The organism is Nitrobacter vulgaris, assembly GCF_031453995.1.
Taxonomy (GTDB): domain Bacteria; phylum Pseudomonadota; class Alphaproteobacteria; order Rhizobiales; family Xanthobacteraceae; genus Nitrobacter; species Nitrobacter vulgaris.
The window spans coordinates 113772-170355 of sequence record NZ_JAVDPZ010000006.1; the positions used below are offsets into that span (position 1 = coordinate 113772).

Annotated in this window: 53 protein-coding genes, 1 tRNA gene and 1 pseudogene (1 of these 55 running past the window's edge); 22 read left to right on the forward strand and 33 right to left on the reverse strand. The window is 61.4% G+C overall.

From position 1 onward, the window contains the following. From GGQ85_RS05620 to recR, 3 genes are all read left to right on the forward strand, one after another. Nucleotides 1-732, forward strand: partial view of a DNA polymerase III subunit gamma/tau gene (locus tag GGQ85_RS05620; RefSeq protein WP_309773725.1) — the final stretch only. Its footprint begins 1107 nt before the window's first position; 732 of the gene's 1839 nt are visible here — the last part of the coding sequence; its start codon lies beyond the left edge, outside the window; the stop codon is at nt 730-732. Nucleotides 733-792: 60 nt separating this feature from the next. Next, on the forward strand, nt 793-1113 hold the full coding sequence (locus tag GGQ85_RS05625) for a YbaB/EbfC family nucleoid-associated protein (RefSeq protein ID WP_079445438.1): 321 nt from the start codon (nt 793-795) through the stop codon (nt 1111-1113). A gap of 187 nt (nt 1114-1300) precedes the next feature. Further along, the gene (gene recR / locus GGQ85_RS05630; RefSeq protein WP_079445439.1) at nt 1301-1906 is read left to right on the forward strand and encodes a recombination mediator RecR; all 606 of its coding nucleotides are present in this window, start codon (nt 1301-1303) and stop codon (nt 1904-1906) included. Nucleotides 1907-1946: 40 nt separating this feature from the next. On the opposite strand, the gene gloB is transcribed toward recR, so the two are convergent. Further along, the gene (gloB, locus tag GGQ85_RS05635; RefSeq protein ID WP_309773726.1) at nt 1947-2714 is read right to left on the reverse strand and encodes a hydroxyacylglutathione hydrolase; all 768 of its coding nucleotides are present in this window, start codon (nt 2712-2714) and stop codon (nt 1947-1949) included. A 334-nt stretch (nt 2715-3048) separates the two neighbouring features. Here gloB and GGQ85_RS05640 point away from each other — a divergent pair, with 334 nt between their 5' ends. Further along, nucleotides 3049-3789: a methyltransferase domain-containing protein gene (locus GGQ85_RS05640; RefSeq protein ID WP_079445441.1), complete on the forward strand. Its 741-nt coding sequence runs from the start codon at nt 3049-3051 to the stop codon at nt 3787-3789. Nucleotides 3790-3844: 55 nt separating this feature from the next. Here GGQ85_RS05640 and GGQ85_RS05645 read toward each other — a convergent pair whose 3' ends face one another. From GGQ85_RS05645 to GGQ85_RS05665, 5 genes are all read right to left on the reverse strand, one after another. Beyond that, complete coding sequence (locus GGQ85_RS05645; protein ID WP_079445442.1) at nt 3845-4549, reverse strand: DUF4167 domain-containing protein; 705 nt, start codon at nt 4547-4549, stop codon at nt 3845-3847. A gap of 468 nt (nt 4550-5017) precedes the next feature. Next, a complete protein-coding gene (gene prmC / locus GGQ85_RS05650; RefSeq protein ID WP_079445444.1) occupies nt 5018-5914 on the reverse strand; it encodes a peptide chain release factor N(5)-glutamine methyltransferase in 897 nt (298 codons plus the stop codon). A gap of 69 nt (nt 5915-5983) precedes the next feature. Then, nucleotides 5984-7060 carry a peptide chain release factor 1 gene (prfA, locus tag GGQ85_RS05655; protein ID WP_173815890.1) on the reverse strand — a complete coding sequence of 359 codons (1077 nt, stop codon included), beginning with the start codon at nt 7058-7060 and terminating at the stop codon, nt 5984-5986. 244 nt (nt 7061-7304) lie between these two features. After that, nucleotides 7305-9572 (reverse strand): phosphoenolpyruvate--protein phosphotransferase, encoded by a 2268-nt coding sequence (ptsP, locus tag GGQ85_RS05660; protein WP_309773727.1) that lies wholly within the window; start codon nt 9570-9572, stop codon nt 7305-7307. A gap of 282 nt (nt 9573-9854) precedes the next feature. After that, nucleotides 9855-11108 carry an aspartate kinase gene (locus GGQ85_RS05665; RefSeq protein ID WP_079445447.1) on the reverse strand — a complete coding sequence of 418 codons (1254 nt, stop codon included), beginning with the start codon at nt 11106-11108 and terminating at the stop codon, nt 9855-9857. 411 nt (nt 11109-11519) lie between these two features. Between GGQ85_RS05665 and ubiG the strand changes: the two genes are divergently transcribed. From ubiG to GGQ85_RS05680, 3 genes are all read left to right on the forward strand, one after another. Beyond that, nucleotides 11520-12293 carry a bifunctional 2-polyprenyl-6-hydroxyphenol methylase/3-demethylubiquinol 3-O-methyltransferase UbiG gene (gene ubiG / locus GGQ85_RS05670; protein WP_309773728.1) on the forward strand — a complete coding sequence of 258 codons (774 nt, stop codon included), beginning with the start codon at nt 11520-11522 and terminating at the stop codon, nt 12291-12293. 174 nt (nt 12294-12467) lie between these two features. Further along, a complete protein-coding gene (locus GGQ85_RS05675; protein WP_309773729.1) occupies nt 12468-12749 on the forward strand; it encodes a GIY-YIG nuclease family protein in 282 nt (93 codons plus the stop codon). Between the two features lie 161 nt (nt 12750-12910). After that, on the forward strand, nt 12911-13810 hold the full coding sequence (locus GGQ85_RS05680) for an EamA family transporter (protein ID WP_309773730.1): 900 nt from the start codon (nt 12911-12913) through the stop codon (nt 13808-13810). On the opposite strand, the gene GGQ85_RS05685 is transcribed toward GGQ85_RS05680, so the two are convergent. The 5 genes and pseudogenes from GGQ85_RS05685 to GGQ85_RS05705 all read right to left on the reverse strand — a co-directional run bounded on the left by GGQ85_RS05685 (nt 13811) and on the right by GGQ85_RS05705 (nt 16684). Next, a complete protein-coding gene (locus GGQ85_RS05685; protein WP_309773731.1) occupies nt 13811-14248 on the reverse strand; it encodes an EamA family transporter in 438 nt (145 codons plus the stop codon). Nucleotides 14249-14254: 6 nt separating this feature from the next. Then, nucleotides 14255-14698, reverse strand: coding sequence for a DUF1178 family protein (locus GGQ85_RS05690; RefSeq protein WP_079445452.1), 444 nt, complete (start codon nt 14696-14698; stop codon nt 14255-14257). A 59-nt stretch (nt 14699-14757) separates the two neighbouring features. After that, nucleotides 14758-14937 (reverse strand): annotated as a pseudogene (locus tag GGQ85_RS05695) (DUF1178 family protein); the annotation flags it as partial. Continuing rightward, entirely contained in the window at nt 14934-15815 is an 882-nt protein-coding gene (locus tag GGQ85_RS05700; protein WP_309773732.1) for a carbon-nitrogen hydrolase family protein, read from the reverse strand. The pseudogene GGQ85_RS05695 and the gene GGQ85_RS05700, both read right to left, overlap by 4 nt. Nucleotides 15816-15868: 53 nt before the next feature. Beyond that, the gene (locus GGQ85_RS05705; protein WP_309773734.1) at nt 15869-16684 is read right to left on the reverse strand and encodes a ComF family protein; all 816 of its coding nucleotides are present in this window, start codon (nt 16682-16684) and stop codon (nt 15869-15871) included. A 110-nt stretch (nt 16685-16794) separates the two neighbouring features. On the opposite strand from GGQ85_RS05705, the gene GGQ85_RS05710 reads away from it, so the two are divergent. Further along, complete coding sequence (locus tag GGQ85_RS05710; RefSeq protein ID WP_309773735.1) at nt 16795-17646, forward strand: methyltransferase domain-containing protein; 852 nt, start codon at nt 16795-16797, stop codon at nt 17644-17646. 134 nt (nt 17647-17780) lie between these two features. Here GGQ85_RS05710 and mutT read toward each other — a convergent pair whose 3' ends face one another. From mutT to GGQ85_RS05725, 3 genes are all read right to left on the reverse strand, one after another. Further along, nucleotides 17781-18182 carry an 8-oxo-dGTP diphosphatase MutT gene (mutT, locus tag GGQ85_RS05715; RefSeq protein WP_041344661.1) on the reverse strand — a complete coding sequence of 134 codons (402 nt, stop codon included), beginning with the start codon at nt 18180-18182 and terminating at the stop codon, nt 17781-17783. Continuing rightward, nucleotides 18179-19420, reverse strand: coding sequence for a bifunctional glutamate N-acetyltransferase/amino-acid acetyltransferase ArgJ (gene argJ, locus GGQ85_RS05720; RefSeq protein ID WP_309773736.1), 1242 nt, complete (start codon nt 19418-19420; stop codon nt 18179-18181). The genes mutT and argJ overlap by 4 nt, the downstream gene beginning before the upstream one ends. A 162-nt stretch (nt 19421-19582) precedes the next feature. Then, entirely contained in the window at nt 19583-20503 is a 921-nt protein-coding gene (locus tag GGQ85_RS05725; protein WP_309773737.1) for a peptidylprolyl isomerase, read from the reverse strand. A gap of 519 nt (nt 20504-21022) precedes the next feature. Here GGQ85_RS05725 and secA point away from each other — a divergent pair. Next, nucleotides 21023-23884 (forward strand): preprotein translocase subunit SecA, encoded by a 2862-nt coding sequence (secA, locus tag GGQ85_RS05730; RefSeq protein WP_309773738.1) that lies wholly within the window; start codon nt 21023-21025, stop codon nt 23882-23884. A 194-nt stretch (nt 23885-24078) separates the two neighbouring features. Here secA and GGQ85_RS05735 read toward each other — a convergent pair whose 3' ends face one another. From GGQ85_RS05735 to GGQ85_RS05755, 5 genes are all read right to left on the reverse strand, one after another. Next, entirely contained in the window at nt 24079-25566 is a 1488-nt protein-coding gene (locus tag GGQ85_RS05735; protein WP_309773739.1) for a L,D-transpeptidase family protein, read from the reverse strand. A 298-nt stretch (nt 25567-25864) separates the two neighbouring features. Beyond that, on the reverse strand, nt 25865-26827 hold the full coding sequence (locus GGQ85_RS05740) for an acetyl-CoA carboxylase carboxyltransferase subunit alpha (protein WP_079445460.1): 963 nt from the start codon (nt 26825-26827) through the stop codon (nt 25865-25867). A gap of 236 nt (nt 26828-27063) precedes the next feature. Beyond that, nucleotides 27064-28023, reverse strand: a complete 960-nt coding sequence (gene xerD, locus GGQ85_RS05745) for a site-specific tyrosine recombinase XerD (protein ID WP_309773740.1) — start codon at nt 28021-28023, stop codon at nt 27064-27066. Nucleotides 28024-28039: 16 nt separating this feature from the next. Continuing rightward, nucleotides 28040-28186 carry a histidine kinase gene (locus GGQ85_RS05750; protein WP_079445462.1) on the reverse strand — a complete coding sequence of 49 codons (147 nt, stop codon included), beginning with the start codon at nt 28184-28186 and terminating at the stop codon, nt 28040-28042. Nucleotides 28187-28213: 27 nt separating this feature from the next. Next, entirely contained in the window at nt 28214-28447 is a 234-nt protein-coding gene (locus GGQ85_RS05755; protein WP_309773769.1) for a hypothetical protein, read from the reverse strand. Here GGQ85_RS05755 and GGQ85_RS05760 point away from each other — a divergent pair. From GGQ85_RS05760 to GGQ85_RS05770, 3 genes are all read left to right on the forward strand, one after another. Continuing rightward, entirely contained in the window at nt 28419-29051 is a 633-nt protein-coding gene (locus GGQ85_RS05760; protein WP_309773741.1) for a shikimate kinase, read from the forward strand. The genes GGQ85_RS05755 and GGQ85_RS05760 overlap by 29 nt on opposite strands. Then, nucleotides 29048-30199, forward strand: a complete 1152-nt coding sequence (gene aroB, locus GGQ85_RS05765; RefSeq protein ID WP_309773742.1) for a 3-dehydroquinate synthase — start codon at nt 29048-29050, stop codon at nt 30197-30199. Before GGQ85_RS05760 ends, aroB begins: the two co-directional genes overlap by 4 nt. Nucleotides 30200-30540: 341 nt before the next feature. Beyond that, on the forward strand, nt 30541-31860 hold the full coding sequence (locus GGQ85_RS05770; RefSeq protein WP_309773743.1) for a hemolysin family protein: 1320 nt from the start codon (nt 30541-30543) through the stop codon (nt 31858-31860). Between the two features lie 77 nt (nt 31861-31937). Here the strand turns inward: GGQ85_RS05770 and GGQ85_RS05775 are convergent, their stop codons facing one another. The 3 genes from GGQ85_RS05775 to GGQ85_RS05785 form a co-directional block, all read right to left on the reverse strand. Beyond that, a complete protein-coding gene (locus tag GGQ85_RS05775; RefSeq protein ID WP_079445466.1) occupies nt 31938-32255 on the reverse strand; it encodes a PilZ domain-containing protein in 318 nt (105 codons plus the stop codon). 3 nt (nt 32256-32258) lie between these two features. Further along, nucleotides 32259-33392 (reverse strand): DUF2336 domain-containing protein, encoded by a 1134-nt coding sequence (locus GGQ85_RS05780; protein WP_309773744.1) that lies wholly within the window; start codon nt 33390-33392, stop codon nt 32259-32261. 250 nt (nt 33393-33642) lie between these two features. Next, complete coding sequence (locus tag GGQ85_RS05785) at nt 33643-33918, reverse strand: BolA family protein (RefSeq protein ID WP_079445540.1); 276 nt, start codon at nt 33916-33918, stop codon at nt 33643-33645. A 110-nt stretch (nt 33919-34028) separates the two neighbouring features. Here GGQ85_RS05785 and GGQ85_RS05790 point away from each other — a divergent pair, with 110 nt between their 5' ends. Continuing rightward, the gene (locus GGQ85_RS05790; RefSeq protein ID WP_079445468.1) at nt 34029-34676 is read left to right on the forward strand and encodes a J domain-containing protein; all 648 of its coding nucleotides are present in this window, start codon (nt 34029-34031) and stop codon (nt 34674-34676) included. Between the two features lie 43 nt (nt 34677-34719). Here GGQ85_RS05790 and GGQ85_RS05795 read toward each other — a convergent pair whose 3' ends face one another. Further along, nucleotides 34720-35043 (reverse strand): polyhydroxyalkanoic acid system family protein, encoded by a 324-nt coding sequence (locus GGQ85_RS05795; RefSeq protein WP_079445469.1) that lies wholly within the window; start codon nt 35041-35043, stop codon nt 34720-34722. A 118-nt stretch (nt 35044-35161) separates the two neighbouring features. Continuing rightward, complete coding sequence (locus GGQ85_RS05800) at nt 35162-35821, reverse strand: DedA family protein (RefSeq protein ID WP_309773745.1); 660 nt, start codon at nt 35819-35821, stop codon at nt 35162-35164. Between the two features lie 282 nt (nt 35822-36103). On the opposite strand from GGQ85_RS05800, the gene cobS reads away from it, so the two are divergent. The 3 genes from cobS (at nt 36104) to GGQ85_RS05815 (ending at nt 40280) form a co-directional block, all read left to right on the forward strand. Continuing rightward, nucleotides 36104-37102 (forward strand): cobaltochelatase subunit CobS, encoded by a 999-nt coding sequence (gene cobS / locus GGQ85_RS05805; RefSeq protein WP_079445471.1) that lies wholly within the window; start codon nt 36104-36106, stop codon nt 37100-37102. A 43-nt stretch (nt 37103-37145) separates the two neighbouring features. Continuing rightward, complete coding sequence (cobT, locus tag GGQ85_RS05810; RefSeq protein WP_079445472.1) at nt 37146-39053, forward strand: cobaltochelatase subunit CobT; 1908 nt, start codon at nt 37146-37148, stop codon at nt 39051-39053. Nucleotides 39054-39212: 159 nt separating this feature from the next. Then, nucleotides 39213-40280 carry an esterase-like activity of phytase family protein gene (locus GGQ85_RS05815; RefSeq protein WP_309773746.1) on the forward strand — a complete coding sequence of 356 codons (1068 nt, stop codon included), beginning with the start codon at nt 39213-39215 and terminating at the stop codon, nt 40278-40280. A gap of 98 nt (nt 40281-40378) precedes the next feature. Here the strand turns inward: GGQ85_RS05815 and GGQ85_RS05820 are convergent, their stop codons facing one another. The 3 genes from GGQ85_RS05820 to rpmB all read right to left on the reverse strand — a co-directional run bounded on the left by GGQ85_RS05820 (nt 40379) and on the right by rpmB (nt 43628). Beyond that, nucleotides 40379-42424: a bifunctional diguanylate cyclase/phosphodiesterase gene (locus tag GGQ85_RS05820; RefSeq protein WP_309773747.1), complete on the reverse strand. Its 2046-nt coding sequence runs from the start codon at nt 42422-42424 to the stop codon at nt 40379-40381. Beyond that, nucleotides 42412-42951 (reverse strand): heme NO-binding domain-containing protein, encoded by a 540-nt coding sequence (locus GGQ85_RS05825; protein WP_079445475.1) that lies wholly within the window; start codon nt 42949-42951, stop codon nt 42412-42414. Before GGQ85_RS05825 ends, GGQ85_RS05820 begins: the two co-directional genes overlap by 13 nt. A gap of 383 nt (nt 42952-43334) precedes the next feature. Then, entirely contained in the window at nt 43335-43628 is a 294-nt protein-coding gene (gene rpmB, locus GGQ85_RS05830) for a 50S ribosomal protein L28 (RefSeq protein WP_079445476.1), read from the reverse strand. 544 nt (nt 43629-44172) lie between these two features. On the opposite strand from rpmB, the gene GGQ85_RS05835 reads away from it, so the two are divergent. The 5 genes from GGQ85_RS05835 to GGQ85_RS05855 all read left to right on the forward strand — a co-directional run bounded on the left by GGQ85_RS05835 (nt 44173) and on the right by GGQ85_RS05855 (nt 50972). Then, nucleotides 44173-44973: a DUF3108 domain-containing protein gene (locus GGQ85_RS05835; RefSeq protein WP_309773748.1), complete on the forward strand. Its 801-nt coding sequence runs from the start codon at nt 44173-44175 to the stop codon at nt 44971-44973. Between the two features lie 434 nt (nt 44974-45407). Next, nucleotides 45408-48779: a helicase-related protein gene (locus tag GGQ85_RS05840; protein ID WP_309773749.1), complete on the forward strand. Its 3372-nt coding sequence runs from the start codon at nt 45408-45410 to the stop codon at nt 48777-48779. 151 nt (nt 48780-48930) lie between these two features. Continuing rightward, nucleotides 48931-49212 (forward strand): RNA-binding S4 domain-containing protein, encoded by a 282-nt coding sequence (locus GGQ85_RS05845; RefSeq protein ID WP_309773766.1) that lies wholly within the window; start codon nt 48931-48933, stop codon nt 49210-49212. A gap of 167 nt (nt 49213-49379) precedes the next feature. After that, nucleotides 49380-49718, forward strand: a complete 339-nt coding sequence (fdxA, locus tag GGQ85_RS05850) for a ferredoxin FdxA (protein WP_079445480.1) — start codon at nt 49380-49382, stop codon at nt 49716-49718. 402 nt (nt 49719-50120) lie between these two features. Continuing rightward, nucleotides 50121-50972, forward strand: coding sequence for a CarD family transcriptional regulator (locus GGQ85_RS05855; protein ID WP_079445481.1), 852 nt, complete (start codon nt 50121-50123; stop codon nt 50970-50972). A 270-nt stretch (nt 50973-51242) separates the two neighbouring features. On the opposite strand, the gene GGQ85_RS05860 is transcribed toward GGQ85_RS05855, so the two are convergent. From GGQ85_RS05860 to GGQ85_RS05875, 4 genes are all read right to left on the reverse strand, one after another. After that, the gene (locus tag GGQ85_RS05860; RefSeq protein WP_079445482.1) at nt 51243-52733 is read right to left on the reverse strand and encodes a M48 family metalloprotease; all 1491 of its coding nucleotides are present in this window, start codon (nt 52731-52733) and stop codon (nt 51243-51245) included. Between the two features lie 145 nt (nt 52734-52878). Further along, on the reverse strand, nt 52879-53601 hold the full coding sequence (locus GGQ85_RS05865; RefSeq protein ID WP_309773750.1) for a thermonuclease family protein: 723 nt from the start codon (nt 53599-53601) through the stop codon (nt 52879-52881). A gap of 98 nt (nt 53602-53699) precedes the next feature. Continuing rightward, nucleotides 53700-53978 (reverse strand): GlsB/YeaQ/YmgE family stress response membrane protein, encoded by a 279-nt coding sequence (locus GGQ85_RS05870; RefSeq protein WP_079445484.1) that lies wholly within the window; start codon nt 53976-53978, stop codon nt 53700-53702. A gap of 93 nt (nt 53979-54071) precedes the next feature. Continuing rightward, nucleotides 54072-54677 (reverse strand): YidB family protein, encoded by a 606-nt coding sequence (locus tag GGQ85_RS05875; RefSeq protein ID WP_079445541.1) that lies wholly within the window; start codon nt 54675-54677, stop codon nt 54072-54074. A gap of 371 nt (nt 54678-55048) precedes the next feature. On the opposite strand from GGQ85_RS05875, the gene GGQ85_RS05880 reads away from it, so the two are divergent. Further along, nucleotides 55049-55125 (forward strand) — tRNA-Arg (locus tag GGQ85_RS05880). 31 nt (nt 55126-55156) lie between these two features. On the opposite strand, the gene GGQ85_RS05885 is transcribed toward GGQ85_RS05880, so the two are convergent. Beyond that, nucleotides 55157-55345 carry a DUF1214 domain-containing protein gene (locus tag GGQ85_RS05885; protein WP_309773751.1) on the reverse strand — a complete coding sequence of 63 codons (189 nt, stop codon included), beginning with the start codon at nt 55343-55345 and terminating at the stop codon, nt 55157-55159. Between the two features lie 176 nt (nt 55346-55521). Next, the gene (locus GGQ85_RS05890; RefSeq protein ID WP_309773767.1) at nt 55522-56493 is read right to left on the reverse strand and encodes an HAD family hydrolase; all 972 of its coding nucleotides are present in this window, start codon (nt 56491-56493) and stop codon (nt 55522-55524) included. Nucleotides 56494-56584 lie beyond the last annotated feature (91 nt).

The window sequence follows — 56584 nt, forward strand, 5'->3', positions numbered from 1 at the left end:
CTGCTGAAAGGGATCGCAGAAGTTCAGGGCGCGACGCGGCCGGCGGCCGCGGCCGAGATGGTGCTGGTGCGCATCGCCTATGTCGCGGACCTTCCGCCGCCCGATGAGGCGATCCGGCTGCTGGATCGCAATGGCGGCGAATCGCCAGTTGTCCCGAACAACGCCGCGCCGCCCAGATCGAGTTCAGGATCGGTGTCATCCGCCCGATCGTCGGCTGCGCGTTCATTGTCGCCGCGCGCCGCAGCAGAACCGGCTCGCCCGCAAGCCATCGCGCCGGTGGCCGATAGAGCGGATGCGAGTCCGGTGACAGCCATCGAAAGCTTTACCGAACTCGTGGCGCTCGCCGGCGAAAAACGCGATTTGATTATCAAGGCGGCGCTCGAGGCCGACATGCGGTTAGTCCGGATGGAGGACGGCCGGCTTGAGATCGCGCTGGAGCGCAGTGCGGCGCGCACGCTGGTGAACGATCTTTCGCGCAAGCTGGAACAGTGGACAGGCCGGCGCTGGACGGTGATCGTTTCCAACGAGCCGGGCCAGCCGACATTGCGCTCCCAGGCGTTGCTGCAAAAAAACGAACGGGAGCGCGCCGCTGAGGCCGACCCGCGCGTGCAGGATGTGCTGGCGCGTTTTCCCGGCGCCAAAGTGGTCGAGGTACGCAAGTTCGCTTTGTCGTCGCCGGATTCCGATGCCGTTCCTGACGAGCCGGCCGACGATCTCGACAGCAACGATTAGGGCCTTTCCGCTTCTGGTACCAGGAAGCGGAAAGGCTCCAGCAAGAAAAGGAACTTTTTGATGGCTGATTTTCTCGGCATGATGAAGCAGGCGGCTCAATTCCAATCCAAGATGAAGGCGATGCAGGACGAGCTCGACCACATTGAGGTCGAGGGCACGTCCGGCGGCGGTCTTGTCACTGTGCGGATGACCGCCAAGATGGATGTCAAGGGGATCTCGATCGATCCGTCTCTAATTAAGCCAGACGAACGTGAAATTCTCGAAGATCTTGTCGTGACCGCGCTTGGCGATGCGCGCCGTAAGGCGGAGGTCGCAATGCAGGAGAAGATGCAGACATTGACCGGCGGCCTTGGTCTGCCGCCCGGCCTGGGGTTCTCGTGATCGGTAGCACGATGCGAATGTTGAAATCGGACCACTCAGGTGCGCGTGAAGAAGACGCGTCAGATCAATCATAGAGCCATGTTTCTGATTCTGTCAGAAGCGAAAAAGGCGCTAGTGTCCTTCGAATCGAAATTCGCGAAGGGGCGCAGTGCACTTTGGCGAATTTCGGATTCGGAAACCCTAAGAGATGCCGACCGCCGTCACTGGACCTGAGATCGATCGTTTGATCCAGTTGCTTGCGCGGCTGCCGGGGCTTGGCCCGCGCTCGGCGCGGCGGGCGGCGCTGCATCTGATCAAGAAACGCGAGGCGTTGATGACGCCTCTGGCAGGCGCGCTGCAGGTTGCAATCGACAGGATCCGGGTCTGCGAAACCTGCGGTAACATCGACACCCGCAGCCCCTGCACGGTATGCACGGATGCCCGGCGTGATCCGTCTATCATCGTCGTGGTTGCCGATGTGGCGGATCTCTGGGCGCTGGAGCGCGCCGGCGCCACCAACGGATTCTATCACGTGCTGGGAGCGACGCTGTCACCGCTCGATGGCGTCGGTCCACAGGACCTGACGATCGATGCGCTGGTGTCGCGGGCGCATGATCCGCGTGTAGCGGAAATCGTCCTGGCGCTGAACGCGACCGTCGACGGCCAGACCACAGCGCATTACATCACCGATCTGCTTGGCGACGCCAACGTGAAGGTCACGCGGCTCGCCCACGGCGTTCCAGTGGGGGGTGAACTCGATTATCTCGATGAAGGGACGCTGTCAGCCGCGATGCGACAGCGCACGCTATTTTAGCTGGTGGTGTCGGCCCGGCGCGGGCATGGACATCATGCGCTCACCACTTGTTCTTGCGTTCGCGTAACTCGGTGAACACGTCGGCTCCGCTGGCTCCTTTCATGTGCACTCCGGCCGCCACCGCAGGATCATCGGCGCGCAGGAATACGTTGGCCTTCTTCTCCTCGCCCATCAGGGTCGGCACCGTCGGCTTGCCCTCGGCGCGCAGCCGCGTGACCTCCTCGGCGCGGGCCTTGAGAACCGGATTATTCGGCTCGATGGTCAGCGCGAATTTCACGTTTGATGCGGTGTATTCGTGGCCGCAATAGAGCCGGAAATCGTCGGGCAGCGCGCGCAGCTTCAAAAGCGAGTCCCACATCATTGGATAGGTGCCCTCGAAAACCCGGCCGCAGCCGATCGAGAACAGAGTATCGGCGGCGAAGACCACCTTCTCGTCGTCGAACACGTAACTGACGTGGTCCAGCGTGTGACCGGGCGTTTCCAGCACGCGTCCCAGCAGCGTTCCGACCTTGACGATGTCGCCCTGGCCGACTCGCAGATCGACGTTGGCGATTCCGGCGCCCCTGTCATGCGGTGCGACCACCCGGCAATTGTATTTCTGTTTCAGTTTCGTGATGCCGCCGACATGATCGCTGTGATGATGGGTGACCAGAATATCGGTCAGCATCCAGCCTTCGCGATCCAGCGCCTGGATGATCGGTTCGGCGTCCGGCGCGTCGATCGCGGCGGTCGCATCAGTTGCGGGGTCGTGAATCAGCGCGCCGAAATTATCGGTGAGGCAGGTGAACAGGCGGATATCGGCGGTCATGTCGTCTCCGTGAGTCCGAGAGGTCGACGCGAGTGTCCCGGCCGCGGAGTTCGCTCGTCGGACTTGCGGGGAAAATGACGCGAACTCCGGGAAAACCAGACTAGAACTATTACGGCTTTGAGGGGATCGAGCCGCTCGAGCTTTTGTTTTGACACGTTATCTTGATCTTGCGGGATCCGTAGACATCCTCAGGTCGATCCCGAAGACATGCTCGCTCGGAAACGCTATAGCATAGGCAATTGCGTGGCGAAACAAGCCGTTAACGGCAGTTTACGATTGCACAAATCGGCAGGGCGGGGGTGCCCGGCTTGCCGGCAACATGGTAGATGTGGACATGGCGATCGACGTCATCGACCTTCGTGATTTCTACGCGCAACGTCTCGGCATGGTGGCCCGGCGGCTGATCAATCGCGCCATTCATGCACACTGGCCGAGTTTGGAGGGGCAGTGCGTGGTCGGCCTTGGCTATCCCACTCCTTACCTCGGTCTGTTCCGCGAGGAGTGCGAGCGCTGTATCGCCTTGATGCCGGCGGCCCAGGGCGTCTTGAAATGGCCGACGGCGCGGCCGGCGCTGGCGACCCTGGTCGATGAATTTTCGTTGCCGCTGCAGGACGCGGTCGCAGACCGGATCTTGCTGGTTCATGCGCTGGAAGTGTCGGACGATCCGGAAAGTCTCCTGCGCGAGGTGTGGCGAATTCTTTCGCCGTCTGGCCGAATGATGGTGATCGTTCCCAATCGCCGGGGTATCTGGACCCGTACCGATACAACGCCGTTCGGCCACGGTCAGCCTTATTCGCGCTCGCAGATCACTCAACTGCTGCGGCAGACATGGTTCACGCCGTCCGCCTGGGGCGAGGCGCTATTCGTCCCGCCGATCAATGGCAACTGGTTCCTGCGCTCGGCCGCGGCGTGGGAGCGCATCGGCGCGGCACTGTCGCTGCCGTTTGCCGGCGTTCACATCGTTGAGGCAACCAAGCAAGTTTACCGGCCCATTGCCGCGAAACGGGAGCACAGCCGGCTGATCCCGGTGTTGCAGCCAACGCTCGCGCCGTCCTCGTGTAACGCCGAGGAGTGATATATCCGATCGTGATCCGAGTGGTTCACCCGCCCAGAACAGGTGAGGTGAATCGCTATTCGTTTCCGGGATTGAAGTCCTCGCTCGGAGCCGGCGGCTGCACCATGCCGTCCGGCCGCGGGCCATGCGGACGTCGGCGACGGCGTGGCGGGAAGCGGTCGCTGCGCTCGCCGCCCTGATGGCCGTTGCCTTCGAACCGGCCGCCATTCACCTGCGGCTGAGATCCCGTAATGAACGACGGGAGGCGATCGACGCCGCCATTGTCGGCGGGCTCCATCGCCGGCCGGGGCTGACGATATTCTCGGGGCTGCTGCTGATCGCGCTGGTAGGGCTGCGCCTCGCGCTGATGATTGTCACGCGGTTGCTGAACCGGAACGAAGCCGGGCTCCGCTCCAAAATTCGAGTAGTTTTCGCTGTCGTCGTCACCCGCTTCATCCGTGACATCGACGTCGGTTCGCGGCTGTTGCTGCGGCTGGCTTTGGCGAAACTGTTCCTGCGCTGCGGCGATCAGGCGGAAATAATGCTCCGCATGTTGATAGTAGTTTTCGGCGGCCACGGGATCGCCGGATGAGCGAGCGTCGCGGGCGAGTTGGACGTATTTTTCGGCGACGTGAGAGGCGGTGCCGCGGATCTTGATGTCGGGGCCGTTGGATTCGAAAACCCGTGTCATCGGGTTCTGGCCGCGCCGGTTGTTATTGTTATTATTGTTATTATTGTTCCGGTTACGCATCCGCTTGTTGTTATTCTGACCGTTTCTCATGTCCCGCCTTCAGTTATCAGCCTTGAAGTTCCAGCTTTGAAGTTTTCGCTTGGGTATTTGGGTATTGCCCTATCGTTTTGGTGCGATTTCCCGCCCCTCGACGCGGCCTACGCAAAGCGCGTATCGGCCGCCACTCATCTCCATAGCAAAGACGCGTTCCCGGGTCGCCGGCAGGCGCATGGCGCCAGCACGGCCAGATCATTCAGCCAGAGACTTCAAACTCAGGTTTTCTCGCGTGAGTGTTCAAGCGCAGTATTCAGGCTTTCGTTCGCTTCGCGGTCGCAAGCGGCGCAGCTCTCGGCCATCGCGCTCGATATGACCTGCCTTTAGGAACCGTTCACTCGGGCCGGTTTTCGTCCGAAAACTCTAAGGCTCACCAGCAGCAAAGCTGCGGGGCCAACCCGGGACCGATGATTGTGCATGAAACGTAATCGCTCCCGAGGGATATTCCAAGTGGTTTTTTATGGCTCAATCGGGCTTTCTAAGGGCAATCTTGCGGGCCACGATGGCGCGGCCGATACCCGCGAGATCAACCCTTGCCGATTCCATGACCGCCAACCCCGCCGCGGTCGCCAGCCGGCTGACGGCGCTGTCCTGACCTTGCCCGATCTCCAACACCAGGAGGCCGTCGGTCGCCAGCAGCGACACCGCCTGCGGCGCGATCCGGCGATAGGCATCAAGCCCGTCGCGGCCGCCGTCCAGTGCGAGATGCGGATCGTGGTCGCGTACCTCTGGCGACAGCATCGCGATGTCGGCCGACGGGATGTAGGGCGGGTTCGAGACAATCAGGTCGAATGGGCCTGACAGACCATCTCCATAATCGCTGACCAGGAATTGCGCGCGCGTCGTGAGGCCGACGCCTTGCGCATTGGTTCTGGCCGTGTCGAGTGCCGCGGCGCTCAGGTCGGTCCCGACGCCGGTGGCAGCCGGCAGTTCGGTCAGCAATGCGAGCAGGATCGCACCGCTGCCGGTGCCAAGGTCCGCGATGCGGAGCGCAGCTTGGATCCGGCCTTCAGCGCGGAGAACGTCAAGCGCGGCCTCGACCACGGTTTCAGTGTCGGCCCGAGGTACCAGCGTGTCCGCCGACAACTTCAGCGGCAGGCCCCAGAACTCTTTCTTTCCAAGAATGCGCGCCACGGGCTCGCCCGCAAGCCGGCGTTGTGCAAAAGCATCGAGGCGCGCCGCGTCATCCTCGTTGAGTCTCCGCAAGCCTTGCGCGATCAGTCCAGTAAGATCGAGGCCCAGCACTTCGCCGGTGAGTGTGCGGGCTTCGAGCGCGGCACTGTCGATCCCCGCGGCCGCCAAGCGTGCCGTCAGCATCCGCCGCGCGGACTCTATCGTCTCAGTGGCAAACGAAGCGGTCATGTGATCGCTTTTTCCCTCTCCCGCCAGGGAAGACGGAAAGAAAGACGCCGCGTCGCGATAGGGGAATGTTCACCGGCCACCTTCGGCTGCCAGCTGCGCGGCCTGATGCTCTGTGGTCAACGCATCGATCAATTCGTGCAGCGCGTCGCCGGCGATCACCTGCGGCAGCTTGTAAAGTGTCAGGTTGATGCGGTGGTCCGTGACGCGGCCTTGCGGAAAATTGTAGGTGCGGATGCGCTCGGAACGATCGCCCGATCCAACCTGATCCTTGCGGTCGGCCGAGCGCGCGGCATTGATGCGCTGCCGCTCGGCGTCGTAGATGCGGGAACGCAGGATATTCATCGCCGACGCGCGGTTCTTGTGCTGTGAGCGGCTGTCCTGCATGTTGACGACGATGCCAGTCGGGATGTGGGTGATGCGGATCGCCGATTCCGTCTTGTTGACGTGTTGGCCGCCTGCGCCCTGCGCGCGCATGGTTTCGATTCGCAGATCATCGGGCTTGATCTCCACATCGACCTCTTCGGCTTCGGGCAGCACCGCCACCGTGGCCGCTGAGGTATGGACACGTCCCTGCGCTTCGGTATCCGGCACGCGCTGCACACGATGCACGCCGGATTCAAATTTCATCTTGGCGTAGGCGCCGCGTCCCTGCACCTGAGCGACGATCTCCTTGTAGCCGCCCATGGTGCCCTCGCTTGCGGAGATCACCTCCACCTTCCATCCCAGCAGGGCTGCAAAGCGCTCGTACATTCGAAACAAATCGCCAGCGAACAATGAGGCCTCGTCGCCGCCGGTGCCAGCCCGGACTTCGAGCATGACGTTGCGTTCGTCCATCGCGTCCTTTGGCAGCAGTGCTACTCGGATACTCTGCATAAGTTCGTTGTTGCGCGCCTCCAGCGCGGGGCGCTCGGCCTCCGCCATCGCACGCATCTCAGCGTCCGTGGCGGGATCGGCGATCATCGCGTCGATTCCTGCAATCTCGGTCGTGACAGCGCGCCAGTTCCTGACGGCATCCACGATGGGATTGAGTTCCGCCAATTCGCGCGTCATCTGGACGTATCTGTCAGCACTGACCTGGCTCAGCAGCTCGTTTTCGAGCGCGGCGTGGCGAACCAGCAGGAGGTCGAGTTTGGCTTCGGGCAGCATTGTCAGAAGTGGCCTCTTTCCCCCTTCCCTTGCGGGAGAGGATGACGCGGACCACGTCCGTGCCGGGTGAGAAAGCTTTCGTACGTGACAGGCAAATTCGCTTTTCCCGCCCTCGCTTCACCATGGCCGATCCAAAGCATCGGTGTGTTCTGTGACGGCGGCCATTGGCCGCCCATGCACGCTCTTCCGCGAGGGGGGAGGGAAAACGACGTCCCGGTTCGGGAGACGATCACCGAAAAAAAGGTCACAGCGACAGCCCCTCGGCGTCGGCGAAGTTCTTGAGCTTGTCGCGGATCGAAATGCTGCCGGAGGGCGCTTCGAGCAGCGGCATGATGGCCGCCTCCGCCTTTTTGGTATCGAGATCGAGTATCATGGCCTTGACGGGACCGTGTGCAGTGGCCGAGAGCGAGAGCGAGCGATAGCCGAGCGCGATCAGAGCCAGCGCGCCCAGCGGTTGCGATGCCATTTCCCCGCATAGCGAAGCGGTTTTCCCCGCGGCCCGGGCCTTGACCACGATGTCGTGCAGCGCACGCAGGATCGGGGAGGAGAGCGTGTCGAAGCGGTTCGACACCTTGCTGTTTCCGCGATCGACTGCAAACATGAATTGAAACAGGTCGTTCGATCCAACGGAGACGAAATCGGCTTTCGCAAGCAATTCGTCAAGCTGGTACAACAGCGCGGGGACTTCGACCATGGTGCCGACATCCACCCGTTCCGGCAGCGTGTGGCCATGCTGGCGAAGATAGGTAAGTTCGCGTTCGACGATGGCTTTGGCCTGATCGAATTCGGCGACTTCCGAGATCATCGGGAACATGATGCGCAACGCGCGACCGCCTCCGGCGCGGAGCAGCGCGCGAATTTGGCCGCGCAGCAGGCCGGGACGATCGAGCCCGAGCCTGATCGCGCGCCAGCCTAGCGCAGGATTTTCCTCAACTGCGGCTTCCATATAGGGAAGCGCCTTGTCGCCGCCAATGTCGAGGGTGCGGAACGTCACCGGCTTGTCGCCGGCAGCGTCCAGCACCGTGCGGTACAGGGCAAGCTGCTCGCTTGCGCGCGGCAGGCTTTGTCCGATCATGAATTGGAGTTCGGTCCGGAACAGTCCGATGCCAGAACAATTGGTGTCCTCGATATGCGGAAGGTCGATCACGAGGCCCGCATTGATCATGAGATCGATCGGTTCGCCGTCCTTGGTGACGCAGGGTTTGTCGCGCAGGGCGATGTACTGCGCCTGCCGCCGGGCGCGAAAACGCACGCGCTCCGCATAGGCCGACTCGATTTCCGCCGATGGCCGCAGGTAAATCGAACCAGAGGTGCCGTCGACGATGATGGCGTCGCCGGGATCGGCGATTCCGACCGCGTTCGGCACCTCGCCGACGGCGGGGATGCCCAGCGCGCGCGCGACGATGGCAACGTGTGAGGTCGCCGTGCCTTCCTCTAACACCAGTCCGCGCAGCCGCTTGCGGTCATAATCCAGCAGGGCCGCCGGTCCCATGGCGCGCGCGATCAGGATCGCGTTATCGGGGAGCTGCTCGCGGGAAGGCGCGTGATCTTGCCCGACCAGCTGTCGCATCAAGCGGTGGCCGAGATCCTCGAGGTCATGAAGGCGATCACGCAGATAAGGGTCGGTCGAGCGCAACATTCGCGCGCGGGTGTCCGATTGCACACGCTCAACAGCGGCCTCCGCCGTCAAGCCGGTTGCAACCGCCTCCTGCAGCCTGTGCGACCAGCCATGGTCGTTGGCGAACATCCGGTAAGCCTCAAGCACCTCGCGATGCTCGCCGCCGTCAGCAACGTCGCCGCGCTCCAGCAGGTGGTCGAGATCGGCGCGCAGCTTGGAGAGCGCCGTATCCAGCCGCCGGATCTCCTTTGGCACATCGTCGGCAATGTAGTTGGTGATGACGACGCGCGGTTCGTGCAGCACAACATGGCCCAGCGCGATGCCATCGGACAGGATCGCGCCAACCTGGTGGATCGTGTGGCGGGTGGCAGGCTCAAGGCCGGGCTGCGCGAGGGCAGCCAGTTCGCCGGAAGCGATCATCTCGGCGAGCACCATCGCCGTAGTCTGAAGCGCTTCGACCTCTTCCTCGACATAAGTGCGCTTGGCGCGATTCTGCACAACAAGCACGCCAAGCGTGTTGCCCGAGCGCAGGATCGGCACGCCGAGGAACGAATTGTAGATTTCTTCGCCGGTTTCAGGGTGGAACGAGAATGCCGGATGACTGCGTGCGTCCGACAGGTTCAGTGGCGTCGCTTCGCTTGCGACCAGGCCGACGAGGCCTTCGTGCGCGGTCAGAACGGTGCGATGCACGGCATCGCGATTGAGGCCTTCAGTCGCATAGAGTTCCAACGTGTTATCGACGCGCAGCACATAGGTCGAGCATACTTCCGCCACCATATTGGCGGCGATCAGCACCACGACCTTGTCGAGACGCTCTTGCGCGCTGACCCGCTCCGCCATGACCTCGCGGAGCCGTCTCAACAAGACGCGGGGGCCGCTCGACGCGCTCCGCATATCCCGGTCCCTTCCCCTGCGAGCCAGTTTTTGGATTAGCCTAAAAAAACGACATTCCGCGTCAGAAGCGCAGCGCGATTGTCTGAAGTCGTTGCCCCAGCCGCAACGGCCATGTCATTCGCCGTATAGCCAATCGACGTCCATTTTGCCAAGCAAAACGCCTGCCGTTGAGGAGCACAAGGTCTGAAAAACGGCAACGGCGTTCGCGCTACAATGGGCTTCGCTGGGGCCGCGCCGCGCCGGCTCAGCCGAGGACGATGGAGGTGACTGCAAGCGCGCGTCTCAGGTCTGATCGAGCCCGTAGAGCGTATGCAGGGTCCGTACCGCGAGTTCGGTATAGGCGGTATCGATCAGCAACGAGAACTTGATCTCCGAGGTCGTGATGGCGCGGATATTGATACCCTTGTCGGACAGCGCCTTGAACGCCTGCGCCGCGACGCCGGCATGGCTACGCATGCCGGACCCGATTACCGAGATCTTCGCGACGTCGGTGGCGCTGTCGAGGCGCGCATAACCGATCTTGTCCCTGGCGCCGGTGATGGTCTCCTTGGCGCGGGCATAGTCGGAGGCAGGCACCGTGAACGTCAGGTCGGTGGTCTTGCCATCCTCTGAGACGTTCTGGACGATCATGTCGACGTTGATATTGGCATCGGCAAGCGGGACAAAGATCGAGGCGGCGACGCCCGGCTTGTCCTCGATCTGGCGGACCGAGATCTGGGCCTCGTCCTTGGAGAAGGCTATCCCGGTAACGACGTGGCTTTCCATGATTTCCTCCTCGCCGCAGATCAGCGTACCCGGCGGCGTGCCATGGGGATCGATGTCCTCCGGCTTGTCGAAACTGGAGCGGACGAAAATCGGCATGTTCTGGGTCATGCCGAGTTCCACGGAACGAACCTGAAGCACCTTGGCGCCCTGCGATGCCAGTTCCAGCATGTCCTCGAACGCGATCCTGTCGAGCCGGCGCGCTTTCGGGACCACCCGTGGATCGGTGGTATAGACGCCGTCGACATCGGTGTAGATGTCGCAGCGGTCGGCGCGGATGGCAGCGGCGATCGCCACCGCCGAGGTATCGGAGCCACCGCGGCCAAGCGTGGTGATCCGGCCGGTCTGCGGGCTGATTCCCTGAAAACCGGCGATCACGGCAACCTCTTTGCGCTCCGTGAAACGGTTGACCAGTTCACTGCCGTCGATTTCAAGAATGCGGGCCGAGGCGTGGGCGTCGCTGGTCTGAATCGGGATCTGCCATCCCTGCCATGAGCGTGCCTGAATGCCGAGCGCCTGTAGCGCGATCGCCAAAAGCCCCGAGGTGATCTGCTCGCCGGATGCCACCACGGCGTCGTATTCGCGCGCGTCGTGCATCGACGAAGCGTCCCTGCACCATGCCACCAGCTCGTTGGTCTTGCCCGACATCGCCGACACCACCACCGCGACGTCGTGGCCGGCATCGACCTCGCGTTTGACATGCCGCGCGACGTTGCGGATACGGTCGAGATTGGCGACGGAGGTGCCGCCAAATTTCATCACAAGCCGGCTCATGACGGGTGTGCGTTCCTAAGGCTCTCTACAAGAAGGCTCTGGATACAAGCCAACTCGATGAAGTGCGAAAAGCGGGGGCGCACGGGCGAGAAGGCGCGTATACATAACGGCGCGGATGCGGGCAGGCAACCCGGCTTTCGGTCGTCCTGCGGCGGCCGGACGCTCCAGGGAACGGCGTGAAGCAGGCCGGCAGGATGCCATATCAACGATTCTGCAACCGGACGAGACGATGTTGTATTCGAACAATGTGCACTGCACAGCCCGCCGGACCATGAAGACCGAGGTGACCCATTTGCAGGTTTTGCACGAAACCCTATGTGGGGTCGACGACTGGGCTGAGAGGGTCAGAACCATCGCCGCCGCGGCCGGCGTTCCGCAATCCCATCACGTCGCCCAAGGAGCCGCCCGGCAATGACGATGCAAGCCGACCCTTCCGCCAATTCTTCAGCCGCATCCGAAACGACCGTCGATCGCGCCGAGATCGAGAAGTTCTCAAAACTGTCGCAGGAGTGGTGGGATCCCACCGGCAAGATGGCGCCGCTGCACAGGATCAACCCGCTGCGGCTCCAGTTCATCCGCGACGCCGCCTGCCGCAAGTTCGAGCGCAGCGTCCGCAGCCTGAACTGTCTGGCGGACCTGCGGCTGCTTGATATCGGCTGCGGCGCGGGCCTTCTATGCGAGCCGTTCACGCGGCTCGGCGCGCAGGTGATTGGGGTCGATCCCTCCGCGTCCAATATCTCGGCGGCGAAGCTCCACGCCGAGAAAGCCCATCTGTCGATCGATTATCGCTGCACGACCGTGGAAGACATGGACGTACGAGAGCGCTTTGACATCATCCTCGCGATGGAGGTGGTGGAGCACGTCGCTAACGTCGGGCTGTTTCTGGATCGCTGCGCCGCGATGCTGAAGCCGGGCGGCATCATGGTGGCCTCTACCCTCAATCGTAACTGGAAGAGTTTTGCTCTGGGCATTGTCGCGGCCGAATATGTGCTGCGCTGGCTGCCGCGCGGTACTCATCAGTGGGACAAGTTCGTTACTCCGGACGAACTTGCGCGCCACCTCGAGCGCAACGGGCTCGGCATCACCGAGCAGTCCGGCGTGGTGTACAGCCCGTTCGCGGACAAGTGGAGCCTGTCGTCCGACATGGACGTCAACTATATGGTGGTGGCGGAGGCGGTGGGGTGACGGGGTTCGCGGCCTGACTACATGGTCGTCCCTGCGGACGCAGGGACCCATACGGCGAGGATACTCGTCTCCGATATCTCGGGCAGCCACCTTTAATAACAGACAGGTCTGGGATTATGGGTCCCTGCGTCCGCAGGGACGACGAAGATAGGCTACAGGCGCGCCGGGCTCAGCATGTATCACGTCTATATCCTTGCCAGCCGTCGCCATGGAACGCTTTATATCGGCGTGACCAATTCGCTGCTGGCGAGATTGGCGCAGCATCGCAGCGGGAAGGGGTCCGAATTCGTCCAGAAATACAAAGTCTACCGCCTCGTTTATGTTGAAAGCTACGACCGGCCCGACGAGGCCATTGCGCGCGAAAAGCAATTGAAGCGCTGGAAACGGGACTGGAAAATCGAATTGATCGAGCGCGATAATCTGGAATGGTGCGATCTGGGTGATTTGCTCGATTGAACAGCTTGAGTCGCGTACAAACCCTCAACGAGTCGTCCCTGCGCACGCAGGGACCCATACGGCGAGGACTTTACCTCTTGGACACCAGGGTCCTTTGCTCCAGGTGGGGCAGGGGCTAAAGGTCCCTTGAGTTCGCAGGGACGACCTGGAAGTCATCCTCCATGTTCACCGTCGCCTCGCTCTGGATACCCTTCACCGTCACGGCAGCGTTCGGACAGGTCGCGCGTAACGCGATGCAGCGGTCGCTGACCAGTCCGCTCGGCACGTGGGGCGCGACTAACATCCGCTTCCTGTTCGGCTTTCCGTTCTCGCTGATCTTTTTCGCCATGGTGATCGGGTTCACCGGGGACCCGGTCCCATGGCCCGTCGTCGCCTTCTGGCTATGGCTGTTGCTCGGCGCGCTCACCCAGATCGTCGGCACCGGCTTGATGCTGCTTGCGATGAACGGCAACTCGTTCGTGGTGACGATCGCGTACCTCAAGACCGAAGCGATCCAGACCGCGATCTTTGGGTTTGTGTTTCTCGGCGATCATCTCACCTTGTTAAAGGTGGTCGCGATTCTGATCGCCACCGTGGGCGTCGTTATCACCGCGCTCCGTCCCGGCGGCGCCAAGGGCTTCGCCGACCTCAAGCCGACGGCGTTGGGGCTGGTCGCAGCCGCCTGCTTCGCCCTGTCCGCGGTCGGCTTTCGCGGCGCCATCATCGCCGTGCCGGGCGTGTCGTTCGTCACCGCGGCGTCCTACACGCTGGTGTTCGGGCTATTCGTGCAGACGGCGGTGCTGACGGCGTATCTGTTGTTGCGCGCGCCCGACGTACCGAAAAGAATTCTCGGCCTGTGGCGGCCATCGCTGTTCGCGGGTTTTTTGGGCGCGTTCGCCTCGCAATTCTGGTTCCTGGCGTTCGCGCTCACCGCCGCCGCCAACGTTCGGACGTTGGCGCTGGTCGAGGTGCTGTTCGCGCAGGCGGTGTCATATTATTCGTTCAAGCAGCCGCTTGCGTTACATGAGTTCGGCGGCATCGTGCTGATTGTGATCGGCGTTGGGCTGTTGGTCGCGGTATAATTAGCGTTTGACGGCGATAATGACGGCGCCGGCTGCGATCAGGGCGATTCCAATCCAGCCATTAGGCGAGGGGCGCTCGCCAAGAAAGACGACGCCGAACAAGGCAACCAGTACGACGCTCAGCTTGTCAATCGGCGCGACCAGTGTGGCCGGACCGAGCTTGAGCGCGCGAAAATAGCAGAGCCACGACGCACCGGTGGCCAGTCCCGATAGTACGAGAAAAATCCAGCTCCGGGTCGGGATTGGGCCGGGGTGGCTGAACTGCCCCGTCGCCGACAGGATCAGGCCGAGACTGACAAGGACAACAATGGTGCGGAGGAAAGTGGCGAGATCGGAATTGATGCCTTCGACGCCGACCTTGGCAAAGATGGCGGTCAGTGCCGCGAATGCCGCCGACAGCAGTGCCCAGAACAGCCAGGAGGGAAGCGTGAGCGTCATCGCCCGTTAGTTCCGGTTGTCCCGCAGCACCGGCAGCGACCCGACCTCGACGCCTTCCTCGATCAGCGATCTCGCTTCCTCGGGCGAGGCCTCGCCGTAGATCGGGCGATGCTCGATATCGCCGTAATGCATTTTGCGAGCTTCGCTCGGAAACCGCGCGCCGACATTGTCGGCGTTCTTGACGAGATGATCATGCAATTGTTTGAGCTCGGCACGCAGCTCGCGCCCCTCGGCCATTGTTGCCGATGTGGATGAGTCCGCAGGTGCCGCCGATCCGCGCTTTTTGGTGCCGGCGATCCTCGGCGCCATGATCGCCTTCTCGACCTTGGCAGAGCCGCAGATCGCGCAGGTCACAAGCTTGCGCTTGACCTGTGAATCATAGGCCGACGAGCTCTGAAACCAGCTTTCGAAGGTATGGCCACCGTCGCAACGCAGGTTGTAGCGGATCATGCCGAACCTCCTCGCTCGGGAGGCTCGTCTATCGTAAATGCGGGAGCGGCTGCGAGTCTCGGCGAGCGGCGCTTGGAGCCGGCGATCCTTGGCGCCATGATCGCCTTCTCGACATTCGCCGAGCCGCAGAGCGCGCAGGTCACAAGCTTGCGTTTGACCTGCGCGTCGTAGGACGAAGAGCTCTGAAACCAGCTCTCGAAAGTGTGGCCCCGCTCGCAGCGCAGGGTGTAGCGGATCATGCAGAGCCTCGCACAAGATGCAGATGGTCGCTTGCCGACTTATGGTCGACGAGGGAAAAGCGCCGCCCATGCTGTAATGAGGGTACGGCCTTGCGCGCGGTCGCGACGTTGGCCGGATCGATCGTAGCCAACACGATGCCGGGTTCGGTGCCGCTCGCTTCGGCCAACACTGTGCCCCACGGATCGACGATCAGCGAATGGCCGAACGTTTCGCGGTTGTTGTCGTGCATTCCCCCTTGGGCGGCGGCAAACACGAAGGAACCGTTCTCGATCGCGCGAGCGCGCAGCAGGGTGTGCCAATGCGCCTCGCCGGTCTTCCTGGTGAAGGCCGCTGGCACCGTGAGGAACGACGCGCCGGCTTCGGCCAGCGCGCGATACAGCGCAGGAAAACGGACGTCGTAGCAGATCGTCATGCCCAGCCTGCCCCAGGGCAGGTCCGTTATCACGGCAGTCTCGCCCGGCTGATAGTTGGCCGACTCCCGATAGCTTTCGCCGCCTCCGAGGTCGATGTCGAACATGTGAATCTTGTCATAGCGCGCGAGGATGTCGCCGGACGGTCCGATCAGAAACGAGCGGTTGACGGCTTTCTCAGCCGTGAGCCGCAATGCGAGCGAGCCGACGTTGAGGTAAATTTTCAATTCGCGCGCAAGATCGCGATAACCGCGAAGCGAGCGGTCGTCGTCCTCGGTCCGAAGATGCTCAAAGAGTGCGACGCGATCGGCCTGCATGATGTTGCTGGCTTCGGGGGTCTGCACGAAGTCAGCACCCTGTGCCGCCGCCTCGCGAATCAGCCTTGAACCCTGATCGAAATTCGGCTCGGGAAAAAGACCGCTTCGCATCTGGATCATTGCGGCGACGAACGTGGGCTTGGTGTTCATGTCCTTGCCTTTCGCCCGCGAAAACAGAACAAGGCTCCGGGGTCAAAGCTCAATTATATGGGGGCTTTCATGGTGTCGACAACCCGCGCGAATACCAGCACATCGACCTGTGCGGCCTTCGCGCGCAGCAGGACGCGTGCGCAGGCATCCACTGTGGCGCCAGACGTCAGAACGTCGTCGATCAGGATGACGCGGCGGCCCTGGATCTGGCTGGTGCGTTCCGCCGCAACTTTGAACGCCCCCTGCACATTGCGGGCGCGGTCATTTCGCGACAATCCAACCTGTTGCCGGGTCGGGCGGGTGCGCCGCAGCGCGTCCGACGCGACCGGAATTCCGGATTGTCGGGCGATGACGCGCGCCAGCGCGCCCGATTGGTTGTAGCGCCGGCTCCAGCCGCGTCGCCAGTGCAGCGGCACCGGGATCAGAACGTCGGCGCCGTCGAGCAATTCCGAGCCCGCGCGAGCCATCCAGCGGCCCATCGCTGGCGCGAGATCGGTGCGGTCCTGATACTTCAGTGCATGAACCAGGACCTTGGCGACGTCGTCATAGCGTACAGCAGCGCGGGCGCGCTGATAGGCCGGGGGATTGGCAATCGCCTCCATCGACAGCATGCCGGAACCCGGATCATAAACAAAGGGCGTGCCGAGGCGAGGACAATAAGGACGTTCGATGAACGACAATTGCGTCCAGCAATCCGCACAGACGCCGACGCCAGCCACCGGTTCGCGGCAGGCGACACAGAGCGTTGGCAGCGCGATGTCCAGCGCCGAGCGCGCCGCATGGGACATGACGTCGCGACACGCGCGCCATGCGCCGCGCAGCGGATTGGCTCGCTGCGGCGAAACCAGGTTGTCCGTTGTGGTATCCATAGCGGAAGGCTATTCCTCGAGGTGGCGGTACTCAAGCCAGACAAAGAAGGTCCTTTGCAATCGCGTTACGGCGGATTGCCAGCGACGGGATGATCGGCGTACCAAGCCGCATGGCTCCGAACCAATCATCGCCGCCTGTTTTGTTCGATCGCACCCTGCTGGGCGTGCGGCAGAGACGCGCGGCCGAAGTGGGAGCGGTGCCGTTTTTGCTCGATCGCGTCGCGGAGGATATGGCGGAGCGGCTGAATGCCGTGTTGCGCGACTTTCAACACGCGGCGGATATCGGCACGCCGGGCGATCAGGTGCGCGGCGCGCTCGCGGCTCGTCTCAGAGAGCTTGCCCGCGTCGATCTCCCGATTGACGAGAGCGAAGCCGTGCGGTTGGCGCCGGACTCTCTCGATCTTGCCGTCTCCGGACTTGCCTTCCAATTTGTCAATGATCTTCCGGGCCTGCTGGTGCAGATCCGCCGTGCCCTGAAGCCGGACGGCTTTCTGCTGGCAGCCACCATCGGCGGTGAGACGCTCACCGAGCTGCGTCAGGCGTTCGCGATAGCCGAGGCGGAGCTTGAGGGTGGCATCTCGCCGCGCGTCGCGCCATTCGCCGACCTTCGCGATGTCGGCGCGCTGCTGCAACGCGCGGGCTTCGCACTGCCGGTGACGGACGTCGACCGCGTCATGGTGCGCTATAACGATGCTTTTGCGCTGATGCATGATCTGCGCCGCATGGGCGCGACCAATATCATGACCGAACGGCGGCGGACGCCTTTGCGCCGCGCGACGCTGTTGCGGATGGCGCAAATCTATCATGAACGCTTCGCTGATCCCGACGGCCGCATTCGCGCCACCTTCGATATCGTCTGGCTCTCGGGATGGGCGCCGCATGAGAGCCAGCAGAAGCCGTTGCAGCCCGGTTCGGCGAAAGCGAGCCTGGAGCAAGCGGTAAAGGGGCGTGGCAAGACTTGAAAAATAGTGTCCCGGGCGCGATGCGGCATTCCCGATGCCGCTCCGCAGAACCGGGACTTCCGAAACGTATTCCGTACATGAGTCTCGACTCTACACAGCACCGTTTCGCGCTGCGCCACGCCCGGGGCGCGAACTCACATCAACAGATCAACCAGCGGCGGAATAAGAGGTATATCCGCGGGCGGCATCGGGTAGTCGCGAAGCTTATTGGCCCGAACCCACTTCAGCGCCTGCCCCTCTTTTGAGGTCACCGTGCCTTCCCAGCGCCGGCAGATGTAGAGCGGCATCAAGAGATGGAAGCTCTCGTAAGCGTGGCTCGCGAAGGTCAGCGGCGCCAGGCACCCCTCCTGCGTGACGATGCCGAGCTCCTCGCGCAGCTCACGAATCAGCGCCTCTTCGGGGCGTTCTCCAGGCTCGAACTTGCCGCCGGGAAATTCCCACAGGCCGGCAAGCTGCTTGCCTTCCGGTCGCTGCGCGATCAGCACCCGGTTGTCGGCGTCGATCAGGGCGCAGGCGACGACGAGAGTGAGTTTCACGACCTGTAATCGCCGTTGATCGCGACATACTCCTTGGTGAGGTCGCAGGTTAGCACGCGGTCGCGGCCCTTGCCGAGACCTAGCGTCGTCTTGATCTGAATCTTGTCGTTCTTCATGGCTTTCGAGACGTCCGCCTCGTCGTAAGACGGGTCCCGCGCGCCGCTTTTGGCGACACGAATGCCGTTGAAATAGATCGACAGCTTGTCGCGGTCGGCCGGCTCTCCAGCCTTGCCCACCGCCATCACCACGCGGCCCCAGTTGGCGTCCTCGCCGGCGATCGCGGTCTTCACCAGAGGCGAGTTGGCGATCGACTTGGCGATCCTGCGCGCCGATGCCTTCGACGTTGCGCCTTCGACGATGACCTCGACCAGCTTGCGCGCGCCTTCGCCGTCGCGCGCCACCTGTTCGGCGAGATCGGCCAGCACGCCGTGAAATGCTTTCGCGAACGCTTTCAGGCGCGGATCGCTGGCGCGGGTAATTTTCGGCGCGCCGCGGGCGCTTGCGGCGCCGGTCGCGAACGCCAGAAGCGTATCGGAGGTGGAGGTGTCGCTGTCGATGGTGACGGCGTTGAAAGTGTTCTCGACACCGCTTTTCAACAGCGATTGCAATGCTGTCGCCGTTATCGGCGCATCGGTAAAGACGAAGGAGAGCATGGTCGCCATGTCGGGTGCGATCATGCCAGCGCCCTTGGCGATGCCGTTGATGGTGACGGTCGCCTTGCCGAGCTTCACCCTGGCGGTTGCAACCTTGGGGAAAGTGTCGGTGGTCATGATGGCGCGCGCCGCGTCCATCCAGCGATCCGGTGTCGCGTCGCGCGCCAATGTCTCCAGCACGCCGTTGAATTTTGTGGCGTCGAGCGGCTCGCCGATCACGCCGGTCGAGGCGAGATAGATGTCGCTTGCCTTGCAGCCGACGGCTTTGGCGGCGACGTCGGCGGTCAGTTTGGTAGCCTGGCGGCCGGTTTTGCCGGTGAAGGCGTTGGCGTTGCCCGAATTCACCACCAAGGCCCGCGCGCGCCCACCCTTCAACCGCGTGCGGCACCACTCGACCGGCGCCGACGGGCATTTGGATTTGGTGAACACCCCGGCCACCGTCGTGCCCTTGTCCAGCAGCGCCAGCAGTACATCGGTGCGGCCCTTGTAGCGGATGCCGGCAGCGGCGGTCGCGAAGCGTACGCCCGCGATTTCGGGCATATCGGGGACATCGGTCGGGGCGAGGGGAGAAATGCCGGTGGACATGTGTGAGGCCTGTCGACAGCAAATTTCGTCGTCATGGCCGGATTTATTCCGGCCATCCACGTCTTTCTTGCGCTCAGCGGATTCCAAAGACGTGGATGGCCGGGACGAGCCCGACCATGACGATTGTCAATACTATCGGTTTCAACGACGCGACAGCGAATTTTACTTCTTCGCTGGCGTTTTGCCGTCCGCGGGTTTGGCAGAGCTGGCCTTGTCCCCGCTTGCATTCGCGGGGTGGGCTGGCTTGTCCATACGCTCGACCTTGGCGGCCTCGCGCAGCTTGGCGACGTATTCTGCCTGCGCCTTTCGTGTCACAAACTGCTCGACTTGCGGCTTTACCTCATCGAAGTCGGGGGCCTTGCGGGCGCGCTTTTCCTCGACCTTGATGATGTGCCAGCCGAACTGGGTTTTGATCGGGTCGGAAATCTTGCCGGGCTCCAGCGCGAAGGCGACCTTTGAAAATTCCGGTACCATCTGCTCCTTGGTAAAGAAGCCGAGGTCGCCGCCGTCGGAGGCGCCGGGATCCTTGGATTCTTTCTTGGCGAGTTCGACGAAGTCTGCGCCCTTCTTCAACTCGTCCTCGATCTTCTTGGCCTCGTCCTCTGTCTGCACCAGGATGTGGCGCGCATGAACCTCCTGTTCGCTGGTGATCTGCTTGGAGGCATCCGCATAGACCGTCTTCATGGCATCGTCGGTGATCGCCGCTTTAGCTTGGGATGCCAGCAGTCGGTCCATCAGCAGGCGGTCGCGGGCGAAGGCGAGCCGTTTTTTGAACTCCTCGCTGTTTTCAATTTTCTTTTCTTCTGCGGCCTTGGCGATGATCTTCATGTCGATAAGGAAAGACAGCACATTCTCCTGCTTCGCCGCCGGATCCATCTGCGCGAGGCTCGGACCCAGTTCCTCCGTGGCAAGATTAACGTCGCTCTGGTGGATCTCGGCGCCGTTAACTTTTGCCAGCACGGGATCCGCATCGGCGTGGAGCGGCGTGCCGACGAACAAGACCGCGGCCAGGCAGCCGCCGAGAGCGGACGACGCCAGGCGAACGCGCAGACTATATTTTGTTGCGGGCAATGAGATGGTCATGGGATCCTTGATCTCCAGGAGGAGGATGTGGGCGGACACTCGCTCAATCGTGGGTTCTTGGCAATGCGAAAACTCTGTCAAAATCATGAACTCCCAGACCGGCGGACGCTGCCGCTTTTGTCGCAAACGCTTCGGATCGGTGCTCCGGCCACCGTTGACAACCCACGGGGCCGGCCATATTTCTGCCGGACGGTCGACGGCAAAGGCGGGTTCTGGCTGTGCTTTTGCGATTGAACCCCGGGTCACCGAATCTCAACCCATATGCGGACGCTCGGCTTTCGGGACTTACGGCCCTGATGCGTCACGATGAGTTGAGTTGATAGGCGGCTTGTGCGGTGGTTGCGAGGTTCGCTGTGCAGAACCAAGGCGAACTTTCGGGTTCGGACACTATAGCGTTCTCGAGCGGGATGACCGGTCGCGTGAAGCAAACTCGTTGCCGCTTCTGATCCATCAGAAGCGGAGGGTTCAGGAGACTACCCACATGGCTGCAACGGCGAACCGCGAAGACAGGAATTTGGGATGATTGGCGCGTTTGCCCGCAAGTTTTTCGGTTCCGCCAACGATCGGCGGGTCAAGGGATATCAATCCCGCCTCAAAGCCATCAACGCCTTGGAGCCCGAAATCGCCGCGCTGTCCGATGAGGCGGTGCGGGCGCGCACCGCCGAATTCAAGCAGCAGCTTGCGAGCGGCAAAACCCTCGATGACATTCTGGTTCCCGCCTTCGCCACAGTGCGCGAGGCAGCCAAGCGAACCCTCGGCCAGCGGCATTTCGACGTGCAGTTGATCGGCGGCATGGTGCTGCACGAGGGCGATATCGCCGAGATGAAGACCGGCGAAGGCAAGACGCTGGTCGCCACGCTTGCCGTTTATCTCAACGCGCTCGCCGGCAATGGCGTTCACGTCGTCACCGTCAACGATTATCTCGCACGCCGCGACGCCGGCTGGATGTCGCAGATCTACTCCTTCCTCGGCCTCACCACCGGCGTGATCGTGCACGGCCTCGACGACGTCGAGCGCAAGGTAGCCTATGCCTGCGACATCACCTACGGCACCAACAACGAGTATGGCTTCGACTATCTGCGCGACAATATGAAGTACCGGCTGGAGGATATGGTCCAGCGTGAGCACTTCTTCGCTATCGTCGACGAGGTTGACTCGATTCTGATCGACGAAGCGCGGACGCCGCTGATCATTTCCGGCCCGCTCGACGACCGCTCCGAATTTTACAACACCATCGACACCTTCATGCCGAATCTCGAGAAGGTGACAGACTACGAGGTCGACGAGAAGCAGCGCTCGGTGGCGCTCACCGAAGCCGGCATGGAGAAGATCGAGACGCTGCTGCGCGAGGCCGGCCAGCTCAAAGGCGACTCGCTTTACGATGTCGAGAACGTCTCCGTCGTCCACCACATCAACCAGGCGCTGCGCGCGCATTCGCTGTTCACCCGCGACAAGGACTACATTGTCCGCGACGGCGAGGTCGTCATCATCGATGAATTCACTGGCCGCATGATGCCGGGCCGCCGCTATTCGGAAGGCTTGCATCAGGCGCTGGAAGCGAAAGAGCATCAGCCGGTGCAGCCGGAGAACCAGACGCTCGCCTCCATCACCTTCCAGAACTACTTCCGGATGTACAAGAAGCTCGCGGGCATGACCGGCACGGCGTCGACGGAAGCCGACGAACTGGCCGACATCTACAAGCTCGAAGTCGTCGAGATACCGACGAACCTGCCGATTGCGCGTCTTGACGAGGACGACGAAGTCTACCGCACCCAGAACGAGAAATACGCCGCGATCCTGGCCGAGGTTGAGCGCGCCAATGCGCGGATGCAGCCCGTGCTGGTCGGAACCGCCTCGATTGAGAAATCCGAGGTTCTCGCCGATTATCTGAAGAAGCATGGTTACAAGCAGATCGACTTCAGCGATCCGAAATCGATGCGGAAGCTGTACGCTGCGGCTCGCGCCGGCAAACCGGCAAAGCTGTTCGCGGTGCTGAACGCCCGCTTCCATGAGCAGGAAGCTTATATCGTCGCCGAAGCCGGCGTGCCCGGCGCGATCACCATCGCGACCAACATGGCCGGTCGCGGCACCGATATCAAACTCGGCGGCTCGCTGGAGATGCGCGCTCAAGTCGAGACGGCCGACATCTCAGACGAAGCTGAAAGAGAAGCGAAAATAGGGGAAGTCAAGGCCGATATCGAGCGCTTCCGTGAAATGGTGCTTAAGGCGGAGGAGATCGTCGAGATTGAGCCGGCCAAGGGTTCAAAGCCGGCCAAGACCGTGACCCGCCCCGGCGGGCTCTACATCATCGGTTCGGAACGCCACGAGTCGCGGCGCATCGACAACCAGTTGCGCGGCCGTTCCGGCCGCCAGGGCGATCCTGGCCGTTCGAAATTCTTCCTGTCGCTGGACGATGACCTGATGCGGATCTTCGGGTCGGATCGGCTCGACACCATGCTGCAGCGGCTTGGCCTCAAGGAAGGCGAGGCCATCACCCACCCTTGGATCAATAAGGCGCTGGAGAAAGCACAGCAGAAGGTCGAGGCGCGCAACTTCGACATCCGCAAGAATTTGCTGAAGTACGACGACGTGCAGAACGACCAGCGCAAGGTGATCTTCGAACAGCGTGTCGATCTGATGCAGAACGAAAGCGTCGCCGAAACCGTCGTCGACATGCGCCATGCGTTCGTCGAGGACCTCGTCACAAAGCATGTGCCGGAGAACCAGTACCCTGAGCAGTGGGATGTCGCCGGCCTGAAAGAAGAGCTGAACCGCGTGCTCGATATCGAGTTGCCGGTGGATGAATGGGCCGCAGAAGAAGGCATTGCCGGCGAGGAGTTGCTGTCGCGTATCGAAAGCCGTGTCGACGAGCATATGGCGGCCAAGGTCGGGCAGTGGGGCCCTGACGTCATGCGCTACGTCGAGAAGACCATCCTGCTGCAGACCCTGGACCATCTCTGGCGCGAACACCTGGTGATGCTGGATCATCTGCGTCAGGTCATCGGCCTGCGCGGCTATGGCCAGCGCGATCCGCTACAGGAATACAAGTCGGAAGCCTTTTCCCTGTTCGAAAGCTTGATTGCCAATCTGCGCGAGGCGGTGACGGGGCAGTTGATGCGCGTCGAGATCGTGCCGCCCGAGGAGGAACAGCCGGCGCTGCCTGTGATGGAAGCCCATAAGTTCGATCCGAATACCGGTGAGGACGAGATGGCGTTTGCGCAAAGCAGTTTTGCCGGGGCCTCGCTGGCGCCGGCAGCGCATGCGGACCGTTCCAGCCGCGATCCGAATAATCCGGCGAGCTGGGGCAAGGTCGGTCGCAATGAGGACTGTCCTTGCGGTTCAGGCAAGAAATACAAGCATTGCCACGGCCGCTACGCCTGAAGCCCTCCCGACGCGGCTGTCATCCCAGCCGGCGAGAGACCTCGAGCGTTTCGAGCGAAGTGGATACCGGTTCGCGTGAAGAACGCGTCAGTTTTAAATTATAGAGCTACGCTTTTGATTCTGTCAGAAGCAGAAAAGCTCTTGAGGCCTTCGTCGCCGCGCTCGGAATAACGCCCGTCCGACAGGTCTGGATATTACCGGGAGACCGAGAAGCGGCTATCGAACGAGTTCGATGACGCCACCGGTGCTGCGCTCGGAATCGAAGCCGTCGCGGGGGCGTCGACTGCGGGCTTGAGCGGGGGCCGCGCGGTTGCGACGTGTTCTGGCTTAGCTCCCTTTTTAGCCGTCCTCTCTGCCGTTTTGGGTGCTGTGTGCTTCTCCACGGCCGGGCTAAGCGGAACGCTGCGCGCCGGAGTTGCCGTCTTTGGCTTGGCCGAAGCAGACTCTTTGGGTTTGGCCGAAGCCGAAACAGGTTCCTTGGTTGTGGCGGTCGTGTCGGCGTCTCCGAAACCTATCTTGCGGGCAAGATTGGTGAAGATGCTGTTCGGCTTGGAGGGGGCTAGCAAAGATGACGACGGCCTTGTCGCGTCGGCCTCCGGTTCGTAGGAGGTCGCGACTGTTGCTGCGGCCGAATTGCGTGGCGGGTTGACGGTCGGTGGAATGGTGCCAGGCGCCGGCGAAAACGCCGTGGTCTTCAGGCCGGGTTCCACGGGATCTGAAAGCCCCGTCTGACCCTCGGGCAGCTTGGCGGCGAACACCCGGTTCATGCCGCCGTCGATTCCGGTGTTGAGCTTGGCGACCGGCGATCCCTTCGAGATCAGGTTGGCTATTTCGGTATTGTCGCGCTGCTGCTTCTCGCGCACCGCGCTTGCGATGTCGTCAGGCACCGCATAGGCCGGACACTTCGCTGAGGCGTTGAACTCAAGCGGCCTGACGGAGCCGGTCGGGGGCGCCGGATCAAACACGTACTTATGCTCGCAGAATGCGACCTTCGGCTCTTGATGCGTGGCCTCGAAATGATCGTTGCCTTCCTTGATCATTTTCCAGAACGGCATGTTCGGGTTGTTGCGATGCTTCGCAAAGTTTACGGGCGTCATGCGGAACGGATAGGCCTGGAACTGGAAGGCGCGCTGACCGCCGAAGAATGACTCCCGTCCGATTGCGTAGATTTCGGCGATCTGCTCGTCGGTCATGGCGTAGCAGCCGCGCGAGGAACAGTCGCCATGCACCATCAATTCGGAACCAGTATGACCCAGCGACTTGTCGTAGGCGTTGGGATAGCCGGTGTTGAACGAGAGGTAGTAGGCGGAGCGCGGATTCATCTGCGCCGGCGAGATGCTGTAGAATCCTTCCGGAGCCTGACGATCCCCCTCGCGTGTCTTCGGGCCGAGATCGCCGGACCAGCGGCAGATCGGGTAGGTCTTGAGTAAGGCGAACTTGCCGGACCGGTCCTGCTTCCAAACCTCGAGTTCGGCCTCCTGCTTGAATAGCCGGATCAGGATCGGCGATTGCAGTTCCATGTCCTTCGCGGTCATGGCGGTGACAACCTTGGGCGGCACCGGCTGGTTGGCCTTGGCGTTGCTCGCGAGTGAGGCGTCGTCGGTGTTGCAGCCGGCCAGAAGCGCACCGCCCGTCAGCACGGCAAAGGTCACGATCGCGCGAGCAGCCGAGCGATTGATCAAAGCAAAGCTCCGCAAAGGACGGGCAAGCTGCACCCCAAATTCATGGCATCGTGCCCCAAGCCATTGAATAAAATATTATCCTTAAGCCTCCGAGCCCGCAAGCCAAGTGGAACCGAACAAGATGAACTACGACTTCGAGTGGTGAATGGAGACTAAATATTCCGGACGGGGCTGAATTAGGGCGGCTCAGCGGCTTCAGGAACCAAAGTCATGGGATTTGCCGGGAGCCGAACCCGGTCACGACAATTGAAACGAGGCACAGATTCGTGTCGCCGAAACGTGGGTAAAGCGCTGGTACTCAGCCCAGTTTACGCCCGATTTCGAGGAATTTCTGGCGGCGCTGCTTGCGAAGCGAGTCGCGGTCGAGAGTACGCAGATCGTTCAACGCATCGGCGATAGCGTCTCCGGCAAGCGCGACAGTGGCGGCGGGATCGCGGTGTGCGCCGCCCCGCGGCTCCTTGAGGATGGTGTCGATCACGCCGAACCGCAGCAGATCCTGCGCGGTGATTTTCATGTTGGTCGCTGCTTCCTGTGCCTTGCTTCCGTCGCGCCAGAGGATAGACGACGCGGCTTCCGGCGAGATCACGCTATAGATCGCATGTTCCAGCATCAAAACGCGGTTTGCGGTGGCGATCGCGATGGCGCCGCCGGAGCCGCCCTCGCCGATGATCACGGCGATATTGGCGACGCCGAGCGACAGGCATGCGTCGGTCGAGCGCGCGATTGCCTCGGCCTGACCGCGTTCCTCGGCGCCGATGCCGGGATAAGCTCCGGCGGAATCGACCAGCGACAGCACGGGAATATCGAAACGGTCGGCCATATCCATCAGCCGGACCGCCTTGCGGTAGCCTTCCGGACGCGCCATCCCGAAATTGTGCTTCAGCCGGCTTTCGGTGGTTGCGCCCTTCTCCTGTCCGATGACGCAGATGCTTTCGCCTCGGAAGCGGCCGAAGCCGCCGATAAGCGCCTCGTCCTCGCCGAACTTGCGGTCGCCGGCCAGCGGCGTGAACTCGGTAATCAGCCCTTTGACGAAATCAGAGAAGTGCGGACGCTGCGGGTGCCGTGCCACCTGGGTTTTCTGCCAGGGAGTCAGGTTGGCGTAGAGATCTTTCAGAGCCTGCGCGGCCTTCTCCTCGATACTGGAAATCTCCTCGCTGATGTCGCTGCCGGAGGCGGCGAGCGCACGGAGTTCGTCGATCTTGGAATCGAGTTCGGCGACGGGTTTTTCGAAATCGAGGTAGCTACGCATGGGATCGGGCATTCCAGCAGTATAGAGACGAAGCGCGGGGAGGCGAAATCTATCGATCGAATAGATAAAAGTCTTTTTGTTCAAATATTTAGAAAGCGGGTGAGGTTGGGGGCCCGATGGCTGGTTAGGTACAGTTGGGCGCGAGCGCTCTTTCGCGGCTGATGGGCGTTAAGTCAAGGGTGAAGCGGAATACTTGAAGTCAGGGTCGGGTCGCGATGGTTTCGATGGCGTCTGCGCATGAGCGCCGGTCAGGCCTCCGCCAGCGGGTGCAGGTCGCGTACCAGGCTTTTCAGGCGCTCTTCCACGACGTGCGTATAGATTTGCGTGGTCGAGATATCGGTATGGCCGAGCAGCGTCTGTACGATTCGCAGGTCTGCGCCGTTATGTAGCAGATGGCTTGCGAAAGCATGGCGCAGCACGTGCGGTGAGACCAGCCGGGACGCGAGACCGGCCGCCGCCGCGAGTTCCTTCAGCTCACGCGCAAAGTGCTGGCGCGTCAGGTGACCGCTTTCGCCGAACGATGGAAACAGCCATTTTGGCCGTGCTCCTGCGGCTTTGCCTGCGCCACGCTGATCGTCCATCGCGACGAGATAGTCTGCCATCGCCTGCCGTGACGCGTTGTTGAGCGGTACCAATCGCTCCTTGTTGCCCTTGCCGCGCACCACGATCATGCGGGCATCGCGCCGTGCCGCCGACAGCGGTAGCGAGACCAGTTCGGATACGCGGAGCCCGGTGGCATATAGCACTTCAAGCAGGCAATACAGCCGCGCCGCGCGCAATCGCCGGGCAGGTGAGATGTCCGGAGATTCGGCATCCATCTTTGCGTGCGCGAGCAGGCGGTCGACATCCCCTATCGACAGGATTTTCGGCAGGCTGCGTCCGCGCTTTGGACCCGAAAGGATGGCCGCGGGATCGTCGCTCCTGACGCGTTCGCTCAGCAGAAAACGAAACAGGTGACGCATCGCTGACAGGCGCCGCGCGACGCTTGATGACTTAAACCCCCTAAGGTCGAGGTCATTGAGATAGTCTCGTAGCGTCTGGGTGTCGGCGATGACGAAATTCTGCCGCGAGCGGGCGAGGAATGCGGATAAGTCCTCGAGATCCCGGCGGTAGGCGTCGAGCGTGTTGTCGCCGGCGCCTTGCTCGGCCGCCAGCATGTCGAGGAACAGGGTGGCCAGCTTCGCGTCGGGGGAATTATTGGATTTCATACCGCAGGCGTAGCAGCTATTTCTTGAGAAATTGATCCGGGTGGATGGTCACCGCCATTTCCCGCGGCGTCGGGTCGACGAAATTCGCCAGCCCGAAAATCACGCCGTAGCCGATCGCACCGAGCGCCGCGACGATTGTCAGAAAGCGGAACAGGCTGGGCATTTGCAGTCCCGAGCACGATATTGACCTTCAGGCGAGCGCAACAAGTACCAACATGTTCGCAAGCCAGGCGCAAGAGTCTCTGGCAACCTCCTCGACGAGAGTAGTATAGCTGGCCGGGATGAGCGGTCCCGACTTGTCGTGGGCTTGGATTCGAACGTTCGCCGCCTGGATCATGGAAGGGCCGACCGTCAAATCCACTTCAAACGTGCAATCGCGTTCCAGCAGGTGTCCTTTGACGTCCGAAACCGTTTTACCGGCCAATGTCGGCGCATCCCCCGAGACCGCCATAGTCGCGGCGCTCGCCGGGCGGTCGCTGGCGCTTGTCGGCATGATGGGTGCCGGCAAGTCCACCATCGGGCGGCGTCTCGCGGCGCGTCTCGGGATGCGATTCGTTGATGCTGACGCCGAGATCGAGCTCGCGGCCGGAATGTCGATTCCCGAAATTTTCGAAACCCATGGCGAACCCCATTTCCGGGATGGTGAAGCACGCGTGATCGCGCGGCTGTTGAATGGTGGCCCGATCGTGCTCGCGACCGGTGGTGGCGCCGTGCTGCGCGAGGAAACCCGGGCGCGCCTGTGCGAGCGGGCGGTCTCGATCTGGCTCAAGGCGGACGCCGAGGTGATTCTGCGCCGGGTGAGGCGCCGAGCCGATCGACCCTTGCTGCAAACGGGCGATGCTGCCGCGACGATCGAGCGTCTGATCGCCGAGCGCGAGCCCATCTACCAGCTGGCGAATATCACGGTCGTCTCGCGCGATGCGCCGTACGAACGGATCGTCGATGAATGCATCGGCCTGCTTCATCTCGGGCTTTGCCGCGGCGAAGTGACTGCAAAACCTGATGAGGGATTTAACACCACGCAATGACCACTCCGCTGAAAAACCCGGACCCGATCACGGTTGACGTCGCGCTCGGTGAGCGTTCCTACGACATTGTCATCGGCCGGGGCATCCTGCCGTCGCTCGGCGAGCGAATCGCCGCGTTGCGTCCCCGCGCACGCGTCGCCGTCGTCACCGACGAATATGTTGCCACTCATTGGCTTCAGCGAACCGAGGCATCGCTTATCGGCGCCGGTCTCGCAACGTCGCGGATTGTCGTCGACGAAGGGGAGGTCTCAAAGAGCTACGAAGGCGTCGAATTTGTCTGTGAGGAACTGATCAAGGCCAGGATCGAGCGCAACGATCTTGTCGTCGCGCTTGGCGGAGGCGTGGTCGGCGATCTCGCGGGCTTCGCCGCCGCGATCGTACGCCGTGGCGTCGATTTCGTGCAAGTGCCGACCTCGCTGTTAGCGCAGGTGGATTCGTCCGTGGGTGGCAAGACAGGCATCAACTCGCCGCAGGGAAAAAATCTGGTCGGCGCCTTTCACCAGCCGATCCTGGTGGTCGCGGACACCGCCGTGCTGGATACGTTGTCGCCGCGCCAGTTCCGCGCTGGCTATGCCGAAGTCGCCAAATACGGCCTGCTCGGCGATGAGGCGTTCTTCGCGTGGCTGGAAGCCAATCATGCAAGCATCGTCCAAGGCGGCGCGGCGCGCGAGCATGCGGTCGCCACCAGTTGCCGTGCCAAGGCTGCCATCGTCGCCCGCGACGAGCGCGAGACCGGCGAGCGTGCGTTGCTCAATCTCGGACACACCTTCGGCCACGCGCTGGAAGCAGCCACCGGATTTTGCGGTCGCCTTTATCACGGCGAGGGCGTCTCGATCGGCATGGTGTTGGCTGCCGAACTCTCGGCGCAACTTGGAATGATCGCGGTTGCCGACGTGTCTCGCGTCCAGCGGCACCTGGCGGCGGCGGGTCTGCCGACGCGCTTGCAGGACATCGCCGGATTCAAGCAAGAAGGCTTGGCCGATGCGGACGCGCTTATGGCGCTGATGGCGCAAGACAAAAAGGTGAAGCGCGGCCGGTTGACCTTCATTCTGCTGAAGGCGATCGGTCAGGCGGTCGTGTCATCGGACGTCGAGCCCTCTATGGTACGGGATTTTCTGGTCCGCAAGCTCGCAGACGCGCCGGCCTAGAGCCTTTTCGCTTCTGATGGAATCAGAAGCGAGGCTCTATGATCTTGATTTGGCGCGTTTTCTTCACGCGAACCGGTTCCCACTTCGCTCGAAAACGCTATAGGGCGAGATGAGAAAAAGTGTGGGGCGGTTTTCCGCCCGCATCGCGCTCCAAAATATTGGAATCGATCATCGTCACGATTTTGGGTCGATTCGATTCAAAGTCATGAACGTGATCAAGTGTTGATCCCGACGTCGCAATGTCCTTGCAGCAACTTTGATTCTGACATTCGCAGGCAATGCCTAGTGTGGGGGATGTGAATGGTCGAATCGGATAAGTTCGGCAAGGCCATGGGGCCGCAATGAGTTCGACTTTCCTGCAGATACTGCTCGCCTTGCTGCTGCTTGCTGCCAACGGGTTCTTCGTTGCGGCGGAATTCGCGCTGGTGAAAAGCCGTGGCTATCGCGTCAAGGCGATGGCGGAACGCGGTCGGTTCGGGGCGCGGCTGATGCGCGATATCTTGGGCAACATCGAGGCCTATCTCGCCTGCTGCCAGCTCGGCATTACCATGGCATCTCTCGGCCTTGGCTGGGTCGGCGAGCCAACGGTTGCGGCTCTGCTCGATCCCCTGCTGCGGCCGCTCGGCATGCCGGAACCGGCGCTGCATTTGACCTCGTTCCTGACCGGATTTCTTGTGTTTTCGTCGCTGCACATCGTGATCGGCGAGCAGGTGCCGAAGACCCTGGCGATCAGGCAGCCGGAGCCGGTGTCGCAGTGGATCGCTTATCCGCTGTATGTATCCTACATCCTGTTTTACCCGCTGAACTGGCTGCTCAATTCGGCCTCGCGCGCCATCCTGCGCGCGCTTCGCGTCAAGGAAGTCTCGCAACATGACGTGTTGACCGGCGCAGAGATCGAAGGGCTGATCGGTGAATCCGCCGAGCACGGCGGAATCGAAAGCGGTGAGGCCGAATACATCCAGAATGTGTTCCGCTTCGGAGACCTCGCGGTGTCGGACGTGATGGTTCATCGCACCGCGATGGTGACGGTCAATGCCGACTTGCCCCCCGAGGATCTCGTCCGCGAGGTGCTTGTTAGCGAATACACCCGCATTCCGCTCTGGCGCGACAAGCCGGAGAACATTGTCGGTGTGCTCCATGCCAAGGATCTGTTGCGGGCGATCCATGCCTCGGAGGGCGATATTGCCCGAATCAACGTCAACGCGATTGCGCTGCCGCCGTGGTTCGTGCCGGAGATGCGCCCAGTTTCCGATCAGCTTAAGGCGTTTCGTCGTCGCAAGACTCACTTCTCGCTGGTGGTCGACGAATACGGTGAAGTCGAGGGCATGGTGACGCTGGAAGACGTTCTCGAGGAGATCGTCGGCGATATCTCCGACGAGCACGATGTGGTCGTAGCCGGGGTTCGGCAACAAGCCGACGGTTCGGTCGTGGTGGATGGTTCGGTGCCGATCCGTGATCTCAATCGCGCCATGGACTGGCATCTTCCAGACGAGGAGGCGACCACCATCGCAGGCCTCGTGATTCACGAGGCGCGTTCGATCCCGGAGCGTGGCCAGAATTTTACCTTTTACGGTTTTCGCTTCAGGGTTTTGCGGCGCGAGCGCAATCGCATCACCGCGCTGCGCATTCAGCCGGTGCCGCGCGGAGTGGAGACGATCTAGAACGGCTCGAAGCGGGCAGGAGCGTATCCATCATCGAGTCAAGTCCGAGGACATGCTTCGCTCAAAAACGCGCTATGTCACGAATCGGATTTGGCAAGCGCCCGGCCTTTCTTCTTGTTCGGAACCTTGTCCTCAACGAATTTGACGCCAATCTCGTCGCCATTGACGCGGACGAGCTCACAGCGACGAAAGGCGAGGCCGGTCGATGACAGCAGCAGAAAGAACTCCTTGAGGTTCAATCCTTCGATCGAGTCTTTCACCTGAAGACGCGCGCCGCTGTTGGAGATGTCCAGCATGGTGCATGACCGTTGCCATGTTCCGTCGATTCCCATCATCAGGACGGAATAGCCGGTAGCGAATGTCACCCGGTCGTCTTTCCGATTACCCCAACTCATGGCTCAGATGTCCGAAATGGCGACCGCCGTGTCCGGCGCATCGGCTTTCCTCGCCGAGCCGCGCGCGGACCAGAACCGGATGGTGCGTTGCGCTGATGACAGAGAGAGCGCGTCGAACACTTCGCGGCCGCTTTCGAATTCCTGCTTGGTCAGAGGACGGCAATGCGGGCGATTGCGAAGGATCATATTGGTCGTTGACCAGTCCAGCCGCGCTGCCTTGCAGGCAACGATCAATCCGTCGGGGCGAGGGTTGGTGATCAGCGGCTCGATTGCTTCGGTTCTCACGGAGTTCAACAGCGCGAGCGCGGCAATAATGTGGGTGTACTCACCCTGTATCGCAAACCGGTTGATGGTTTGGTCGCCGAGCTTTCCGGCCCGGTTCAGGGCAAGGACCATCGACTCCGACTCGGCGTAGTTGACCGGTGCCACGCTGGGAGAGGCGATCTGTTCGACCACTGATTGGATCGCGGCTTGAATCTTCGCGCGCATTTCAGGGGGCGCCGCCTTGAGCAGGCGCTCTCGCACCGCGGCGCTGGCTCGGGAAAGAAGTTCGCGGAGCACCTTGAGCGGGATGTCCAACCGCAGCCCAAGCTTCTCAGCGAGAGTATCGTCCTTTTCGGAGCTTTCAACCAGGACCGCGTAACCGGTTTCGGAGAAGCGCGCGCCTGCATTCTTGGCCAGCGTATGGGAGACCCGCGAGTCGCCGCGTTTAAGCAGCACGTCGGTCACTCCCTCGCTCAAAGTATCGCGGTGCGATATGGCGAGCAGGTGCTGCGGCCCGCGCAGGCTCGCGATTTCAATCAGGTCGCCGTCAGACAGTCTGGTTGATTTTGTCAAAACCGGTACTGCGACTGACTCATCCTGATGATAAGCAAGTTGCCGGACGGTCTCCTTCGGTGCGAGGCTTGACCCCGAAAGGTTCGTGCTGAGTTGCGCCAGCGCGCGCGCCTCCATCTGCTCCATCAGCCGGACGAGAACGTCATCGAAGACGCCGATCTGATTTTCGTTGAGCCGGTCGGCATCGGACAGGAACAGGTCGGTGACCTGGCGAAGCATCTGGAGCCGTCGCTCGGATGAGCCGCCCTTCACCGCACTTTCCAGTTCGGCGATGAGCGCCGTCGAGGCTGCTTCGGCCATGGATGATTCCAGCGAGTCGAATCCGAATGTGTTACGCCCTACTGCGTGCGCGTTTTGCCGTAACACGGAGGTAGTCTGCTCCGATGTACTGAAAAGCGGGTTAATATCCGATAAAAGCGCAAGGTGAATTTTGAGCGGCGTGTGCGTTGGCGATGGACACGCTGCTTCGAAGCGGCTCTTGCCGGCCGACTATCCACATCCAGTTGAAACCACCACGAGGGACGGACCTTGCTGTCCGCGTGCCCCGCATTTAGCTTCCCGGTTCGCCCGGTACCGTCGCCCGAATCGCCAGCGCGTGAATGGGGCCGGCCAGTTCCGCGGCGAGCAGCGTATTTATCATCCGATGACGCTCGACCCGGCTCTTTCCTTCGAAAGCTCGCGACACAATATGAATACGGAAATGCGTCTCGCCGCCCGGCCGATGGCCGGCGTGACCCTCATGAAGATACGACTCGTCGGCGACATCGAGGCTTTCTGGGGCGAAAGCTTCGTTGAGTTTCTGCGAGATGCTATCCTTCACGCTCATGGCGAGCGACTTAACGCCCATCGTTCGTTTCCGTCAATGGCGCGGACGCCGGACGGAATAAATGCGATGTCAAGACTTGAAGCCTAGAGCATTGCGGTGTCAAACACATCATGCCGATAGATTCGTCGAAATTCTTCGATAGCATCCGCATCAAGCCGAGGGCCGGTGCGAAGCAGCCGCGCGCGCGCGAGGAAGTGGTCGCCTGCGAGTGGCCGGACTGTGAGAGCAGAGGATCACACCGCGCACCGAAAGGCCGCGGCAACGAGCGCGAGTATTTCCATTTCTGCCTCAATCATGTTCGCGCGTACAACCAGTCCTACAATTTCTTTCAGGGCATGAATGCGGACGCGGTAGCGCGCTATCAGAAGGATGCGCTGACCGGCCACCGCCCGACCTGGAAGATGGGCGCCAACGGCACCAAGGGCAAAGGCAAGGCCGGCGACATCGATCTCGACGGCATGGCCGATCCCTTCAGCGTGTTCGGTGAACTCAATGGCCGCGGAAAATGGCGTCCCGGTCCGGGGTCAGGTTCCGAAGCCAAACCCGAGACGCGCAAGGTATTCAATGCTGAGCGCAAGGCGTTACAAGTATTGGGCCTCGGCGCCGATGCGACGCTCGAAACGGTGAAGGCGAAATACAAGATGCTGGTGAAGCAGCATCATCCCGATGCCAACGGCGGCGATCGCTCGACGGAAGACCGCCTGATCGAGATCATCAAGGCATACAATTACCTGAAGACGGTCGTGCGCAGCGCGTGAGGCGTCGCCTCGCGCTGCTCCCATCGAACGTTGGCGTCACCTGTCAACGTTCATCCGTTTTCTTCTCGAGCATCAGCGTGCCTTTTTTCTGAATCACGCCCTGAATTCCGTGGGCTAGGCGAGCGAGCAGCCACGGCAATGTCACTTCGAGACGAACATGGTCTTCGGAGACGTCCATAATTCCCGACACCTGCTGTTTCATGGCCGTGACGGAAAAAACCAGGCGGTCGCCGCTCCACAGTTCTTCATTGACCTGGATCAACTGGGCGTATTGCGTTCGGGCGCTGCCAAGTCCCGCTTTCATCCGGCGTACCGCTTCGTCCTTGCCGAGGCGGTGTGGAATCGACACCACAAGAGGTTTGGTCATGATCGCTCCAATGATAGCTAGTGGAGCGGATTTGACATTCGCACCCCACCTGCTGCGGGCTCGCATTGCGAATGTAGAATCCAAAACTCCACTAGAAGTTTATAGTTGCTAGTGGTCACTAGCCGGTTCGCTTATCCACAGTGGCAGACACGTTGCAGCCGCGCCCGCGGTAACGCCACCATGTCCCGGCGCCGATGATCGCGGCAACGACGATCACGGCAGCAATCCAGATCAGTTTGCCGAAATAATGAGGTAGCCCGCCATAATGATGCAGCGCCGATATTGCGAGCGCGCCGGGCAAGATATGCACGGAAGCCCAGAGCAAGATCGCCGGGATGTTCACGGCAGAAAATAGCAACGGCGGCATCCCCAGCGCGCCGGCTGTCAGCGGCACCAGGGCGCGTACCGGTGCGACGAAGCGGGCAAAGAATACGGCCAGCGTGCCATAACGATTGAAGAAGGCTTTGCTCTGCGAGACGAGGCCGGGATAGCGCGACATCGGCCAGACCCCGAGGATTTCGCGTTCGGATCGATGCCCGATCCAGAACGCGCTGCCGTCGCCGATGACGGCCCCGACGATCGCGGCAAGCATGACCGGTAAAAGTTTCAGTTCGCCGCTGCCGATCAGGGCGCTCATTGCGAGAATGATTGTCGAACCGGGGATGAGCGAGCCGAACACCGGAACGGCTTCGAGCAACGCGGCGAGAAAGACGGCGGAATAGGCGAGCCCTGCATGGGCGGCCACGAGGCTGCTCAAATGCGCGATGAAATCGGTCACGAAAGTCCTCGCGCCCCGGCTGACGCCTAGTTACACCAAATGTCTCCAAGGTCTCCTTGGTTCAAGAGTTCTTCCGGCAAAATTTTGGCTGAGCGGGCCTGATTCGCGGAGCAGTCCTTCAAAATCTGCATTTGGTGCATATCTCGATGATATCCCAATGGAACTTTGATCGCCTGACGGGCTTCTGCCGGCTGCTGCTCTCTGCTAAATTTCGCGCGGGCCTCTCATCCGTAGCCATGCGCGTCCTGGTTTCGGGAGCGCCCCCCGAACCTCGGAGGATTGATGACGACCGCCGCCATGACCAAAACCGAAACCTCCGCAGGCCTGCCAGACATGAAGGTGTCGGTGCGGCAGGTGTTCGGAATCGACAGTGATCTCGAGGTTCCCGCCTATTCCGGGACCGATCCGCACGTGCCGGATGTTGATCCCGACTACCGCTTCGATCGCGCAACCACGCTGGCAATTCTCGCCGGCTTCGCCAAGAACCGCCGTGTCATGGTCACCGGTTATCATGGTACCGGCAAATCAACCCATATCGAGCAGGTGGCGGCGCGGTTGAACTGGCCTTGCGTGCGCGTCAATCTCGACAGTCACATCAGCCGGATCGATCTCGTCGGCAAGGATGCGATCGTGGTCAAGGACGGCAAGCAGGTCACCGAATTCCGCGACGGCATTCTGCCATGGGCCTACCAGAACAATGTGGCGTTGTGCTTCGACGAATACGATGCCGGTCGTCCGGACGTGATGTTCGTGATCCAGCGCGTGCTGGAATCCTCAGGACGCTTGACGCTGCTCGATCAGAGCCGGGTCATCAAGCCACATCCGGCGTTCCGCCTGTTCGCGACTGCGAATACCATCGGTCTCGGCGACACTTCCGGCCTTTATCATGGCACCCAGCAGATCAATCAGGCGCAGATGGACCGTTGGAACATTGTTGCCACGCTGAACTATTTACCGCACGACAACGAGGTCGAGATTGTTCTGGCCAAGGCCCGACGCTATCGCACGCCAGAAGGCCGCGATACCGTCGGTAAAATGGTGAGGTTAGCGGATCTCACGCGTAATGCCTTCGCCAACGGCGATCTCTCCACGGTGATGAGCCCGCGTACCGTCATCACCTGGGCGGAGAACGCCGAGATTTTCGACGATCTGGGCTTTGCCTTTCGCGTCACCTTCCTCAACAAGTGCGACGAACTCGAGCGCCCGCTGGTCGCTGAATTCTACCAGCGCTGCTTCAACGTCGAACTGAGCGAATCCGCGGTCAACGTGGCGTTGAGTTGATTCTGTATACCTCTCCCCGCGCGCGGGTCGAGGGAAAGGCGTTATGAGCACCGCATCACCCAGTAACAAGTTCCGTACCGCGCCGAAGGAAGCGCCGACCGAGCCTTTCAAGCGTGCGGTGACGTCCTGCCTGCGCGCCATCGCCCGACAACCTGAGCTTGAAGTGACGTTTGCCATCGAGCGGCCCGGTCTGTCGCCGGGTAAGGCGCGGCTGCCTGAGCCCGGGCGCAAGATGAGCAGGCGCGACGCGGCGATCGTGCGGGGTCATGCGGATTCCATCGCGCTGAAGATCGCCTGCCACGATCCGAAAGTGCACCGCAAGCTGATGCCCGGTAATCCGCAGGCGAAGGGCGTATTCGACGCAGTAGAGCAGGCTCGGGTCGAGGCCATTGGTTCTCGCCGGATGACAGGGGTCGCAAAGAATCTGACTGCGATGCTCGACGATCATTTCCATCGCGGCAAATACGATGAGATCACCGACCGTGCCGACGCGCCGCTGTCGGATGCGCTGGCGATGATGGTGCGCGAGCGGCTGACCGGCCTGCCGCCGCCTACCGCTGCGTGCAAGGTGGTCGATCTTTGGCGACCGTTCCTGGAAGACAAGATCGGCACTCGGCTGGATCAGCTCAGCCATTTTACCGAGGACCAGGCGAAGTTCGGCGACCTCGTGCACGACCTGTTGTCGGAGCTCGATCTCGGTGACGACACCAATACCGAGACAGAGAAGGAGGAGAACCAGGACGACAACCGCGAGGGCGAGAACGATCAGTCCGGCGCGGAAGGCTCGCTCGACAGCGAGGCCGCTCAGGAGATGAATGCGGATCAGGCGCAGGATGCGACTGATGAAATGCCGGACGGCGCCATGGAAAGCGCGCAGGCTTCCGCGAGCGACGCTTTCGAGGATGGCGACCTTGCTGAGGATGAGATGCCCGGCGAGGCAACGCGGCCCAATGTGAGGGGCGCCAATGAACCGCGCGGCCCGGAATATCACGCTTTCGCGCCAAAATTCGATGAGATCATCGCTGCTGAAGACCTCTGCGATCATGACGAACTGGAGCGGCTGCGTAGCTATCTCGACAAGCAGCTTGCGCACCTGCAGGGCATCGTGGCGCGGCTCGCCAATCGCCTTCAGCGTCGCTTGATGGCGCAACAAAATCGCGCCTGGGAGTTTGATCTGGAGGAAGGCATTCTCGATCCGGCGCGGTTGGCGCGCGTAGTGATCGATCCCTATCAGCCACTATCGTTCAAGCACGAGAAAGAGGCGACCTTCCGTGATACCGTGGTGACATTGCTGCTCGACAATTCCGGTTCGATGCGAGGCAGGCCGATCACGGTGGCCGCGACCTGCGCCGATATTCTGGCGCGCACGCTGGAACGATGCGGCGTCAAGGTCGAAATTCTCGGCTTCACGACGCGAGCCTGGAAGGGTGGGCAGTCGCGTGAGGCGTGGCTCGCCGCCGGCAAGCCGGTCACGCCGGGGCGGCTCAACGATCTCCGTCATATCATTTATAAAGCCGCCGATGCCCCCTGGCGGCGGGCCCGGAAAAACCTCGGGTTGATGATGCGCGAGGGTCTGCTCAAGGAGAACATCGACGGTGAGGCGCTGGACTGGGCGCATAAGCGGCTGCTGGGCCGTTCCGAGCAGCGTAAAATTTTGATGATGATCTCGGACGGTGCGCCGGTCGATGATTCCACTCTCTCGGTCAATCCGGGAAATTATCTCGAGCGTCACCTGCGATGGGTGATCGAGGAAATCGAAACCCGATCCCCGGTCGAACTGATTGCCATCGGCATCGGTCACGATGTGACGCGCTATTATCGCCGCGCGGTGACCATCGTGGATGCCGAAGAACTCGGCGGCGCCATTACCGAACAGCTCGCCGAACTGTTCAGCGAGACGCATGATCCGCCGCCCGCGCCAGTGCGCCGCCCGCGCAAGCTGCATTCGTAGTAGCTCGGCGCGCGTTGGTGGCATCCCGAACGGGGACGCAAACGCGTTGCTTCGCAAAAGCGGAGCCATTACACACAGCCGGTGTCCGCAGCGTCCCCGGCGGTGCCAACATGCCGTGCTGCGTATGGGACGCATCGCGGACAGATCGGTCCTCCGCGAATGGCACCATTGATCGATCGCCGCAGCCTGCTTTTCCTGATGTCAACCGGCCTGCTGTTGACGGATCCCTCCGCGGCCCGCGCGAGATTCGCAACCCACGCGCCTGAACAACCGCCGCCTGACGAGCTTACGCCGCCAGCGGCGGTGTCGATTACCGTTAACGCCCGTCATGTCGCCTCGTTCGATCTGCGTGATCGCTCGCGCACGCGCTTCGGATCGCTCGCCTTTCGTAGCGGGCTGATCCTCACCTCCTCGTTTCGCGGCTTCGGAGGGTTGTCGAGCCTGCGGTTGGATTCAAAAGGGCAACAGTTCATTTCCGCCAGCGACAAAGGCACCTGGTTCACCGGCCGCATCGTCTACGGGACGGTCGGTGAGATGGTCGGGCTCGCGGACGTCGAGGCCGCGCCGATGCTAGGACAAGATGGCAGGCCGATCGCCGCGCGCGGCTGGTTCGATACTGAATCGATCGCGCTCGATCGATCGCTGGTCTATGTCGGCATCGAGCGGGCCAACCGGATCATGCGCTTCGAATTTGACAAGGGATATATCGGCGCGCGGGGAGAAGAGGTCGAGGTGCCGGCGGCAATCCGCGGGCTGCCGTTTAACCGGGGGGTTGAGGCGATGGTGGTCGTTCCACGCGACAGACCGCTCGGCGGCGCGCTGATCGCGATCTCCGAACGTGGGCTCGATACGGGTCGCAATATCATCGCGTTCCTGATCGGCGGACCCTCGCCTGGCCGGTTCGCCATCCATCGGACCGAGAATTTCGATGTCAGCGACGCCTGTTTGCTGCCTGCGGGGGACCTGTTGATCCTCGAACGCAAATTCTCGCTGACCGGCGGCATCGGTGTCCGCATCCGCCGTATCAAGATCGATGCGATCGCGCCCGGCGCGCTGGTGGATGGCCCCTCGATTTTCGATGCCGATCTCGGACAGGAGATCGACAATTTCGAAGGACTCAGTGCGTTCGTGAACGACGATGGCGAAGTCGTTCTAACGCTCGTATCCGATGACAACTTTTCGTTAATCCAGCGCACGCTGCTGATGCAGTTCACGCTGGTCGACTAGAGCATTTTGGCTTGGAAGTCGGTTCGCGTGAAGAAAATTCTCAATCGAGAACTTGCGCGTATTCTGATCGCAAAGCCGGTATCCATTAGAAATACGCGCTAGCCATTTGCCAGCAATGGCGACAGCGCCTCCACTGCGGTGTCCTTGGCCGACAGCATCTCGACCACCGCGGTTTCGTTCAATGGGCGCGAGAAGAAATAGCCCTGCGCATAACCGCATCCCATCTGATGCAAGATTTTGACATGGTCCTCAGACTCGGTGCCCTCGGCGACGACATCGAGATTGAGGTTCTTCGCGAGGTCAAGGATGGTCTGAACGATCTGCCCGCCGTCACTGCGCGATTGCAGCGCCGAGACGAACGAGCGATCGATCTTCAGGGTGTCGAACGGTAGTTGATGCAGATAGCTTAGCGAGGAGTAGCCGGTGCCAAAATCGTCGATGCTGACGCGCACGCCGAACTCGCGCAAGCGTTGCAGAATTCCGACGGCATGCTGGGCGTTCTGAATGGTGACGCTTTCGGTGATTTCCAGCCGCAGCGTTTGTGGCGGAACTCCGCTTGCGGTTACCGCATTGATCACTTGTTCGACGAATTCGGTCTGGTGAAACTGGCGTGGCGAGACGTTGACGCTCATGCTCAGCGGCTCGGTCCGGGGAAATTCTTGCTGCCACCTTGCTAGAGTTTTGAGTGATTGTTCGAGCACCCAACTGCCGATGAAGACGATAAGGCCGGTTTCCTCGGCGAGCGGAATGAAGTCCGACGGTGGAATGATTTGCCCGTCACTTTTTTGCCAGCGCACCAGCGCCTCGAAGCCGGTCATTGCGCGCGAGCCAAGGGAGATGATAGGTTGATAATGCAGCACGAATTCTTTTTTCTTCAGCGCATTGCGCAACTCGCTCTCCAGCGTCAGGCGCCGCCTGGCGTCGACGTGCAGGCTTTGATCGAAGATTTCGACGCGAGCACGGCCTTCAGCCTTGGCGCGGTACATCGCCAGATCGGCATCTCGCATGATGTCCGGCGCGCAGGTATATCCCGCCTCGCTGGAGGCGACACCGATGCTGGCCGACGAATACAGTTCTTGACCGTCGATGAACAGCGGGTTTTGTAGAGAATCCTGCAACGATTGTGCGATATCGACGGCGATGGAACTGCGCTGGACGTCCTCCAGCAGGATGATGAATTCGTCGCCGCCGAGCCGGGCCAGCGTCGCCTCGCCGACGGCGAGCTTATGACCGGACTCGATCAGCGTCTGGCTGAAGCGATGGGCGATTTCCTGCAGTAATATGTCGCCGGCGGAATGCCCAAGACTGTCATTGACCAGCTTGAAGCGGTCGAGATCGATGAAGATCACCGCGAAACCGATGTCCGGCCGGCGCAGGTGCGTCGCAACCGCGCGCTCCAGCCGGTCGGTGAGCAGCAGGCGATTCGGCAGTCCGGTCAGCGGATCACGCGTCGCATCGTGCATCAGTTTCTGTTCGGCGCGGCGGCGTTCGACGACGCGGCCAAGCTGGGTGCCGATTTGCGCGAGCACGCCCAGGAACTGATTGTCTGGGCTGACCGTGCTGTGATGAAAAAATTCCAATACGCCGAGCACGTCGTTGCCGACCAGCACTGGAAATGCGAACGCGGCGCAGCAGCCGGACAGCGCGGCAACCACGGTGCGCGGAAAATTGCGATCTAGGGTCAGATCGGAAATCCAGACGGGCTTGCCGGATTGATAGACCCGGCCCGGCAATCCTTCGCCGATGGCGAAGTCGGTTTCCAAGGTCAACGAAATGAAAGCATCGAGATGCGCAGGGTTGGCGGCATGCCAAACGCCAGCCGGTACAAGATAGTCGGGGATGGTGGCGGAGGGCAGGTAGACATTGCCGAAGCCCCAGCCGGTGTGCTGGCAAATGGCGTCGAGCGCAAAACGCATGGTGTCGTCGATCGAGTTGCTCTGGTTTGCCGCCGTCGCGATGGTCTCGAGCAGCGCAAGCTGTTGCTGCTTCTCATACAAATCTCTCAAACCCTTTTCCGCGATCTCTTCCGCCTTCAGTCGCGCCACGCGCTCGCGCTGCAGGCGATTTTCGAGCTTCAGAATCCTGAGGTTGAATTGATCGAAAGGATCGGCAAACGTAGCTGCGGAAGGGGTCAGGATACCCATTTGATTTCCATCAAGCATTTGTCCGCACCGTGGTTCATGCAGGTATGATGCGTAACATTGACTTCTTCGCAAAAAATGCCTGCAGCACCTTTGATGAAACCATGAGCCAGGTCGCACATCCGGCGCGACGATTCATAGCCCATCGTCACGTTGCCCTCCGGAGTTTCGCGGAAGTGGAAGAACGGACACTTGGCGCCGGAGTAGAGCTTGCGAACCTCCGGGTGGATGATCTTGTTGACGCTCAGAACGAAGCTGCGCGATGAATTGTGGGGCAAGAAGAAGTCCGGGTATCGCTGCTTGAGCAGCGGCATCGCCTGTTCGCCGAACCATCGCAGGACATCGCTGCTGGTCATATCCAGCTTGGCGGCCGCAGCTTCGACCAGTGCGATCATCTCGTCGTCGGTATAATTGCCGAGCGAGGTGTAGGCGCCGGCTACGCCGGCATCGTCGAGCAGGTCGTCCCAGATATCGGCGCCAAATTTCTCGACGACGGCCTCTTCGAACAGATTGTAAACTACCCCCTTCATGGGAAGCCTCCACGAATTCGATGGCCGCGAAAATCGCGATCCGGAGGCAGGACTGTATTTTCTGACCCTTGAAGGATGAGTAAAATCACGGAAGCGCACCCAATTGGCGGTTACCGAATCGCTAATTGGATGGCCGGGTGGATTGGATGGCGGCCGGATCGCAGGCGCTCGACGCCGGCCTCGATCACATTCGCAATGCCTTACTGAGATTCACAAGCTTTCGCGCGAAGGGGGATCGCCCGGCTGCAATGCAGTGGCAGTGCCAAGTAAGGTCGTGCGTCTGACGCACTACCAAAAGTTAAAGACCGGCTTCGGCGGGGGGCCGATCCTTCGTATTCTCGGTGGCGGCGGAGAGTTCGAGCGAACGAACAAGCCCGACTTTATCAGTCCGCCTTGGCGGTCTGCTTCTTTTGGATCTGGCGCTTGATTTCGACCGCTTTCGGTGAAAGCTCTGAGTCCTTCGCCTTCAACAGGAAGGCATCGAAACCTCCGCGATGGTCCACGCTCCTCAGGGCATGGGTTGACACCCGGAACCGGACCGAACTGGCCAGAGTTTCTGACACGAAGGTGACGTTCACCAGGTTCGGCAGGAAGCGCCGCTTGGTCTTGATGTTGGAGTGACTGACCCTGTGGCCCACCAAAGGAGCCTTGGCCGTCAGTTCGCAGCGCCGGGACATACGAAAATCCTCTGTCGTCCCCGGCATCTGCCTTCAAGGCGGGCTCGGGGTTCGAAATCGTGTCCATTTTAGGAACGCCGGACGTATAGGGGGACAGTAGCAGGGCGTCAAGGCGTCGGGACCGAACTCGGCTTATTTGCGCCCATCCCCCTCATTATTCCGGCCGGATTTCTGCGCGCGTTGCCTGCATCGTGCCCTGCATCATATAAAGGGCGCAATCCGTATCGACGGATGGCCATCGACCACGGTGTTGCAGAGGAGGCCGAGATTTGTCAGGGCCCGAAGCGGTAATCCCGAGCCGACCCTGTTTTTTCACGTGTTCGCAGATGTGCCGGGCTGGGTTCCCTCGGTGGCTTCTGCTTAGATGAGGATTCAACGGTCGTTACAACCGGCGATATTCTGCAGGCTTGGGAAAGCCAAGTCTGTTAGAATATTCGGGACCAGACGGAGACATGCAGGGCCACCCGTTGTGAGCTTATGCCGGACGACGTTGCTCCGATGGATTCTTTGTTCAATTTGGCAACTGGCCGGCGCGCCGCTTGCCATGTTTGCCGCGATGTTGACGGTGGCGGCGCCGGCGGCGGCGCAGGGCAAGCTCGAGGCTCGCTATGACGTCACCTTGGCGGGGATTCTCGTCGGCACCGGCGCCTGGACAGTCGATATCCTCGACGATCAGTATTCGGCCGCGGCAAGCGGGGGCGCCACGGGGCTTCTTAAGGCGCTTGCCCACGGGACCGGCACGGGCTCCTCGCAGGGCCGCATCGTCAACGGCGCGTTGATTCCCGCGAGCTATATTGCGACCATCTCGTCCTCCAAGAAATCCGAGACCATTCGCATGTCGCTGGCGGGCGGCAATGTAAAGGATTTCGTCATCGAGCCGAGCCCGCCGGTCGACCCCAAGCGCATTCCGGTCAACGACGCGCATAAGCGCGGCGTGTTCGATCCAATGAGCGCAACGCTGCTGCGGGCTCCCGGCACTACCGACCCGCTCGGCCCCAGCGCCTGTCATGCCTCGACCGGGATCTTCGACGGCCGCATGCGCTACGACCTGCGACTCGACTTCAAGCGCATGGACACCGTGAAGTCGGGAAAAGGCTATCAAGGCCCGGTCGTGGTCTGTGCGATCTTTTTCTCGCCGATCGCCGGCTACGTCCCGGACCGCTTCGCGATCAAATATCTCGCCGCCGAGCGCAACATGGAGATCTGGCTGGCGCCGATCGCCGGCACACGCGTGCTCGTACCCTATCGTCTGACGATTCCAACGCCGCTAGGCACGGGCAAGCTGGAGGCGACCGAGTTCAATACGACTGCCCTGCCGCCACAGACGGCGGCTAAAACCCGGTAGGAGCTGTCACTGGGCGGGACAGGCGACAGGTCGTTTCGCTTCAACAGAATCCTGTTGACTCCTGCTGTTGAATTCATGCGTCCATGGATTCATAAACTAAGAGAAATTGCTGCTCTTGTTAAGCGGCGCAGAACTTGATCTAGTTTCCATAGGTCCATTCAAACACGAGATGTTGCGGTGAACGAAGCCAGATAGATCAGGAGTCAGCGATTCGGGCGCGATTCGTTCCGGACTCGTTCCAAAGCTTAAGCTGCGGCTCGGCATGCGTCGCATTGTGAAACACCTCCGATCCCGTGGTGCGGTTGCGTCCCCTGCAAGCAGGGTGCCTACGCAAATGTTGGGATCGATCGAGCCAGGCCAATAGCCTCCAGTGGAGCTTTGGATTTGACATTCGCCTTCCCGCTCCGCTAGCGCCGCAAAAGCCCTCGGAAAATATGGCCTCTTCATCTTCGATATCTCCGCCCGGCAACGGTCGCGCGCCCGGCGCGGCCGTGACGGCAGTGCTCGGTCCGACCAACACTGGCAAGACCCACTTGGCCATCGAGCGGATGCTGGCGCATTCCTCCGGCATTATCGGCCTGCCGCTGCGACTGCTCGCTCGCGAAATCTACAACAAGATTGTCGACCGCGCCGGGGCGGATTCCGTCGCCCTGGTCACCGGTGAGGAGAAGATCAAGCCGGCCCGCCCGCGCTTTTGGGTCTCGACCGTCGAAGCGATGCCGCGAGATCTTGACGTGTCTTTCCTCGCCATCGATGAAATCCAGATCGCGGCCGACCTTGAAAGGGGCCATGTTTTCACCGACCGCCTGCTACGCCGGCGTGGCCGCGACGAGACGTTGCTGCTCGGCGCAGCCACAATGCGCCCCATCGTCGAGCGGCTTTTGCCTGGCGCGAGTATCGTCACGCGCCCGCGGCTATCCCAGCTTGAATTCGCCGGCGACCGCAAGATCACCCGGCAGCCTCGCCGCACTGCGATCGTCGCCTTCTCGGCGAACGAGGTTTACGCCATTGCCGAACTGATCCGACGCCAACACGGCGGGGCAGCGGTGGTGTTGGGATCGCTTAGCCCGCGCACCCGTAATGCGCAGGTTGCGATGTTCCAATCCGGTGACGTCGATTATCTGGTCGCCACCGACGCGGTCGGCATGGGTCTCAATCTTGACGTCGATCACGTTGCCTTCGCTTCGGACCGTAAATACGATGGCTACCAGTTTCGCCGGCTCACGCCTGCTGAGTTCGCGCAGATTGCTGGCCGCGCCGGCCGCGCCACTCGCAACGGCACCTTCGGCACCACCGGGCGCTGTGCGCCGTTCGAGCCCGAACTCGTGGACGCGCTGCAGAACCACACTTTTGAGGCAGTCAGAACGCTGCAGTGGCGCAATTCCGATCTCGATTTTTCTTCGCTCGGCGGATTGCAAGTCTCGCTGGCGCTGACTCCTTCGCACGAGGCGCTGACCCGCGCGCCGATCGCCGAAGATTTGCGGGTGCTCGATCACGCGGCGCGCGACGTCGAGGTGCGCGCCATGGCGCAAAGCGCGGCCGCGGTGGAGCGGCTGTGGGACGCTTGCCAAATTCCGGATTATCGCAAGATCGCGCCGGCGGCTCACGCCGAACTGGTGACGACACTGTTTGGCTTTCTGATGCGTGAAGGCAAGATTCCTGACGACTGGTTCGCGGCCCAGGTCGCGCAGGCCGATAGTGCCGACGGAGATATCGATACCTTGTCGGGACGGATCGCGCAGATCCGGACCTGGACTTTCGTGGCAAATCGCCCGGACTGGCTGGCCGATCCCGGGCACTGGCAGGCAATTTCGCGCGAGGTCGAAAATAAATTGTCCGATGCGCTGCACCAAAGGCTTACGGAGCGTTTCGTTGACCGCCGGACCAGTGTATTGATGCGCCGCCTGCGGGAAAACACGATGTTGGATACGGAAATCGGCAAGACGGGTGAGGTGATCGTTGAGGGCCATGTGATCGGCCGTCTCGACGGATTTACGTTCGCGCCGGATGCGGCGGAGGCGGGTTCCGAAGCCAAGGCCTTGCAGGCGATCGCGCAAAAGGCGCTAGCTGGCGAAATCGAGGCGCGCGCGGAGAAATTGTCGGGGGCGGCGGACGACCAGTTTGTGCTGACCTCGGATGGCACCATTCGCTGGACGGGAGACGCGGTGGCGCGACTGGTGGCTGCAGACGACGCGCTGCATCCGCGGCTGCGGATCATTTCCGACGAACGGCTGACCGGAGCGCCGCGCGAGGCGGTGCAAGCCAGGCTCGATCTATGGCTGAAAACCCATATCGAGAAGCTTCTCGGGCCGCTGTTCGAGTTGTCTAAAGCGGAGGATATCACCGGTATCGCACGCGGCATTGCCTTCCAGTTGATCGAGGCGCTCGGCGTGCTGGAGCGGCAAAAGGTCGCTGCGGAACTAAAGGATCTCGATCAGCCGTCGCGCTCGTCCTTGCGCAAGTACGGGGTGCGTTTCGGCGCTTACCATATCTATTTCCCCTTGCTTTTGAAGCCGGCTGCACGGTCGCTGGCCTCGCTGTTGTGGGCGCTGAAGCAGGAGAATGCCGACCTTTCGGCGCTGTCCAGCGCGCAGCATCTCGCAAGCAGTGGCCGCACTTCGTTCCCGGCGGACAAGCTGCTCGATCGCGACGCCTATCGCGCCCTCGGCTATCGGCAATGTGGCGAACGCGCCGTCCGCGTCGATATCCTCGAAAGGCTTGCCGACCTGATCCGTCCGGCTCTGTCATGGCGGGAAGGGGCGCCCGGCGAAAAGCCCGCTGGCGCATTCGATGGCCGCGGGTTTGTCGTGACGCAGGCCATGACGTCGCTCGCGGGCACTGCTGGTGAGGATTTTGCTTCCATCCTGAGCGCTCTTGGCTATCGCATGGAGCGGTGTCCGGTACCGACACCTGCAACGGAGAGCGGTCCTGTGACGGGGATCACCGCGGAAGCGGTTTCTGGCGGAGCACCGGAAAGCGTGTCGCAGCAAGCGGTTGCGATGGATGTCGTGCTTGAGGGTCAGGAGTCTGTTTCCGACCGCGCGGATACAGCCGATATCGGACCTGTTGAACCGGAGACCGCGGTGGATGCGGGTTCATCCGGAGTCGCGGCGACGGCCTTAGAAGCGGCGACTGAAGTTGCCGAGGAGCCGTCCGCGGCATCGCCAGTTGTCGGCGCCTCGGCGGCTTCCAACGCCGGCGAGGCGGCCATCAACAATGGTGTGCCGGTTGATTCCGCTCCCGTTGTTGCCGGGAGCGCAATCGAAGGCGATGCGGTCTCCGCCGAGATCGCCGCGAATGTTGCGGCACCGGCTGAGGCGGGTGGCGCGCCGGCGATGATTGAGGTCTGGCGGCCCGGCGGTCGGTCCGCCGATCGGCGTCCGCGTCACGATCGCAATCGGCATCGCCGGCAACAGGCGCGGCCGGATGGCCCGCAGCCGGCAACCGCTGACAAAGAGACGTCCGAGGGAGCGCAAGGGCGCGAGCGGTATGGGCGAGGCCGGCGTGGACAGTCTGCCGGTGGGGCAGCCGAAAGCGCGCCCGCGGGGAACGAGAGGGAATCGCGTGAAGGTAAGGGGGGGCGTCCGCGCGAGCGCTTCAAAAACAAGGGTCGGGACAGGGACCAGGACAAGGGTCGGGGTCAGGGTTCCCGCAAGGGTGGTCGCGAGGGGCGCTCCGACGCCGGACCCTCGCATCGTCCCTACGCCAGCAGCGCGCCGCGCGAGCGCGAGCAGTCGATAGATCCGAACTCGCCGTTTGCCAAACTGGCCGCACTCAAAGAGCAGCTTGCCGGCCGCAAGGATTGAACGGTCGGTCCTGAGAGCATTTCCGGCTGAGTGGAATCCGGATGCTCTCAATCAATAACTTGCGCGTATTCTGATCGCAAAACCGGTATCCACTTTTACGGAACACGCGCTAGCGGCGTGGTTTCGCGATTGGAGTGACCCGTTGGGTGTGTTGGAGCGCCAGCGTCTCGATAGATGGTTGTGGCATGCGCGGATGGTCAAAGCCCGCACCCAAGCTGCTGCGCTGGTCGAGGCGGGCCATGTTCGTGTCAACGGCATACGGGAGAAATCCCCCGGTCACTCGCTCAAAATGTCTGACGTGCTCACGATCAGACTGGAGCGAGGCATCCGTATCCTTAAGGTCACGGGATTTGCCGAACGGCGAGGCGGTTCGACCGCAGCACGAACCCTTTATGATGACATGTCGGATGTTTCCGGCGGAGCTGATAGCTAGATTGTGATTCAGCTGCACCCGCGCGTGCGACCGTCGTCGTCCGTTTCGATCCGGTTCCTCAGTCGCGGTTCATGGATAACTTACGCCCGCTGAGCGGTTCCCCCGCTTGCGGCAGTGCTATTCCTGCGCTACCCCAGCCTGCAAAACTGAGCGTGCCGGAGCCTTGGATGACTTACGTCGTCAACGATGCCTGTATCAAATGCAAATATACCGATTGCGTTGAAGTCTGCCCTGTCGATTGCTTTTACGAAGGCGAGAACATGCTCGTCATTCATCCGGATGAGTGCATCGATTGCGGTGTTTGCGAACCGGAATGCCCCGCCGAGGCCATCAAGCCGGACAGTGAGCCGGGGCTCGAGAAGTGGCTTGAAGTCAATGCCGAATACGCCAAGAGCTGGCCAAACATCACGCAGAAAAAGGAGGCTCCGCCGGACGCCAAGGAATTTGAGGGCCAAAATGGCAAATTTGAGAAATATTTTTCTTCGAATCCCGGCGCGGGGGACTGAGTCTTTCCGGCCTGTTTCATGCGTCTGATTTTGGGCAGACGTTTACTGGCCACGATTTACCTTTTTGCGACCAGAAGCGCCGGAAGTCCCGCCAGAGTGCGGGCGGGCGAGCATAAATCATTGATTTTCGCGGAAAATGTGCTAAACTGAACGGGTTTTCGAATTCGACGGTGCTTTTACCTGCTTATGGGTCCGGAAGGGCTCTGGCGTGAACATCCAGGAAGGCGTGGGAATACCCGCGCGCAGGCTGTGTCACAGAAAACACGCAAAAAAACGAACTCGAGGGCCTCTACCCCTCACCGCGGTGCAGCAAAAGCTCGTACCCGGACTGCTGCCCCGATCACCCGAACGACGGCTGCCAAGGGCTCGGCCGGAAAATCCTCAAGAAATAAAAGAGGCGAAATGCCAAGCAAGACCGCCAGGATGTCCGCTAAGACCGCGACTTCTAAGACCGCTGCTTCGAAAGCTGCTGCTTCGAAAGCCGGTTCGAAGACGATTGCTTCGAAGACCGCGTCCGCCTCGAAGGTAGGTTCAAGGACCTCTGTCAAGCCGACTGTAAAGTCCGCTGCGAAAGCAACCATGGCCAATAAGCCTGCGGTCAATACGCCTGCAGTGAAGTCTGTTGCAAGGGCTGCCGCACACGTCGAGGAGCCGAAGAAGGTTCTGACCCAGCGCCAGGGGTTCAAGACCAACGAGTTTGTGGTCTATCCGGCGCATGGTGTCGGCCAGATTTTGGCGATCGAAGAACAGGAGATTGCCGGAGCCAAGCTCGAACTGTTCGTCATCAATTTCATCAAGGACAAGATGACACTGCGGGTGCCGACGGCGAAGATTGCCAATGTTGGCATGCGTAAGCTGTCCGAGCCTGGTCTGGTCAAGCGGGCGCTCGAAACCTTGAAGGGCCGCGCGCGCATCAAACGCACCATGTGGTCGCGACGGGCGCAGGAATATGAAGCGAAGATCAATTCCGGGGACATTGTTGCGATCGCCGAAGTGGTCCGCGACCTCTATCGGTCGGAATCTCAGCCCGAGCAGTCCTACAGCGAGCGTCAGCTCTACGAGGCTGCGCTTGATCGTCTGTCGCGCGAGATCGCGGTCGTTCAGCACGTCACGGAGACCGAAGCAGTCAAGGAGATCGAGGGGCAGTTGGCCAAGAGTCCCCGCCGCGGCGCCAAGGCGGAGATGGACGCCGAGGCCGACGGCGACATGGAAGCCGATGGTGATGATGCTGCGGTTGCCGACGAGGCTGCGTAACCGGGTTCTGGCGAACCAAGACAAACAAAAAGCCCGGCCGGGAGGCCGGGCTTTTTGCTGTGTGCTGTTCTGATTCCGTCAGGCGCGCATCCTTCGTTTGCTCTCAAGCACTCTTCCTCCACTTGCGCATGTGGATCGGCAATGTGCTTCCCGCTCGACCCGGCTTTGGCGGATTTCGGCCTGAAGTGAGAGGACGCTCTCGCAAGCGCGAGCGAAGCGTCAAGGGATTCTGTGCTAGTTTAAATCCGTCCTGATGCGCGGTGCTTCGCGTCACTCCACCACGATCTTGACCCGGCTGCGGACACTGACTTGGGCGCGCGGATCGAGGCCATTGACGACGCGAAAACGCTCGGCGGGATGATCGACGCCTGCCATGCGGTGTGACAGCGATTCCACGGTATCGCCCGGCTGTACGGTGATCACCTTGATTCGCAGCGGTCGTGCTGCCTGAATCTCGTCCAGCGACAGACGGCGGAAGGAGGCGACCGTTTCACGCGCGTTGCGTTCGCTTTCCGTTGTCTTGCGACGGGTGGCGAAAATGAAGCGATAGACGTCGCTGCCGAAGCGCAAGGCATAAATCCGGAACTGCCATTCCTCACCGCTGGCAACCGCTGATGCCGCGGGAAAGCCGTTGATAGTTAGCTCCTCGGTCGATGCCTTGTTGACGTTCTCCATCCACCCGGAGTTGAGATATTCGGTAAGCTTCTGTTCCGCGGGCACCCGGACCACGTCGAAACGCATGGCCTGACTGCCGCCCTCGCGAACGCCGATCACTGCCTGAGCCGTATTGTCGAGTACGAAACCTTCTGGCGCCTGAAACGTAAAGCCGAGCTTTGGATGCAGGAAACGCCGGCCACGAACGAACCCCTCACTCGGATCCTCGCCGTAGACAACGTTGTCGATCGCGTCGAGGTAAGTCTCGCGGTCTCGTTCGCCTTGCGCGGGAGCACTGTATTGCCGCGCATTGACCTGCGCGTTCTGAACGCGTTCTGGCGTTGCGGGATGCGACGACAGGAAGTCCTGCGAGCGCGGGTCCAGCGAGGGCTTGCCGGCCTTGAGCGCCGCATTGCGTTCCATTGCCGTGAGGAAGCGCGCTGCGCCATAGGGGTCAAAATGGGCCCGCGCGGAAATCCCGACGCCGATGCCGTCGGCCTCGAACTCCTGGGTGCGCGAAAAGCTTGCGAGCGTCAGCTTGGATTTGGCGAGCGCCAGCGCCGTCAGATCCGGGTCGGTTCCCATTTCGGTGACGACGTGGCTGACGAGAGCGGCCTGCCGCGCCTGGTCTTCGCGGATGGTGGCGTGCTTGGCCAGAACATGCGCCATCTCGTGCGACAGCACGGAGGACAATTCCGAGGTGTCGTTGGCGAGCGCCATCAGGCCGCGTGTCACGTAAAGCTGGCCGGTTGGCAGCGCGAAGGCGTTCACCGCGCCTGAATTGAGGATCGTGACCTTGTAGGTGAGGTCGGGCCGCTCGGACGCCGCCACAAGCCGCTCGACCGTTTTGTTGATCAGCGCTTCGAGTTTGGGATCGTCATACGCCCCGCCGTAAGAGGCGAGGATGCGCTCGTGCTCGCGGTCGGACGCTGGAGTATGGGTCGCGGCCCGCGCGGGCTTTATCGGTTTGACGGATGAGGGAGAGTCGGTCTGGAACCGGGTCATGTCGCCGCATCCACTGAGGGCAAGCGCCGCGCAGAGCAGCACGACAGGCGCAGCCAAAAGGCGGCTCACTCCTGTCCCGCGCCATACTGGGCTCGCCGTCATGGTCGCAACGTTCTCCCTCGGATTGAAGTTTCGATTTCAGCAGTCGCAATCTGTCAGCAGATCTGATGGCAAATGCTGACACTCGACCGCCGCATCTTGTATGTCCAGCGTAGGCCCGGTGGGCTTCGGCAGAACACCGAGCCCTCTAGTCGCCGGCCACTTCGATCTGCCCAACCCGGAGCACCTCAATCCGCGGTCCTCCGCGTCGTTCGACCCAGCCGCGGACCCGAACCCGCCGATGTTCGAAAGACGTCGGCACTACGCCTGCCGCCTCGAAGGATGGCAGTATGCGCCTTGAAATAGTCGCAGCAAAGTCTCGTGTCCAGCGTGGGCCGAAGTTGAGATATATAGTGCCGCCGGCCTGCCTGACAGACCGGACGTAGCCTTCCACGATGGTGAACTGCCCAATACGCGCCAAAATATCGCCCGGACGTTCAGCGTTTTTGACGATAGATGATTCTGCCCAGGTTCCACGCCGGGCCTGTCGCGCTGTCGTTTCCGCAGCCGTGAGTTCCGCCGCGCACGCCTTGTCGGTGACGTCGGCAGACACAAGCGCGTCGCCGCGTGCCAGAAGATCACTTTGGACCGAAATCGCGGACGGTCCAAGATATATGAAGGCGGTTTGCCGGCCATAGCGATCCGGATCGTCGTGCTCTCCGCGCAGGATCACGCGCCGACCGATCAGTCCTGCGAGTGCTGGCTGGCGATTGGCGGCCTCTCCCGCGATCACTTCGACGCCCGCGAGACGCACGTCACGGCCATCATCGAGACGCAGCGTCCGCGGGTCAATGACAGCGCTCACGACGCCGTCATTCTGAATGACCGGTTGGCAACCGTCGGCGAGTGTCTGAGCTGCGCTGAACAACATTCCACAGAGCACCACTCCGAGCAAAATATTGCACGTGCCGGGAGGCTTGGCCGTGACCTGATGACCGCACCTCAAGACGTTATCCGAGGACGAGGTTGCTATTTCGATCCGGGACCGGAAATCGCGCCGCGCGCGACCAACCTGTTCCAGATGAACAGCACCACAATCGCGCCGATGGTTGAGGTGATGAAGCCTGCGCCCTGATCAGGGCTGTAGTGACCGATCGACTGCCCGATGAAGGTGGCGAGGAACGCACCGCCAATGCCGAGCGCCGTGGTGAGGATGAATCCGCTCGGATTGTTCGGGCCGGGCGATAAGAACTTTGCGATAACGCCGGCGATGAAGCCGACCAGAATGATCCAGAGAATGCCGCTCATGATGAAAGTCCTTCCTCAAAATAATCGTGACGGTGAACTCTCCGCGAGATCGGTCAGCCCCCGGGGGCGACCACTCCCGCAGCGAGTGCAATCCTAAAGCAGTCGCGATAGCTCATTCTCCGTCGGCAGGCGCCCGTCGGGCGTCAGATGGTGGACGACCTCGGGCAGGTGCTGACTCAATCCGGCGAGCAGTTCGTCCCGCGACAGGCCGGTCTGTGCTGTCAGGGCGTTGATCTGGTCGGCGCCGAGCGCGTCGGCGAGGTCGCGCGGTGCGATCTGCTTGTTTGGTCCCGGGCTAACCCAGGAATTAGCTGTCTCACCATGGCCTTTGTTCTGAAGCTGCTTCAGCAGGTCGCCGAGGCCGCCGCTCAGAATGCTTCCGGCCGCACCGCCTGCCAGCAGGCCACCAAGCCCGCCCTTGAGCAGGTCACTAAGGCCGCCTCCGCTGCCGGGCAGACCAGCATTGACCGTGCCTCCGGGTGGGCCCGCATTGATCGTGCTTCTGGGCGTGGGAGCCGGCGGCGCGGACGGGTTGGCTCCAGAATGGCTTCCGGTGAGATGTTTCAGCGCCTTGTAGCCCAGCACAGCGAGGATCGCCATTGTCAGCGGCGACATGCCGCTGCTTTCGCTTTCCTTATTGGGCTCGCTTGGACCGCGCGGGCCGTTCTGCATTCCGTTGAGGACGTCGAGCAAACCCATGATCATCTCCTGTTGCGATCCAGCCCCGCGGCAAAAAAGATAAGGTTGCCATATGACAGTCACAAGGCATTTTTGGCGGGCGAAGAGGCTGCCGCTTCATTCAGCAAGCGAAACAAGAGTGGCTGGGAAGATGAATGGCGGATCCGGGGAAAAGCGCTCGACGAGCGTAACGGGTCGCCGTGTCCTTTTTAGGACGTCTGCTTTAGGACGCCTGCCTTGTGAAATGGCGAGCCGTACCGGTAGTGCATGTTGGCGAGACCTCCGGTCCGGTTGGAGTGGGCCGCGCGACGGCACCAGCTTTTGAATCGGCAAAACGATTCGGCTTGCCCGAGACGCTGATGTGCCGGATAAGTGGCAGGGTTCGGCGTACAGTCCCGGTAGCTCAGCTGGATAGAGCACAGGTTTCCTAAACCTGGGGTCAGGGGTTCGACTCCCTTCCGGGACGCCATTTCCGAAATTCTAGTTTGCAGCCTCGTCGCCTAACTGACTCGCTGAACCGCCGGTGGCGTCCAGGTGCCATCCACCAACGCCGCCTTCGGCCAGTATGCACGTACATAGAGGGTGAAATCGCCACCCTTAGGCGCCGGCAGCCAGTTGTCGCGCTGCGCGGCCGGCGGTGCGTCGGCCTGCACACCATCGGAGTTGTGTTCCAGCGCCTTGCCCACCACAGCGATATGTTTTGCATGAACAGTTCACCGGTTGGCCACCGTGCGCCCACGCAGTAGTGCGCGATGATTCCGAACGTCAGGAATACGCCAAGATGAAGAGGCCGAGGCCCCATTTGGCAAAGTGCGTGCCGATGATCATGACCTCATCTCCTGCAGCCCGCGACTTGCATTGCTGGCTACGGCTCGAATGCGAAAACCTTGTTCCAGTCCTGCTTCATATCGACGACAGTCCAGCCTTTGGCCTTCGCCTCCTCCCAAGCTTTGTCGAGTTGCCCGACCTTCGACGGGTGATCGTAGGCATATTCACGCGCCGCATCGGTGTGGTGCACGATCCCGGCAAAGCGCGCCCCGCTTCCCGCCATGGTCCATTGCAGCATCTGATGGTCGCCGTCCGAATTACCGAAGGCGTGAATCGGGCGCCGGCCGATCATCATGTTGATGCCGACGGGCTTGCCCGGCCCATCGTCGATGAACTGGACCTTGGCCGTCTTCAGCAACGACGGCCTGCCCGCGGTGTCTAACTGATATTTTGTGACGCCGGACGAGCCGATCACTTGCTCGGGCGGAATGCCGTAGGCCTTTTCCGCCCACACCCGCATGAACTCGACGCCACCACCCGACACGATAAAGGTCTTGAAGCCGTTGGTTCGCAGATAGGCCAGCAGTTCGACCATCGGCTGATAGACGAGCTCGTTATAGGGTCTGTTGAAGCGGGGATGTTGCGCGGTTGCGAGCCAGTCGGCGACCGACTTTGCGAATTCATCCGTTGTCATGCCGCTATGCGCTGCAGTCACCAGAGTCAGCAGGCCTTTCTCGCCTTGCTCGGCGAGCGCCTTCTTGTCACCGGAGAGGAACGCCTTGAACGGCTGCTGGCTTTTCCATTCCGGATGATGCGGCGCCATCGCCTTGACGCGGTCGAGCGCAAAGGCGGCTTGAAAATAGATCGGCTGCTCACACCATAGCGTGCCGTCATTGTCGAACACCGCGATACGCTCGGCCGGAGGCACGAAATCTGCGCCGCCTGGTGTCGTGATCCGCGCGACGAAGTCGGTGATTGATGTCCTGACTGCGCCGCTATTCCAGGACGGCAGCGGGTCATTCTGCGCGAGGGCGTTGGAATACGGAAGGATGACGCAACAGAACCCCATCAGCACGCCGAAGACGGCGCTCCGAACGACGGTCGCAAGGGACGCAACCATAGCAGTCCTCACACAGGTTTGAGAGTGAAGGGGTTGAATC

Bases quoted from the DNA above. Each gene is read 5' to 3' on its own strand.
- GGQ85_RS05840 (WP_309773749.1), top strand. From the start codon at position 45,408: ATGGCCTCTTCATCTTCGATATCTCCGCCCGGCAACGGTCGCGCGCCC.
- GGQ85_RS05795 (WP_079445469.1), bottom strand. From the start codon at position 35,043: ATGACCAAACCTCTTGTGGTGTCGATTCCACACCGCCTCGGCAAGGAC.
- GGQ85_RS05825 (WP_079445475.1), bottom strand. From the start codon at position 42,951: ATGAAGGGGGTAGTTTACAATCTGTTCGAAGAGGCCGTCGTCGAGAAA.
- GGQ85_RS05740 (WP_079445460.1), bottom strand. From the start codon at position 26,827: ATGCCCGATCCCATGCGTAGCTACCTCGATTTCGAAAAACCCGTCGCC.
- GGQ85_RS05725 (WP_309773737.1), bottom strand. From the start codon at position 20,503: ATGACCATCTCATTGCCCGCAACAAAATATAGTCTGCGCGTTCGCCTG.
- GGQ85_RS05780 (WP_309773744.1), bottom strand. From the start codon at position 33,392: ATGGCCGAAGCAGCCTCGACGGCGCTCATCGCCGAACTGGAAAGTGCG.
- GGQ85_RS05685 (WP_309773731.1), bottom strand. From the start codon at position 14,248: ATGACGCTCACGCTTCCCTCCTGGCTGTTCTGGGCACTGCTGTCGGCG.
- recR (WP_079445439.1), top strand. From the start codon at position 1,301: ATGCCGACCGCCGTCACTGGACCTGAGATCGATCGTTTGATCCAGTTG.
- GGQ85_RS05875 (WP_079445541.1), bottom strand. From the start codon at position 54,677: ATGGGTTTGCTCGACGTCCTCAACGGAATGCAGAACGGCCCGCGCGGT.
- GGQ85_RS05625 (WP_079445438.1), top strand. From the start codon at position 793: ATGGCTGATTTTCTCGGCATGATGAAGCAGGCGGCTCAATTCCAATCC.
- cobS (WP_079445471.1), top strand. From the start codon at position 36,104: ATGACGACCGCCGCCATGACCAAAACCGAAACCTCCGCAGGCCTGCCA.
- prfA (WP_173815890.1), bottom strand. From the start codon at position 7,060: ATGCTGCCCGAAGCCAAACTCGACCTCCTGCTGGTTCGCCACGCCGCG.
- ubiG (WP_309773728.1), top strand. From the start codon at position 11,520: ATGACGATGCAAGCCGACCCTTCCGCCAATTCTTCAGCCGCATCCGAA.
- GGQ85_RS05870 (WP_079445484.1), bottom strand. From the start codon at position 53,978: ATGAGCGGCATTCTCTGGATCATTCTGGTCGGCTTCATCGCCGGCGTT.
- GGQ85_RS05865 (WP_309773750.1), bottom strand. From the start codon at position 53,601: ATGTTGTTCAGCGCAGCTCAGACACTCGCCGACGGTTGCCAACCGGTC.
- GGQ85_RS05820 (WP_309773747.1), bottom strand. From the start codon at position 42,424: ATGGGTATCCTGACCCCTTCCGCAGCTACGTTTGCCGATCCTTTCGAT.
- GGQ85_RS05665 (WP_079445447.1), bottom strand. From the start codon at position 11,108: ATGAGCCGGCTTGTGATGAAATTTGGCGGCACCTCCGTCGCCAATCTC.
- gloB (WP_309773726.1), bottom strand. From the start codon at position 2,714: ATGACCGCCGATATCCGCCTGTTCACCTGCCTCACCGATAATTTCGGC.
- fdxA (WP_079445480.1), top strand. From the start codon at position 49,380: ATGACTTACGTCGTCAACGATGCCTGTATCAAATGCAAATATACCGAT.
- GGQ85_RS05750 (WP_079445462.1), bottom strand. From the start codon at position 28,186: ATGCCCAGCCTGTTCCGCTTTCTGACAATCGTCGCGGCGCTCGGTGCG.
- GGQ85_RS05700 (WP_309773732.1), bottom strand. From the start codon at position 15,815: ATGAACACCAAGCCCACGTTCGTCGCCGCAATGATCCAGATGCGAAGC.
- GGQ85_RS05675 (WP_309773729.1), top strand. From the start codon at position 12,468: ATGTATCACGTCTATATCCTTGCCAGCCGTCGCCATGGAACGCTTTAT.
- GGQ85_RS05645 (WP_079445442.1), bottom strand. From the start codon at position 4,549: ATGAGAAACGGTCAGAATAACAACAAGCGGATGCGTAACCGGAACAAT.
- secA (WP_309773738.1), top strand. From the start codon at position 21,023: ATGATTGGCGCGTTTGCCCGCAAGTTTTTCGGTTCCGCCAACGATCGG.
- prmC (WP_079445444.1), bottom strand. From the start codon at position 5,914: ATGACCGCTTCGTTTGCCACTGAGACGATAGAGTCCGCGCGGCGGATG.
- GGQ85_RS05710 (WP_309773735.1), top strand. From the start codon at position 16,795: ATGGCTCCGAACCAATCATCGCCGCCTGTTTTGTTCGATCGCACCCTG.
- aroB (WP_309773742.1), top strand. From the start codon at position 29,048: ATGACCACTCCGCTGAAAAACCCGGACCCGATCACGGTTGACGTCGCG.
- GGQ85_RS05890 (WP_309773767.1), bottom strand. From the start codon at position 56,493: ATGGGGTTCTGTTGCGTCATCCTTCCGTATTCCAACGCCCTCGCGCAG.
- argJ (WP_309773736.1), bottom strand. From the start codon at position 19,420: ATGTCCACCGGCATTTCTCCCCTCGCCCCGACCGATGTCCCCGATATG.
- GGQ85_RS05855 (WP_079445481.1), top strand. From the start codon at position 50,121: ATGCCAAGCAAGACCGCCAGGATGTCCGCTAAGACCGCGACTTCTAAG.
- GGQ85_RS05680 (WP_309773730.1), top strand. From the start codon at position 12,911: ATGTTCACCGTCGCCTCGCTCTGGATACCCTTCACCGTCACGGCAGCG.
- GGQ85_RS05785 (WP_079445540.1), bottom strand. From the start codon at position 33,918: ATGAGCGTGAAGGATAGCATCTCGCAGAAACTCAACGAAGCTTTCGCC.
- GGQ85_RS05790 (WP_079445468.1), top strand. From the start codon at position 34,029: ATGCCGATAGATTCGTCGAAATTCTTCGATAGCATCCGCATCAAGCCG.
- GGQ85_RS05690 (WP_079445452.1), bottom strand. From the start codon at position 14,698: ATGATCCGCTACAACCTGCGTTGCGACGGTGGCCATACCTTCGAAAGC.
- GGQ85_RS05770 (WP_309773743.1), top strand. From the start codon at position 30,541: ATGAGTTCGACTTTCCTGCAGATACTGCTCGCCTTGCTGCTGCTTGCT.
- rpmB (WP_079445476.1), bottom strand. From the start codon at position 43,628: ATGTCCCGGCGCTGCGAACTGACGGCCAAGGCTCCTTTGGTGGGCCAC.
- GGQ85_RS05835 (WP_309773748.1), top strand. From the start codon at position 44,173: ATGTTTGCCGCGATGTTGACGGTGGCGGCGCCGGCGGCGGCGCAGGGC.
- ptsP (WP_309773727.1), bottom strand. From the start codon at position 9,572: ATGCGGAGCGCGTCGAGCGGCCCCCGCGTCTTGTTGAGACGGCTCCGC.
- GGQ85_RS05815 (WP_309773746.1), top strand. From the start codon at position 39,213: ATGGCACCATTGATCGATCGCCGCAGCCTGCTTTTCCTGATGTCAACC.
- xerD (WP_309773740.1), bottom strand. From the start codon at position 28,023: ATGAAATCCAATAATTCCCCCGACGCGAAGCTGGCCACCCTGTTCCTC.
- GGQ85_RS05775 (WP_079445466.1), bottom strand. From the start codon at position 32,255: ATGAGTTGGGGTAATCGGAAAGACGACCGGGTGACATTCGCTACCGGC.
- cobT (WP_079445472.1), top strand. From the start codon at position 37,146: ATGAGCACCGCATCACCCAGTAACAAGTTCCGTACCGCGCCGAAGGAA.
- GGQ85_RS05860 (WP_079445482.1), bottom strand. From the start codon at position 52,733: ATGACGGCGAGCCCAGTATGGCGCGGGACAGGAGTGAGCCGCCTTTTG.
- GGQ85_RS05705 (WP_309773734.1), bottom strand. From the start codon at position 16,684: ATGGATACCACAACGGACAACCTGGTTTCGCCGCAGCGAGCCAATCCG.
- GGQ85_RS05640 (WP_079445441.1), top strand. From the start codon at position 3,049: ATGGCGATCGACGTCATCGACCTTCGTGATTTCTACGCGCAACGTCTC.